This is a genomic window from Streptomyces cavernae (assembly GCF_004023625.1).
Classification (GTDB): Bacteria; Actinomycetota; Actinomycetes; order Streptomycetales; family Streptomycetaceae; genus Streptomyces; species Streptomyces cavernae.
The window spans coordinates 57,327-113,584 of the sequence record NZ_RPDJ01000034.1 but is presented as its reverse complement, the minus strand read 5'-3'; the positions used below and the strand labels follow the sequence as shown (position 1 = coordinate 113,584).

At 69.9% G+C, this 56,258-nt stretch carries 51 protein-coding genes and 5 pseudogenes (2 of these 56 cut by a window edge); 29 read left to right on the top strand and 27 right to left on the bottom strand.

Features of this window, described 5'->3' with window-relative positions:
* Positions 1-699: the 5' portion of a mycothiol conjugate amidase Mca gene (mca, locus tag EF387_RS36250; protein ID WP_128380854.1), read on the bottom strand. 183 nt of this gene lie to the left of the window's left edge; 699 of the gene's 882 nt are visible here — the first part of the coding sequence; it begins with the start codon at positions 697-699; its stop codon lies beyond the left edge, outside the window.
* Between the two features lie 291 nt (positions 700-990).
* Between mca and EF387_RS36245 the strand changes: the two genes are divergently transcribed.
* Both EF387_RS36245 and greA read left to right on the top strand, forming a co-directional pair.
* Complete coding sequence (locus EF387_RS36245) at positions 991-1,383, top strand: DUF4307 domain-containing protein (RefSeq protein WP_128380853.1); 393 nt, start codon at positions 991-993, stop codon at positions 1,381-1,383.
* Positions 1,384-1,565: 182 nt separating this feature from the next.
* Entirely contained in the window at positions 1,566-2,063 is a 498-nt protein-coding gene (greA, locus tag EF387_RS36240; protein WP_128380852.1) for a transcription elongation factor GreA, read from the top strand.
* A gap of 170 nt (positions 2,064-2,233) precedes the next feature.
* Here the strand turns inward: greA and EF387_RS36235 are convergent, their stop codons facing one another.
* The 3 genes from EF387_RS36235 to ilvA all read right to left on the bottom strand — a co-directional run bounded on the left by EF387_RS36235 (position 2,234) and on the right by ilvA (position 5,654).
* Positions 2,234-3,091 carry an ABC transporter permease gene (locus EF387_RS36235; protein WP_128380851.1) on the bottom strand — a complete coding sequence of 286 codons (858 nt, stop codon included), beginning with the start codon at positions 3,089-3,091 and terminating at the stop codon, positions 2,234-2,236.
* Entirely contained in the window at positions 3,088-4,116 is a 1,029-nt protein-coding gene (locus tag EF387_RS36230; RefSeq protein WP_128380850.1) for an ATP-binding cassette domain-containing protein, read from the bottom strand. Before EF387_RS36230 ends, EF387_RS36235 begins: the two co-directional genes overlap by 4 nt.
* Positions 4,117-4,424: 308 nt before the next feature.
* Positions 4,425-5,654, bottom strand: coding sequence for a threonine ammonia-lyase (gene ilvA, locus EF387_RS36225; protein WP_128380849.1), 1,230 nt, complete (start codon positions 5,652-5,654; stop codon positions 4,425-4,427).
* 163 nt (positions 5,655-5,817) lie between these two features.
* Between ilvA and EF387_RS36220 the strand changes: the two genes are divergently transcribed.
* The 3 genes from EF387_RS36220 to EF387_RS36210 all read left to right on the top strand — a co-directional run bounded on the left by EF387_RS36220 (position 5,818) and on the right by EF387_RS36210 (position 7,811).
* On the top strand, positions 5,818-6,312 hold the full coding sequence (locus tag EF387_RS36220) for a MarR family winged helix-turn-helix transcriptional regulator (protein WP_202918481.1): 495 nt from the start codon (positions 5,818-5,820) through the stop codon (positions 6,310-6,312).
* A gap of 750 nt (positions 6,313-7,062) precedes the next feature.
* Positions 7,063-7,563, top strand: coding sequence for a sigma factor-like helix-turn-helix DNA-binding protein (locus EF387_RS36215; protein ID WP_128380848.1), 501 nt, complete (start codon positions 7,063-7,065; stop codon positions 7,561-7,563).
* Positions 7,560-7,811 carry a hypothetical protein gene (locus EF387_RS36210; RefSeq protein WP_128380847.1) on the top strand — a complete coding sequence of 84 codons (252 nt, stop codon included), beginning with the start codon at positions 7,560-7,562 and terminating at the stop codon, positions 7,809-7,811. The genes EF387_RS36215 and EF387_RS36210 overlap by 4 nt, the downstream gene beginning before the upstream one ends.
* Positions 7,812-8,003: 192 nt before the next feature.
* Here the strand turns inward: EF387_RS36210 and EF387_RS36205 are convergent, their stop codons facing one another.
* The gene (locus EF387_RS36205) at positions 8,004-9,158 is read right to left on the bottom strand and encodes a cystathionine gamma-synthase (protein WP_128380846.1); all 1,155 of its coding nucleotides are present in this window, start codon (positions 9,156-9,158) and stop codon (positions 8,004-8,006) included.
* Between the two features lie 450 nt (positions 9,159-9,608).
* On the opposite strand from EF387_RS36205, the gene EF387_RS36200 reads away from it, so the two are divergent.
* The 4 genes and pseudogenes from EF387_RS36200 to EF387_RS36185 all read left to right on the top strand — a co-directional run.
* Positions 9,609-10,727, top strand: a complete 1,119-nt coding sequence (locus tag EF387_RS36200) for a hypothetical protein (RefSeq protein WP_128380845.1) — start codon at positions 9,609-9,611, stop codon at positions 10,725-10,727.
* 348 nt (positions 10,728-11,075) lie between these two features.
* Positions 11,076-11,744, top strand: coding sequence for a peptide-methionine (S)-S-oxide reductase MsrA (gene msrA, locus EF387_RS36195; protein WP_128380844.1), 669 nt, complete (start codon positions 11,076-11,078; stop codon positions 11,742-11,744).
* 139 nt (positions 11,745-11,883) lie between these two features.
* The gene (locus EF387_RS36190; RefSeq protein WP_128380843.1) at positions 11,884-12,075 is read left to right on the top strand and encodes a hypothetical protein; all 192 of its coding nucleotides are present in this window, start codon (positions 11,884-11,886) and stop codon (positions 12,073-12,075) included.
* A gap of 142 nt (positions 12,076-12,217) precedes the next feature.
* A pseudogene (locus EF387_RS36185) lies at positions 12,218-12,373 on the top strand (DUF4291 family protein); the annotation flags it as partial.
* Between the two features lie 62 nt (positions 12,374-12,435).
* Here the strand turns inward: EF387_RS36185 and EF387_RS36180 are convergent.
* Positions 12,436-13,062, bottom strand: coding sequence for a hypothetical protein (locus tag EF387_RS36180; protein ID WP_128380841.1), 627 nt, complete (start codon positions 13,060-13,062; stop codon positions 12,436-12,438).
* A 62-nt stretch (positions 13,063-13,124) separates the two neighbouring features.
* On the opposite strand from EF387_RS36180, the gene EF387_RS36175 reads away from it, so the two are divergent.
* The gene (locus EF387_RS36175; RefSeq protein ID WP_238431895.1) at positions 13,125-13,601 is read left to right on the top strand and encodes a hypothetical protein; all 477 of its coding nucleotides are present in this window, start codon (positions 13,125-13,127) and stop codon (positions 13,599-13,601) included.
* A gap of 168 nt (positions 13,602-13,769) precedes the next feature.
* Here the strand turns inward: EF387_RS36175 and EF387_RS36170 are convergent, their stop codons facing one another.
* The gene (locus EF387_RS36170) at positions 13,770-15,830 is read right to left on the bottom strand and encodes a restriction endonuclease (RefSeq protein WP_202918476.1); all 2,061 of its coding nucleotides are present in this window, start codon (positions 15,828-15,830) and stop codon (positions 13,770-13,772) included.
* A gap of 260 nt (positions 15,831-16,090) precedes the next feature.
* On the opposite strand from EF387_RS36170, the gene EF387_RS36165 reads away from it, so the two are divergent.
* Positions 16,091-16,549, top strand: coding sequence for a DUF4291 domain-containing protein (locus tag EF387_RS36165; RefSeq protein ID WP_128380840.1), 459 nt, complete (start codon positions 16,091-16,093; stop codon positions 16,547-16,549).
* 110 nt (positions 16,550-16,659) lie between these two features.
* Here the strand turns inward: EF387_RS36165 and EF387_RS36160 are convergent, their stop codons facing one another.
* Positions 16,660-17,061, bottom strand: coding sequence for a DUF5958 family protein (locus tag EF387_RS36160; RefSeq protein ID WP_128380839.1), 402 nt, complete (start codon positions 17,059-17,061; stop codon positions 16,660-16,662).
* Between the two features lie 162 nt (positions 17,062-17,223).
* Here EF387_RS36160 and EF387_RS48770 point away from each other — a divergent pair.
* Positions 17,224-17,378: pseudogene (locus EF387_RS48770) on the top strand (DUF4291 family protein); the annotation flags it as partial.
* 92 nt (positions 17,379-17,470) lie between these two features.
* Here the strand turns inward: EF387_RS48770 and EF387_RS36150 are convergent.
* Positions 17,471-17,755, bottom strand: coding sequence for a hypothetical protein (locus EF387_RS36150; RefSeq protein WP_128380838.1), 285 nt, complete (start codon positions 17,753-17,755; stop codon positions 17,471-17,473).
* A 218-nt stretch (positions 17,756-17,973) separates the two neighbouring features.
* On the opposite strand from EF387_RS36150, the pseudogene EF387_RS48765 reads away from it, so the two are divergent.
* From EF387_RS48765 to EF387_RS36135, 3 genes and pseudogenes are all read left to right on the top strand, one after another.
* Positions 17,974-18,090: pseudogene (locus EF387_RS48765) on the top strand (DUF4291 family protein); the annotation flags it as partial.
* Positions 18,091-18,498: 408 nt separating this feature from the next.
* A complete protein-coding gene (locus EF387_RS36140; protein WP_128380836.1) occupies positions 18,499-19,689 on the top strand; it encodes an alginate lyase family protein in 1,191 nt (396 codons plus the stop codon).
* 318 nt (positions 19,690-20,007) lie between these two features.
* Positions 20,008-20,988 (top strand): threonine ammonia-lyase, encoded by a 981-nt coding sequence (locus EF387_RS36135; RefSeq protein ID WP_128380835.1) that lies wholly within the window; start codon positions 20,008-20,010, stop codon positions 20,986-20,988.
* Positions 20,989-21,041: 53 nt separating this feature from the next.
* On the opposite strand, the pseudogene EF387_RS36130 reads toward EF387_RS36135, so the two are convergent.
* Positions 21,042-21,725: pseudogene (locus tag EF387_RS36130) on the bottom strand (NADPH-dependent F420 reductase); the annotation flags it as partial.
* A gap of 49 nt (positions 21,726-21,774) precedes the next feature.
* Here EF387_RS36130 and EF387_RS36125 point away from each other — a divergent pair.
* From EF387_RS36125 to EF387_RS36115, 3 genes are all read left to right on the top strand, one after another.
* The gene (locus tag EF387_RS36125) at positions 21,775-22,185 is read left to right on the top strand and encodes a winged helix-turn-helix transcriptional regulator (RefSeq protein ID WP_128380833.1); all 411 of its coding nucleotides are present in this window, start codon (positions 21,775-21,777) and stop codon (positions 22,183-22,185) included.
* A gap of 143 nt (positions 22,186-22,328) precedes the next feature.
* Positions 22,329-22,781, top strand: a complete 453-nt coding sequence (locus tag EF387_RS36120; RefSeq protein WP_128380832.1) for an SRPBCC family protein — start codon at positions 22,329-22,331, stop codon at positions 22,779-22,781.
* 125 nt (positions 22,782-22,906) lie between these two features.
* Positions 22,907-23,371 carry an SRPBCC family protein gene (locus tag EF387_RS36115; RefSeq protein ID WP_128380831.1) on the top strand — a complete coding sequence of 155 codons (465 nt, stop codon included), beginning with the start codon at positions 22,907-22,909 and terminating at the stop codon, positions 23,369-23,371.
* Between the two features lie 155 nt (positions 23,372-23,526).
* Here EF387_RS36115 and EF387_RS36110 read toward each other — a convergent pair whose 3' ends face one another.
* Positions 23,527-24,834, bottom strand: coding sequence for a serine hydrolase domain-containing protein (locus tag EF387_RS36110; RefSeq protein ID WP_128380830.1), 1,308 nt, complete (start codon positions 24,832-24,834; stop codon positions 23,527-23,529).
* Between the two features lie 264 nt (positions 24,835-25,098).
* Here EF387_RS36110 and EF387_RS36105 point away from each other — a divergent pair, with 264 nt between their 5' ends.
* The 4 genes from EF387_RS36105 to EF387_RS36090 all read left to right on the top strand — a co-directional run bounded on the left by EF387_RS36105 (position 25,099) and on the right by EF387_RS36090 (position 29,397).
* Positions 25,099-25,869: a YqeB family protein gene (locus EF387_RS36105; RefSeq protein WP_238431894.1), complete on the top strand. Its 771-nt coding sequence runs from the start codon at positions 25,099-25,101 to the stop codon at positions 25,867-25,869.
* Between the two features lie 276 nt (positions 25,870-26,145).
* A complete protein-coding gene (locus EF387_RS36100) occupies positions 26,146-27,261 on the top strand; it encodes an AI-2E family transporter (RefSeq protein ID WP_128380829.1) in 1,116 nt (371 codons plus the stop codon).
* Positions 27,242-27,451, top strand: coding sequence for a hypothetical protein (locus EF387_RS36095; RefSeq protein WP_128380828.1), 210 nt, complete (start codon positions 27,242-27,244; stop codon positions 27,449-27,451). The genes EF387_RS36100 and EF387_RS36095 overlap by 20 nt, the downstream gene beginning before the upstream one ends.
* Positions 27,452-27,573: 122 nt before the next feature.
* On the top strand, positions 27,574-29,397 hold the full coding sequence (locus tag EF387_RS36090; protein ID WP_238431893.1) for a serine/threonine-protein kinase: 1,824 nt from the start codon (positions 27,574-27,576) through the stop codon (positions 29,395-29,397).
* Positions 29,398-29,492: 95 nt separating this feature from the next.
* Here the strand turns inward: EF387_RS36090 and EF387_RS48760 are convergent.
* The 4 genes and pseudogenes from EF387_RS48760 to EF387_RS36070 form a co-directional block, all read right to left on the bottom strand.
* Positions 29,493-29,621: pseudogene (locus EF387_RS48760) on the bottom strand (MOSC domain-containing protein); the annotation flags it as partial.
* Between the two features lie 63 nt (positions 29,622-29,684).
* Positions 29,685-30,917, bottom strand: a complete 1,233-nt coding sequence (locus tag EF387_RS36080) for a DegT/DnrJ/EryC1/StrS family aminotransferase (protein ID WP_128380827.1) — start codon at positions 30,915-30,917, stop codon at positions 29,685-29,687.
* Between the two features lie 323 nt (positions 30,918-31,240).
* A complete protein-coding gene (locus EF387_RS36075) occupies positions 31,241-32,503 on the bottom strand; it encodes a GNAT family N-acetyltransferase (RefSeq protein WP_238431892.1) in 1,263 nt (420 codons plus the stop codon).
* A gap of 495 nt (positions 32,504-32,998) precedes the next feature.
* The gene (locus EF387_RS36070; RefSeq protein WP_128380826.1) at positions 32,999-34,006 is read right to left on the bottom strand and encodes an expansin EXLX1 family cellulose-binding protein; all 1,008 of its coding nucleotides are present in this window, start codon (positions 34,004-34,006) and stop codon (positions 32,999-33,001) included.
* Between the two features lie 375 nt (positions 34,007-34,381).
* Between EF387_RS36070 and EF387_RS36065 the strand changes: the two genes are divergently transcribed.
* Positions 34,382-35,059 carry a ClpP family protease gene (locus EF387_RS36065; protein ID WP_128380825.1) on the top strand — a complete coding sequence of 226 codons (678 nt, stop codon included), beginning with the start codon at positions 34,382-34,384 and terminating at the stop codon, positions 35,057-35,059.
* A 20-nt stretch (positions 35,060-35,079) separates the two neighbouring features.
* Positions 35,080-35,688 (top strand): ClpP family protease, encoded by a 609-nt coding sequence (locus EF387_RS36060; RefSeq protein WP_128380885.1) that lies wholly within the window; start codon positions 35,080-35,082, stop codon positions 35,686-35,688.
* Between the two features lie 64 nt (positions 35,689-35,752).
* On the opposite strand, the gene EF387_RS36055 is transcribed toward EF387_RS36060, so the two are convergent.
* The 3 genes from EF387_RS36055 to EF387_RS36045 form a co-directional block, all read right to left on the bottom strand.
* The gene (locus EF387_RS36055) at positions 35,753-36,166 is read right to left on the bottom strand and encodes a helix-turn-helix domain-containing protein (RefSeq protein ID WP_128380824.1); all 414 of its coding nucleotides are present in this window, start codon (positions 36,164-36,166) and stop codon (positions 35,753-35,755) included.
* A gap of 248 nt (positions 36,167-36,414) precedes the next feature.
* The gene (locus tag EF387_RS36050) at positions 36,415-36,801 is read right to left on the bottom strand and encodes a VOC family protein (protein WP_128380823.1); all 387 of its coding nucleotides are present in this window, start codon (positions 36,799-36,801) and stop codon (positions 36,415-36,417) included.
* Between the two features lie 386 nt (positions 36,802-37,187).
* Positions 37,188-38,228 carry an NAD(P)-dependent alcohol dehydrogenase gene (locus EF387_RS36045; protein ID WP_128380822.1) on the bottom strand — a complete coding sequence of 347 codons (1,041 nt, stop codon included), beginning with the start codon at positions 38,226-38,228 and terminating at the stop codon, positions 37,188-37,190.
* A gap of 169 nt (positions 38,229-38,397) precedes the next feature.
* Between EF387_RS36045 and EF387_RS36040 the strand changes: the two genes are divergently transcribed.
* Positions 38,398-39,303, top strand: a complete 906-nt coding sequence (locus EF387_RS36040) for a helix-turn-helix domain-containing protein (protein WP_128380821.1) — start codon at positions 38,398-38,400, stop codon at positions 39,301-39,303.
* Positions 39,304-39,436: 133 nt separating this feature from the next.
* Here EF387_RS36040 and EF387_RS36035 read toward each other — a convergent pair whose 3' ends face one another.
* The 4 genes from EF387_RS36035 to EF387_RS36020 all read right to left on the bottom strand — a co-directional run bounded on the left by EF387_RS36035 (position 39,437) and on the right by EF387_RS36020 (position 45,790).
* On the bottom strand, positions 39,437-40,207 hold the full coding sequence (locus tag EF387_RS36035; protein WP_128380820.1) for a group II truncated hemoglobin: 771 nt from the start codon (positions 40,205-40,207) through the stop codon (positions 39,437-39,439).
* A 100-nt stretch (positions 40,208-40,307) separates the two neighbouring features.
* Positions 40,308-43,571, bottom strand: a complete 3,264-nt coding sequence (locus EF387_RS36030) for a S8 family peptidase (RefSeq protein WP_128380884.1) — start codon at positions 43,569-43,571, stop codon at positions 40,308-40,310.
* A gap of 375 nt (positions 43,572-43,946) precedes the next feature.
* Positions 43,947-45,224 (bottom strand): L,D-transpeptidase, encoded by a 1,278-nt coding sequence (locus EF387_RS36025; RefSeq protein WP_202918474.1) that lies wholly within the window; start codon positions 45,222-45,224, stop codon positions 43,947-43,949.
* A gap of 206 nt (positions 45,225-45,430) precedes the next feature.
* Positions 45,431-45,790 carry a hypothetical protein gene (locus tag EF387_RS36020; protein WP_128380818.1) on the bottom strand — a complete coding sequence of 120 codons (360 nt, stop codon included), beginning with the start codon at positions 45,788-45,790 and terminating at the stop codon, positions 45,431-45,433.
* Between the two features lie 110 nt (positions 45,791-45,900).
* On the opposite strand from EF387_RS36020, the gene EF387_RS36015 reads away from it, so the two are divergent.
* The gene (locus EF387_RS36015) at positions 45,901-46,329 is read left to right on the top strand and encodes an LPXTG cell wall anchor domain-containing protein (protein ID WP_162467264.1); all 429 of its coding nucleotides are present in this window, start codon (positions 45,901-45,903) and stop codon (positions 46,327-46,329) included.
* Between the two features lie 369 nt (positions 46,330-46,698).
* Complete coding sequence (locus EF387_RS36010) at positions 46,699-48,753, top strand: glycosyltransferase family 4 protein (protein WP_238431891.1); 2,055 nt, start codon at positions 46,699-46,701, stop codon at positions 48,751-48,753.
* Between the two features lie 54 nt (positions 48,754-48,807).
* Here the strand turns inward: EF387_RS36010 and hutH are convergent, their stop codons facing one another.
* From hutH to EF387_RS35995, 3 genes are all read right to left on the bottom strand, one after another.
* A complete protein-coding gene (gene hutH, locus EF387_RS36005; protein WP_128380883.1) occupies positions 48,808-50,346 on the bottom strand; it encodes a histidine ammonia-lyase in 1,539 nt (512 codons plus the stop codon).
* Positions 50,347-50,473: 127 nt separating this feature from the next.
* Entirely contained in the window at positions 50,474-51,595 is a 1,122-nt protein-coding gene (locus EF387_RS36000; protein WP_128380815.1) for a GGDEF domain-containing protein, read from the bottom strand.
* Positions 51,596-51,644: 49 nt separating this feature from the next.
* Positions 51,645-52,445 carry an enoyl-CoA hydratase/isomerase family protein gene (locus tag EF387_RS35995; RefSeq protein ID WP_128380814.1) on the bottom strand — a complete coding sequence of 267 codons (801 nt, stop codon included), beginning with the start codon at positions 52,443-52,445 and terminating at the stop codon, positions 51,645-51,647.
* Positions 52,446-52,677: 232 nt separating this feature from the next.
* On the opposite strand from EF387_RS35995, the gene EF387_RS35990 reads away from it, so the two are divergent.
* On the top strand, positions 52,678-53,295 hold the full coding sequence (locus tag EF387_RS35990) for a hypothetical protein (RefSeq protein ID WP_128380813.1): 618 nt from the start codon (positions 52,678-52,680) through the stop codon (positions 53,293-53,295).
* 73 nt (positions 53,296-53,368) lie between these two features.
* Here the strand turns inward: EF387_RS35990 and EF387_RS35985 are convergent, their stop codons facing one another.
* Together EF387_RS35985 and EF387_RS35980 are read right to left on the bottom strand one after the other, a co-directional pair.
* Complete coding sequence (locus tag EF387_RS35985) at positions 53,369-54,901, bottom strand: adenylate/guanylate cyclase domain-containing protein (protein WP_420802658.1); 1,533 nt, start codon at positions 54,899-54,901, stop codon at positions 53,369-53,371.
* A gap of 164 nt (positions 54,902-55,065) precedes the next feature.
* Positions 55,066-55,941, bottom strand: coding sequence for a biotin--[acetyl-CoA-carboxylase] ligase (locus EF387_RS35980; protein ID WP_128380812.1), 876 nt, complete (start codon positions 55,939-55,941; stop codon positions 55,066-55,068).
* 208 nt (positions 55,942-56,149) lie between these two features.
* Between EF387_RS35980 and EF387_RS35975 the strand changes: the two genes are divergently transcribed.
* Positions 56,150-56,258, top strand: partial view of an acyl-CoA carboxylase subunit beta gene (locus tag EF387_RS35975; RefSeq protein WP_128380811.1) — the beginning only. The gene runs 1,490 nt beyond the window's last position; 109 of the gene's 1,599 nt are visible here — the first part of the coding sequence; its start codon is at positions 56,150-56,152; its stop codon lies off the right edge, out of view.

Here is a 56,258-nt window from a genome sequence, read left to right as displayed (position 1 = left end):
CTCGAAGAAGTCGGCGCACGGGACGTGCGTGGTGAGCGTGCGCTCCGTGCGCTCGAACTCGTCCCACCGCTTCAGCCACTCCCCGTACGGCGACTCGAGCCCCCGGTCCAGCATCGCCTTGTGGAGCGCCTCGGTGCGCGGCCGGTTGAAGCCCTGGTTGTAGTAGAGCTTCTGCGGCTGGAACGCGGGACCGAACTCCTGCTCGGGGTACTTCTCGGTGTCCGCCGCGCCCTCGAACGCCACCATCGAGATCTTGTGGGTCATGATGTGGTCGGGGTGCGGGTAGCCGCCGTTCTCGTCATAGGTGGTGATCACCTGCGGCCGGAAGGCGCGGATCTTGCGCACCAGTTCCCCGGCCGCCTTGTCCACGTCCTCCAGCGCGAAGCAGCCGTCGGGCAGCGGCGGCAGCGGGTCGCCCTCGGGCAGCCCGGAGTCGACGAAGCCGAGCCACTCCTGCTTGACGCCGAGGATCTCGCGCGCCTCGTCCATCTCCTTCTTGCGTACCTCGTGGATGTGCTCCTCGATGTACGGGTCGCCCTGCAGTTTCGGATTGAGGATGGAACCCCGCTCCCCTCCCGTGCAGGTAACGACCAGCACGTCCACGCCTTCGGACACGTACTTGGCCATGGTGGCGGCACCCTTGCTCGACTCGTCGTCGGGGTGGGCGTGCACGGCCATCAGTCGCAGCTGGTCAGTCAAGACTCAATCCTCGTTGATTCGGCGCCCTGGTGTGTGTGGCGCATCCATAGGTGCCGTCCCGTGGGGACGTCGGTCGGCGTGGGGGCGGGTGCTGGGGCGGTGGTCGAGTGGTGGACGGGGGGCTTCTATAGTGACCGAATCGGGCGGCGAATAATTCCGCGCCCCGAAGAGCCCCGAAGAGCTCCGCAGCAGGCCCAGGACGCCGGCGCCCGGGTCCTGTGGGTTTTGAGGGTCCCTGACGTGCGCGCTCCTCCCGGGAACTCCCTTCCCGCCCCCAGCGAGAGGACGATCATGAGCACGGTGCAGCTGCCCGAGGGCCGTTACGGCCGCTCCGAGGACCAACGCGCCGACCGCATGCTCAAGATCGTCGGCAGCGTGCTCGGCGCCGCCCTGCTCGCCCTCGTCGGCTGGTTCGCCTACCACTACGTGGGGGGTACGAAGATCAGCGCCGAAGTGATCACCTTCGAGACGGGCGACACCGAGGTGAAGGTCCAGCTCGAGGTCCGCAAGGACGCGGACGCGAGCGGGTACTGCACCGTCCGCTCCCAGGCCGAGAACGGCGCGGAGGTCGGCCGCGCCGATTTCCGCTTCGACCAGAACGCCTCCCGCATCGACGAAGTGGTGACGTTGCGTACGACCTCGCGGGGCACGACGGCGGAGTTGCTGGGCTGCCGGGCCGATTGACATCAGACTCACAGGTCGCTCATGTCACGTACACGCTGACCAGCGTCGACGTAATTCTGGTGGCTTATGTCCTCCCCCTTCGGGCCGGGAATTGTTAGGCTCGTGGTTTCGCCCACCCGTGAAGGAACATTCTTCTGGGTAGGGCGATGCTTTGTATTTCCCAGTACCGACGAGGAGCACCTGTGACCCAGACCAGCGAGAACGTCACCTGGCTGACCCAGGAGGCGTACAACCAGCTCAAGGCCGAGCTGGAGTACCTGTCTGGTCCTGCGCGCACGGAGATCGCCGCCAAGATCGCGGCCGCGCGCGAGGAGGGCGACCTGCGCGAGAACGGCGGGTACCACGCGGCCAAGGAGGAGCAGGGCAAGCAGGAGCTCCGTGTGCGCCAGCTGACCCAGCTCCTGGAGAACGCCAAGGTCGGCGAAGCTCCGGCGGCGGACGGCGTGGTGGCACCGGGCATGGTCGTGACCATCGCCTTCGACGGTGACGAGGACGACACCCTCACCTTCCTCCTCGCCTCGCGGGAGTACGCGAGCTCCGACATCGAGACGTACTCGCCGCAGTCTCCACTGGGCACGGGCGTGAACGGCAAGAAGGTCGGCGAGGACGCGCAGTACGAGCTCCCGAACGGCAAGTTCGCCTCCGTGAGGATCCTCAAGGCCGAGCCTTACCAGGGCTGAGGCCCCCCGCCCGCGTTCTGGACGGGCCCCCGGCGCGGGCGCGCCGGGGGCCTCGTCGTGCCGGGGCACGCCGGGCTCAGTCCGGGGTCATTCCGGGTCACCCCTCGTGCCCGGGTCACCCCTCGCTCACCCCTCGTGCCCCGGGTCACCCCTTGTGCCCGGGAGGTGCGTCACGCCGTCGCCGAGCGGTACTTGCGTACTGCCAGGGTCCGGAAAAGGACGACGATCAGAACCGAGTAGATCAGCGAGGCCCACACGGGATGCTGCATCGGCCAGGCGTCCGACTGCGAGACGCCCGGGTTGCCGAACAGCACTCGGCACGCCTGCACCGTGGCGCTGAAGGGGTTCCAGTCGGCGATATGCCGCAGCCAGGGCGTCATATTGCTGCTGTCCACGAAAGCGTTGGAGATGAACGTGACCGGGAAGAGCCAGATCAGTCCGCCGGACGTGGCCGCCTCGGGGGTGCGCACGGACAGGCCGATCAGCGCGCCGATCCAGGTGAACGCGTAGCCGAGGAGAAGTAGCAGACCGAAGGCGCCGAGCACCTTGCCGGCGTTGGTGTCGCCGTCCGATCCGACACGCCAGCCCACCAGCAGTGCGACCACCGCGAGGACCAGCAGGGTCAGCGCGGTCTGCACGAGGTCGGCCAGGGTGCGGCCGGTGAGTACCGCACCGCGCGCCATGGGCAGCGAACGGAAGCGGTCTATGAGCCCCTTGTGCATGTCGTCGGCGATACCCGCGCCGGCACCCGCGGTCGCGAAGGTGACCGTCTGCGCGAAGATGCCCGCCATCAGGAAGTTGCGGTAGTCGGCGGGACTGGTGCTGCCGCCGATCTGCATGGAGCCGCCGAAGACGTACGAGAACAGCACCACGAACATGATCGGCTGAATCAGCCCGAAGATCACCATTTCGGGGATTCGGGACATCCTGATCAGATTGCGTTTTGCCACGACCAGGGAGTCCCGGACGGACCGGCCGAAGGCCCCCTGGGGCGCCGTGGACCGCACGGTGTCAGTGACGGCACTCACTCGGAGGCCCCCTTTCCGGCCTTGCGGCCCTTCGTGTCACCGGCCGCGCCGTCCGCCGCGTCCGCGCCGTTGCTGTCGTCCTTGATCTCGGCCGCGTGACCGGTGAGGGAGATGAAGACGTCGTCGAGGGTGGGACGACGCAGTCCTATGTCGTCGATCTCGATACCGCGGGCGTCGAGCTCCCGGATGATCTCCGCGAGCAGCTTGGCACCCCCGGTCACCGGCACCGTGAGCTTGCGGGTGTGGTCCTCGACGGTGGTCTCGCCCTTGCCGAAGCCCTGGAGGATCTCCGTCGCCGTGACGATGTGCTCGCGGTCGTGCACCACCACCTCGACACGCTCGCCGCCGGTGCGCGCCTTGAGCTGGTCGGCGGTGCCGCGGGCGATCACCTTGCCGTGGTCGACGACGCAGATCTCGTGCGCCAGATGGTCGGCCTCTTCGAGGTACTGGGTGGTGAGCAGCAACGTCGTACCGCCGGAGACCAGCTGCTTGATGACCTCCCACAGCTGCTGGCGGTTGCGCGGGTCGAGGCCCGTCGTCGGCTCGTCCATGAACATGACCGGCGGGGAGACGACGAGGGCCGCGGCCAGGTCGAGCCGGCGGCGCATACCGCCGGAGTACGTCTTCGCGGGCCGGTCGGCGGCGTCCGCGAGGTTGAACTGCTCCAGCAGCTCGCCCGCCCGCTCCTTCGCCGCCTTTGCCTTCATCTGGTAGAGCTGGCCGACCATCTGGAGGTTCTCGCGGCCCGTCAGATATTCGTCCACGGCCGCGAACTGGCCGGACAGGCCGATGGAACGCCGCACCTCGTTCGGCTGTTTCAGCACGTCGATGCCCGCGACCACGGCCTTGCCGCTGTCGGGGCGCAGCAGGGTCGTCAGACAGCGGACCGTCGTGGTCTTTCCCGCGCCGTTCGGCCCGAGCAGGCCCAGCACGGTGCCCTCCGGGACGTCGAGGTCGACGCCGTCCAGAGCCCTTACATCACCGAAGGTCTTCACCAGGCCTTCGGCATAGATGGCGCCTGGCATGTTATTTCTCCACGTCGTTGGGGTCGTAGCGGTTCTTCGGAATCGGTGTGCACGGCGCGGGGGGAAGCGCAGAGTACACGGCGCATCCGGCACACCGGACATGTGTGGCGCGATACACACCATAACGCGATGTATCGCGTTCCCTCAAGCGGTTCTCCCCACCGGATCAGACGGGCCCGCATGATCAAGCCCCGTGATCGGCAACACGCCTCACGGCAAAGGCCGACCGGCAGCATGCCGCGCCGGGCAGGTGCGGTGCGACCCATTTACCGGTCGTCGGGGCCGAGGGACGGAATGACGCCGCGAGGTCAGCCGATGACGGTGTAACCCGCCTCGCGCAGCGCCGCGCCGACCTCCACGCAGTGCTCCGGGCCCTTCGTCTCCAGATGCAGCTCCACCTCCGCCTCCGTGAGCCCGAGCCGCGGATCGGTCCGTACATGGCTCACGTCGAGGACGTTAGCGTCCACCACTGACAACACCCCCAAAAGCGTCGCGAGGGCGCCCGGACGGTCCGTCAGCCGAAGACGAACCGCCAGGTAGCGGCCCGCGGCGGCCATGCCGTGCCGCAGGACGCGCTGCATCAGCACCGGGTCCATGTTGCCGCCGGACAGCACCGCGACCACCGGCCCCTCGAAGGCCCCCGGCTCGCTCAGCAGCGCCGCGACCGGGCTCGCGCCGGCCGGCTCGACGACCAGCTTGGCCCGCTCCAGACAGTGCAGCAGCGCGCTGGACAGCTCGTCCTCGGAAACCGTACGGACCTCGTCGACCAGCTCGCGGACGATCCCGAACGGAACATCGCCGGGGCGCCCGACCTTGATGCCGTCCGCCATGGTCACCGGGTTCCCGACCGACACCGGCCGCCCCGCCGCCAGCGAAGGCGGATACGCGGCGGCACCCGCCGCCTGCACCCCCACGATTCGCACGTCCGGCCGCAGCGCCTTCACCGCGACCGCGACACCCGCGGCGAGCCCGCCGCCGCCGACCCCGACGACGATCGTGCCCACCTCCGGGCACTGCTCCAAGATCTCCAGACCCACCGTGCCCTGGCCCGCGATGATGTCCGGGTGGTCGAAGGGGTGGATGAACACCGCGCCCGTCTCCGCCGCGTACTCCTGCGCCGCGGCGAGCGTCTCGTCCACCACCTGCCCGTGCAGCCGCACCTCCGCCCCGTACTCACGCGTCGCGGCGATCTTCGGCAGCGGCGCGGCCGAGGGCATGAAGACGGTGGAATGCACACCGAGCAGCGAGGAGGCGAGCGCCACTCCCTGCGCGTGGTTGCCGGCGCTCGCCGCGACGACTCCGGCCGCGCGCTCCTCCGGCAGCAGACCGGAGATCCGCACATAGGCGCCACGCAGCTTGAAGGAGCCGGTCCGCTGAAGGTTCTCGCACTTGAAGTGCACCGGGGCGCCCACCAACCGGGACAGATGCCTGCTGCCCTCCAGCGCGGTCATCCGCGACACGCCCGAGAGCATCTTCTGGGCGCCGCGCACGTCGTCGAGTGTCACCGTCGGCCGGACGGCGGCCGTGCTGTAACTCATGACGTCAAGTCTCTCAGTTCACACCCCGCCACTCCGGGTGTGACCACGGGCCGAGACCCGGTTTCCCCAGCGCCCGCACGGCCTGCCTCCCCGCCGCGTACTCTGTCCCCCAACCAGCACCCACGCATGAAGTGAGCCCCCGGCCATGCCCACAACACCCGAAATGTCGATGGACATGACGACCGTCGGTGACACCGGTCTCCTCGACACGCTGCAGCACGAGGTGGCGGTCTTCGCCCGCCGTGCCGAACAGACCCGGCTGGGCGGTGTCGGCCAGGTGCGCAACTCCATGGACCGCGCCGCGTATCTGCTGCTCAACCGCCTCGACAAAGAAGGCCCGATGGGCGTCAAGGCGCTGGCCGCGAGCATGGGCATCGACTCCTCGACGGTCACCCGCCAGGTGGCACCGCTCGTCGACACCGGACTCGTCAAGCGCACCTCGCACCCCGAGGACGGACGCGCCGTGGTGCTCCAGCTCTCCCCCCGAGGCCTCTCCCGACTGGAGGAGGTCCGTTCGTCGCGGCGCCAATTGATGGCCGAATTGACCCACGACTGGGCACCCGAGGAGCGCGAGGCATTCTGCACGCTCCTGACGCGCTTCAACAGCGCACTCTCCGCACGGCAGGCGGCCCAGGGGGAGACACCGACCCCGTCGTGACCGCCGACACGGCGGGCGAGCCTCTCAGAGGCCGCGGGCCTCGACCCGGTGCACCGGGGCTCCGGCAACTCTCCCGCCATCCGGCGGATTTCCGGCTATCCGGCAGCCTCCCCGCCACCCGGCAAATCTCCCTCCACCCGGCAGCCTCCCCGCCACCCGGCAAATCTCCCTCCACCCGGCACCCTCCCCGCCACCCGGCAGATCTCCCTCCACCCGGCAGCCTCCCCGCCACGCGGCAGATCTCCCGCCGCCCGGCAGCCTTCCCGCGTTCCCGCCTCTCGGTCTTCCCGCTGTCCGGTCTTCCCGCTGTCCGGGCAACTTCGGGGGCGACCGCCCCGCTACCCCGGCAAAGTTCGCGCCTCCCGTGCGCCGGACGGGCCGTCCGCTTCCCGCTCCCGACAGAGTGTCCGCCCTCCCCGGCGACCTTCCCGCCCGCCGACCGGCCTTTCCCCTGGCCTTACGCCACGAGCAACCTCCCGCCCTCCGGCACCCCTTCCCACCTCGCGAGCAGCTTTCCCGCCCTCCCGGGCGACCTTTCCCCCAGCCCTCCGGCACGCCATCTCGCCGTGCCCGAGCGTGGTTCGCCGCTTCGTCGACACGCCGTGGACACGCCGTGGGCACCCGGCAGCGACAGCAGCGGGTGCCGGGCTCTTGACCCGGGGGCCGCGCTCGGTCTCATATGAGACCGGGCCCGTCATCCACCCAAGGGCCCTGGTTTCGCTCAGGGGTCACCCTCAGGCGGGAGGCGCGGTGCGAGAACGGCATGCGTCCCAAGGCGCCCGCAGGGCCCGGGAGTTCGAGGCGTTCGTCGCGGGCGCGGCCGGGCGGCTGCTGCATGCCGCCACACTGCTGACCGCGGAACCTCCGCACGACAACCCGCACGCGCGGCGCCTGCTGACCCTGGCCCTCGCCCACACGTACGCGTCCTGGAACCGGCTGCGCGGCGAGGACCCGTACGACACCGCCCGCCAGTACCTCGCCGTCCGCTTCGCCCGCGGCGCCTGGCACCACTACGGCACCCTCAGCCGGTTCCGCCCGAAGCAGCCCGGGGGCGCACTGGCCGTGCTCTCGCCCCAGGAGCGGCTGATCCTCGTCCTGCGGATCTACGAAGGCGTGGCCGAGGAACAGACCGCGGCACTGCTCGGACTGCCCGTGGAACGCGTCCGCTCGATCTGCGACCGCGCCTCGGCGACCCTGCTGCATCCCCCGAGGAAACCCGCCCCCGCCGTCGCGAAGGTGGCCCCATCATGAGCAGGACGACCCGCCGGGAGGCCGCCGTACGCGAACTCCTGGAAGGCCCCGTACCAGGCGTCCCGCCGGAGCTGTACGCGGACGTGGTCCGCCGGGGCAACCGCATGCTGCGCCGCCGGACCACACTGCGCCGACTGCTGTGGCTGCTGCTGCTCGCGGCGGCGGTGGCCTTCACGGTGTGGGCGTCGGTGGCGCGTCCCTGGGTGGCGCCACCGTCCGAGACCACGCCACCGCTCACCGGATGGTGAACCGCCCTTCTTGTGGCCTGACCGGACGGGACGGAACCGGACGGGACACGGGACCGGACCGGCCTGGTCAGAAAGGTCAGGTCGGCCGGGTCGAGTCGGGTCGCTGTCGGGTCGGGTCGGGTCGGGTCGGGTCGGGTCGGGTCGGGTCGGGTCCGGAACGGTCGGGGGAGGTCCCGGAATTGCCCGGAATCGCTAGCCCAAGGCCTGCTGAAGGTCCTCGAGGAGGTCGTCGACGTTCTCGATGCCGACGGAGAGGCGTACCAGATCGGCGGGCACTTCCAGCGCGGAACCGGCCGCGGACGCGTGCGTCATGCGCCCGGGGTGCTCGATCAGCGACTCGACGCCGCCCAGCGACTCACCGAGGGTGAACACCTTGGCGCGGTTGCAGACCTCGACGGCCGCCTCCTCGCCGCCCTCCACCTGGAAGGACACCATCCCGCCGAACGTCCTCATCTGCTTGGCGGCGACCTCATGACCGAGGTGCTCCGGCAGTCCCGGGTACAGGACGCGCGTCACGCGCGCGTGCCGGCTGAGCATCTCGGCGACCTTGGCGGCGTTCTCACTGTGCCGGTCCATGCGCACGGAGAGCGTCTTGGTTCCGCGCAGCACCAGCCACGAGTCGAACGGCCCGGCGACCGCGCCCATCGCGTTCTGGTGGAACGCCAGTTCCTCGCCCAGTTCCTGGTCGCCGACGACGAGCGCGCCACCGACGACGTCCGAGTGACCGCCCATGTACTTGGTCAGCGAGTGCACCACGACGTCCGCGCCGAGCGCGAGCGGCTGCTGCAGGTACGGGGTCGCGAAGGTGTTGTCGACGACGAGCCGCGCACCCGCGTCGCGCGCGATCTGGGCGACCGCGGCGATGTCGGTGATGCCGAGGAGCGGATTGGAGGGGGTCTCCACCCAGACGGCCTTGGTCTTCGGGGTGAGGGCGGCCCGTACGGCGTCGGGGTCGCTGGTGTCGGCGACGGACCATTCCACGCCCCACCGCGAGACGACCTTCGCGAAGAGGCGGAACGTACCGCCGTACGCGTCATTGGGGATGACGACGTGGTCCCCCGGGCTGAGCAGCGTACGCAACAGGCAGTCCTCGGCCGCCAGTCCGGACGCGAACGCGAGCCCGCGGCGCCCGCCCTCGAGGGCGGCGAGGTTCTCCTCCAGGGCGGTGCGGGTGGGGTTGGCGCTGCGGCTGTACTCGTAGCCGCCGCGCAGCCCGCCCACGCCGTCCTGCTTGTAGGTCGAGACCTGGTAGATCGGCGGGACGACGGCGCCGGTGAGGGGATCGGCCGTGTTGCCCGCGTGGATCGCCAGGGTTTCGAAGTGCTGGCTGATGTGCCTGTCGCTCATGGGCTCCGAGGGTAATGCGCCGGGCGGCTCGGTGAGGGCGGACCGGGTGTGACGGTTGCCGTGGCGGGCCGCGGCGCGACGACGGGGGCGGCGGCGCAGTCACCGGCACCGGCAGCGGCGTCGCGGGCTGGACGGGTTCCGCGGCCCGGTCCGCCGTCGGCCGCGACCGACCGCCGGGAGCGGGCCCACCGGTCCGCGTCGGTCCCCCGGCCGACGGCCGAGGCAGGCCCATCGACCCACCGCCTCGCCGACCCGGGCCCACCAGCCCCGTGCCCCGCTGGCCCGGCCCCCACCAGTCCGTCGGCCCACCAGTCCGTCGGCCCACCGTTCCGTCGGCCACCAGTCCGTCGGCCCGTCGGCCCACCGCCCGTGACCAACCGGCCCGCCGCTCACGGAGCGGTCCCTCAACCAGGTTGGCCAAATGTCAGACCCGTCTGGTTCGCTTGTGGCATGGAGATTCTCTGGGCCCTGTTCGCACTACTGATGATCTTCGCGATCGCCGGCCCCGTCATGCTGCGCCGGCGCGGCGGCATCCGGCTCGTCTCGGCCGGCGATCCGGACGCGGCGGACCCGGCGAACTACGGCTTCCTGCGCCAGGAGGAGCTTGACATCCGCATGCCCGGCCCCGACGAGGACCTCCTGGAGGTGCTTGACCTGGTGCAGCGCACTCAGGACCACCGCGCGGCGTCTCAACTGCTGGCGGGCACCGAAGCGGCGGGCGAGCAGCGCTGGCAGCGGGTGCAGGCCTTCGCGGGCGCGGCCTCGCTGGAGCTGCAGCGGCGGCCCGGCGGCGTCGGTGAGAGCCCCGGTGGGCAGTGGCTGCGGGTGTGGCGGGCCGAGGCACCCAAGGACGCGGGCGGTGCGGCGGTGCACGCGGAGTTCCTGGTGCAGCAGGCGTGGCGCACGTCGACGCCCGGGACGGACGAGTTCCGGATCATCATGGAGGAGGCGAAGGCGGCGTGCGCGGATGCCGCGCTGCTGGCCCCCGGCGACCCGATCCCGTACATCATCGAACTCTCCGTGGCCCGCGGACTCGCCTACCCCCAGGCGGAGTTCGAGAAGCTCTGGCTGAAGATCCTGGACCGCGACCCGACGCACATGGGGGCGCATCTGGCGGCGCTGCACTACTGGTGCGAGAAGTGGCACGGCTCGCGAGAGCTGGCGTACTCCTTCGCGGAGGCGGCGGCCGCCCGCGCTCCGGAGGGCTCGCTCCTGGCCGCGATGCCGCTCTTCGCGGTCTTCGAGCACCTCCCCGAGGTCAACCTGGTCAGGGGCTTCTACGAGAGCGAGGTCGTCACCAAGGCGGTGCACGGCGCGCTGTACGCGGTGCACTCGGCCCGTCCGGACGACCCGATGCTGGCCCACGTCCGCCATCTGCTGGTCTTCTTCCTGGTCCGCAGCGAGCGCTGGGCCGAGGCCATGCACCAGCTGGTCGACGTGGACGGCCACGTCGGGGCCCTCCCCTGGACCCTGAGCCCCGACCCGGCGGCGGAGTACGCGATATACCGCGCCCTGGCGGTGGCGGGCTACGAGGCCAACGGCGGCAGCCCGGCAACGCTGCCGCGCTGACGCCACTCGGGACCGAGCCGGAAGAGGCCCGGGAGCGACCCCGGAGCCAGAAGTGACCGCAGCCCAGGGCCGACGCCGGAGCGGGCCCGGAGCGCCCCCGGAACCAGAAGCTGACCGCAACCCAGGGGCCGCGGCGGGCTTGGCGGAGCCGCGCCGGAGCCTGTGCCACGAGCTTGCGTACCAGGTACGCCGCCGGTCCGCCCCCCGCGCCGGGCGACCCGGCCCCTACCGCCGCGCGCCCGCCCCGCCCGAAGCGCTCCCGGATCGGTCCCGGAGCGCTCCCGGAGCCGGAATGGGAAGAGGCGCCGATACGTTCTGCTGTACGGACGCCGAACGCCGAGGAGACGCATGTTCCTGCACAGTCGTACACCGCAACTGCCGACTCCGGAGCAGGCTCTGCGCGGCCGCGAGGTGCCGACGTTCCCGGTGCCGGAGCGCCACACGGTCCTCGGTACGCCGCTGCTGGGCCCCTACCCCCAGGGCCTGGAGATCGCCGACTTCGGCCTGGGCTGCTTCTGGGGTGCGGAACGCAAGTTCTGGCAGCTCCCACAGGGCGTGTGGACCACTTTGGTCGGCTACCAGGGCGGCTACACCCAGCACCCCACCTACGAGGAGGTCTGCTCCGGCCTGACCGGTCACACGGAGGCGGTGCGCGTGGTCTACGACCCGTCGAAGATCTCCTACGAGCGCCTCCTGCAGGTCTTCTGGGAGTCCCACGACCCCACCCAGGGCTTCCGCCAGGGCAACGACGTGGGCACCCAGTACCGCTCCGCGATCTACGCCCACACTCCGGCCCAGGCGAAGACGGCCCAGGCATCCCGGGAGGCTTACCAGAAGGTCCTGACGGCATCGGGCTACGGCACGATCACCACGGAACTCCTCCCGGCCGAGGGCCGCACCTTTTATCCGGCCGAGGGCTACCACCAGCAGTACCTCGACAAGAACCCCGCGGGTTACTGCGGGCTGGGCGGGACCGGGGTGTCCTGCCCGATCGGCGTGGCGCCGGCAGATGGCTGAGCCCCTCTCTCAACAGGCTACGGAGACGTTGAGGGCGCTGCTGACCGGCACAGACCCGGTGAGTAGCGCCCTTCGCGCTCAGATCCCACGCACGCAGGTGGGGAGCAGGTGCGGTTGCGGCTGTGCGACCGTCGACCTGGTGGTGGACCGCACCGCAGTGCCACCGGCACCGGCGCACGACAATCCGGCTGCAGATGCCTGGTATGTGGCACCGGAGGACGCCGGGGCCATGGTGTTCACACAAGATGGCTATCTCTCGCTCCTGGAGATCTACTCGACCTCCAGCGAACCGATCACCGATTGGCCGGAGCCCCGCTTCGTCGAGCGCTGAGCTGCGGGAGCGCGGCCACGAATCCGCGCCCTGATCAAGCGAGTGCAAGCCACCACAGGGGGCCGAGGGCTGAGGACCCCGGCCGTTGATGCGTTCGAAAAATCAATGGCCGAGGGGAATCGGGGGCTTCACCCTGTACGCCATGAAAGAACCGCAACGCGGGATCCGCGCCCTCCACACGGCGTCCACGATCACCGTCTACCAGGCGTACTCCCCGGATATCGGCCTGCCCGCCGCGCGCGAGGGCCGGTTCCCCGCCGCGTGGAAGCGGACTCGGATGACGTGGGTCATCAAGCCGCGTTCACAGACTCCGTCGGTGACCAAGGTGCATCGTGCCGTCCCGGTGACGTAGATGGACCTTCACGGTTCTCTCGAAGGTCCGGCTCGTTGGGCTTGCCAGAGGGATCGCAGTGTGGCGACCGCTCGTTGCGCTGCCTCGCGGCGCTCGGGACGCGGTGCGAGGATCCTTGGGCCGGCCAGGTCCCGACCGCTGAGTGACCGGGCGGGGACGGCGGTCCAGTCGGCTCGGTCCACGACAGCGACGTGTCCGTTCTCGTGCGCCGCTTCGTCCTGCCAGTCGTCGGGCGGTGCCATGAGGAGACGCAGCGACCGTGCGTCGAGCCACTCCAGTCCCAGAACCTGACGGCCGAACTCGTTTTCGATGAGAGAAGTTACCGCGCCCGATTTCAGGTGCAGAAGTAGTAGCTCCCCCTCGAAGAAGTAGCCACCGTCGTACCTACCGGTACCTATCGCGAGCAGCGGATGCCGGGGATGGAAGGCCAGTGCGTGGACGGGGAAGCGTGAGTGGATGAACGCGCGGCGGTCGAAGGAACGACTGCCGTAGACCGCGACCGGCGTAGCTTTGTCGTGTGCATCCGTGCCTGCCACAGCCACAAGGTCACGCTGCTCGTAGTGGGCAACCAAGACCGGGTCACCGACTCCAAGGAAGGCCCAGCCATCGGGGGGATGTTCGTTGGAGGCTGCCATGCCGTGATCTTCTCAACTGCCCGGCTTCGCGCGGTAGCCCGCCAAAGCGAGATCATGAAGAGGTGACGAAGCAGATCAAGAGGACAGCGGAGCGATCAGTCCGCTCCCGACGAGAAGGCATGGCGATGGACGAAGACGAGAGCATGCACCGCTACGGCCTACACCCCACAGGCGCGGACCTCGACGAAGTGCGAGACCTGCTCACCGCACAGATCCGGCTGGAGAATCGTGCGCAGGGGGACGGCGACACGGAGCTGATGAAGCTGTGCTGCGTGCAGTTGTTCAACGCCGGGGTGATTGACGACGTACCGCTCATCTGGCAGGCCAAAACCGCCAGCATGGACGCGGACGGCTCGATCGACATCCAGCTGTTGTGCGGAAGCGGATTGGTCAGGACCAAGTCGTTCCTGTCGGGCCAGCGGCTGCCCGAAGCCGAAGCGGCGCTGCAACGGCTGATCCGCTGCGAAGCGGCCGGCGACTTCGATTACTTCTCCACCAAGGGACACTCCGCCTGGTACGCCGCCTACTACGCACCCTGACGCGCGAGGCCGCCCCTTCACTCCGGCAGTTGCTCGTCGACGAACAACCTCCAAGGAGCCCCCGGCCGGAGGCCATCGACAAAAGGTCTGCGAGCAAGGCTTGACATGGGTCATCAAGCCGTGTTCACAGCCCTATCCATGGTGCTAGCAGCAGGACCTCAGGCACAACTACTCCACCACGATGCCGAAGTCCTGGACCAGTTCCTCCAGACCGCCTGTGTAGCCCTTGCCGCCGAGTACGAAGTCCCAGTCGCCATTGGACCTTCGGCGGAAGGAGCCGAGTACCAAGGCAGTCTCATGCGGCCGGCCGTCTGAGACCTCAAGTCGTCCCAGCTCGACCATGCCGGGATCGAGCAGCCGGATGCAGGCATCCGTGAAGCCGGACAGATCGGCGTCCGGATTGACCTCTGGGTCGATGGCGGCCACGAGCACGAACCGGTCAGCCGTAGCCGGCAACCCGTCGAAGGACACGCAGATCGCGGCCTTGTCCGGCGCGGCAGCGGGAAGAGCGCGCACTGAGCCGTCCGGGGTCTGTGGGTTGTTGAAGAACACGAAGTGATCATCACTGAGGACCCGGTTGCCGCGACAGACGAGAGCACACACGTCCAAGGCAACGCTTCCAGTCCATGACATGCCCAGGACGTTGTAGTCGTCGGGCAATCGAGTATCCCGACTCGACGGTGTCGGCTGCGCTGCGGCTTGGCGGCCACCCTCACCCAGTCGCCCACGCAGTCCATGACGATGCAGCAGGTCGACGAGCTCAGCGCCCGAGATGAGTTCCAGCGGTTTGCCGTTGGCGAAGGTGTGGGAGCCAGGACCGAACCCTGACGTCGTCACGAGGACACCCTTATTGGCGCCGGCGTCCTGCACAGTCCCATACAAGTCTCGTACGGCGGTGGGGGGCACCGTGTTGCGGTAACGCTTCACCTGTACGACGATCTTGCCGCCTCGGATCGGCGTCGGATCCAGCGCGTCGACGTCCACACCTCCGTCGTTCGAGCGTTGGGTCGTCACCGCCTGCATTCCCATGGCCCGGAAAAGATCGGCAACCAGATCCTCGAAGGCAACCGGATCCATGCCATACAGGTCCGGCTCATCATCACTGCCGTGGGCTACGACGCGGTTTCCGACATCTTGCGGGCGCCGGCTTGGTCGTACTGGTGTGAGTTGGTCCGGCCGAGTCGAGAGCTGCCCTCGCAGTGCGTCCGCCAGACAACTGCCTGCATCCACCTGTGCCAGGTGCAGATCACGGAAAGACGAGCGCGACGCCATGACAGTAGCGAGGAAGATGTTGCCCGGTCTGCCCGTCGTAGGGTCATGGCCGTCCACGAACCCGTTCAAGGTCACCGACTCAAGGGTGCCCAGCTCATCTGCGGCGAAGAGTTCGTGCAGTACGAGCAGCATGCACTGCGCGAGCACCTCCCTGTACAGGGCTCGGCGCTGGCCTACCGGCCGGGGGGTCTCCTTGTCCTGATCGGTCCCAGACATGTACCGAACGGACTTGACCTCAGGGACGATGCCGAAGGCGGGCAACTCCCAGTCCAGGACCAACTGTCGGGCTGCTGGGTCGTAGGCTGCCGCAACCTGACGCGGGAATCCTTCAGGCCATGCCGTTGAGGCGTAGAGAGCGGCGGAGAAGTACTCGACCACGGCATCGGGATCTCGGCGCCTTACACCTTCGACTACAGCCGCAACGCCAGCATTGTGGGCACGTACCTCGGCCAGCTGGGAATCGGCCCACTGCTGGTACTCCCGCTGGTACGACGCCAGCTGTTGCTGCCGGTGAGCCTCTGCCGCCTGGGCAGCTTGCCAGTCCCGCTCGAAGCGCGCGCGTGCTTCGGCCTGCGCTTGGGCCCGGCGACTCGCAGTCCAACCACTGTGCGTCTGGTACTGATTGAAATCTGGCATGGGAACGGGCTGCGCGAGCGGTCCCGGAGCGAAGGGCTGGAGCTCCTCCGGTCGCATGAGCGAGGAAGCCCTGAAAGCTGGGGCCTGACAGCCCGAGGCGAGTAGGCCTTGTAGTGACGCCACCTGTGCGTCCAGCTCCTCTGTGCGACGTAGCGCCTCTGCCTGTCTGTACTCGCGGTGGCTCTGGGTGGCTCGCCGCTGGTAGGCCCGTGCTTGCTGTGCTTCGTGTCTCCGCTGTCTGGCTTCGGCTTCCAGCTGGCGCTGCTGCTGACGTTGCATCTCAGCCCACACGCCGACAAAACCAGTAGAGCGACGACTCATGTGCTGCAGGCCCTCCCCAGGACGTCGGCAGCCGAAAGGCACCTTGGTTGTCCCCACAACCAGTTGTAATCAGACGACTCTATCGAGCAATTGCCGTCTCGCCTATCCACTCGTCAAAAGGCAACTCGCGCGACCATCCCTGCAGGTCAAGTGACTGAAGAGTAGCTAACGTTGTACCGAGCGGCAGTGCTCAAGTGGTCGCCCTTCGCAACGTTTGTCCCGCTGGGTGTGTCAGCCGCAAAAAGGTCTGCGAGCAAGGCTTGACGTGGATCAAACCGTCGTTCCTGTGGATGATGTACCGATGCGGCTGGGGCGCCAAGGCAGGTCAGGAGACCGTCCTCGCTGTCGAGATCAGCCGTGACGGCTTCGAGTGGGCGCTGCGCCACGCGTGTCTGTCCAGCTACACCCGCGGCGTACACCCTGACCGAGCCACCTGGCAGCGTCAATTGAAGCGTGCGCCCACCCGCGTGCAATGGGACCCCGAGCGGGACCTGCACCTCCAGCCCCTGCCGTACCGGTCCCTGCAACTCGGCCTCTCCGGTGAGGCCGCACGACGGTACGCGGACGAGTGGACGATCGCCATCCGCGACGTGACCCCACTCGCCCACGAGATCCAAGCCCTCGTCAGCGGTGGTCATCTGGACTCCGCCGCCCAACTGCTGCCCCAGGAAAGCCCCTATCCCCTTGGGGATGAACTCCTGACCCACCTCCGCGGATAACGGGGTGGCCCACCCGACAGCCGGCTCCCGGCCCATGGGGCACATGGCAGCACAGGCTCGCCGGAACCGGGGTGTCCTGCCCCACCGGTGTGGCCCTCGCAGAAGGCTGATCATGTAGCGGCTGGTCCGACCTCCGGGCGGGCGGCCAGCTGATGCCAGTCATGGCCACACCCGTCGGCGCAGTAGCGCTCGCGTCGACGCGTGTCCGCTATGGCGAACAGGGCGACCAGCAGGCGAAAGGCTCTGGCACGGTCGTAGGGCGGCAGGGCGGACATGTTCAGCCGCCATTTGGTCAGCATCACGGCCGGCGTGTAGGTCGGGCGTAACCCGGAGCGCGCGATGGCCTCCTCAGCATCCGCTTCCACGGCACGAGCCTGCAAGCAGAACTGCACCAACTCCCTCAGAACCAGACGCTGTTCATCCTCCACGAGAGCGGAAAACCACGCCGCGCCTTCTGACACTTGCCGAATCTCCTGGGCAAGCTCGTTGAGGATGACCTGACGCTCGTGCACGTTCCCCCCTCCGCGGCGAGGCAGCGACGTTTGAACCTCAGCCCTCCCCGATTGAACCAGGCAAGACGAAGGACCAAAGCGCGGATCATGACGCCGACCTGGCGGAACGACCGTGCCCTGCTCTCCGTCGACAGCGGGCTGCCGCAGTGGAAGCGGGACCGCGCATGCCCGACGAGCTACGTGCGCGGGGTGCACCCCGATCGCGCCACCTGGCAAGGCCAGTTGCAGCGTTCACCCGCTCGCATCCGGGGGACCCCGAGTGGGACCTGCGCCTGCAACCCCTGCCTTGCCGCTCGCTGCAACTCGGGCTCTCCGGCTGCTTCCCAAGGAGCGCTTCTACCTCGTCAGAGACGGGCGACTGACCCAGCTCCGTCCATTACGAGAAAGGCCCAGGGAGGCAGCCATGCTGTCATCCGGAAGCCACCACCTCGCCGGCCATGACCTCGGGAGGGTTGGGAAGCAGTGACGCAAGGTTGTCCCGCACGAAGTCCGCAGCTCTCGAGATCGATTCCTCGGCACCGGCCTGGTCCTGGAAGACGCTGGTCGAGACCATCACTCCGTCCCCGGCATCGATCCAGTAGTAGGCCACGAAGCCGGACACTTGGCGGATGAGCGGCACGAACCCCTCGTTCACGAGACGTGCCGCCTCGGCCGAATCGGTCACCCCTTCGTACCGCCGGACTGCTGCGTACATCCCCAAGCTCCTCACGGCGTTCTGGGTCCGTCGTTTGCTGAGACGTCGTACCCCTGCGACGGCTGTCTGGCTCATGAGGCGTCCGGCAATCACCTGAAGGGCCGCCTTGGGCACTCCGAACGGCGGCCGCTGCCCCCGACGCAAGGACCCGCACACACGAGTGGTGCAGCTGCGGCTGCGGCTGCGGCTGCGGCTGCGGCTGCGGCTGTGTGACCGTCGCGCTGCGCCACGCGTGTCCGTCGCGCTACGTCCGCGGGGTGCATCCTGACCGAGCCACCTGGCAGCGTCAGCTGAAGCGTGCGCCCGCTCGCGTGCAGTGGGACCCCGAGCGGGATGCCCCAGGAACACCTCCATCCCGTTGGAGACCAACTCCTTTCCCACCTACGGGGGCGACCGACTGGTGTCACCGCCGATCGGTGTGGCGTCGGCCGGAGGGTGATCACTCAACCCGCCCCGCGGACGCGCCGGTTGAGCGGACGAGACCGAGTCCTTGACCATCCGTCTGACCATCCATCTGAACGTCCGGTCGAAGGCCGGACGTCTGGCTTGATACAGCTGCGCACCGTGCCACACGCCAACGGAGCCCAACTCCGAGGAGTTGGGCTCCGTTGCTGTCCGGGACCGGTCCTCCGTGAACGGGTCGCACGCGTGTATTGACATGTACACAGGCATTCCTTATGGTCCAGGCCAATCTTTCCGCATTCGGAACTGCGTTCTCATTCGTGAACAGAAGAGGTCATCGGATGACACGAACCAGAACCGCCCTGCTGAGTGTTCTCGCCCTGCTGGCCGGCCTGCTGAGCCTTGAGCTCACCGGCCCGGCCCCGCGGGCATCGGCCGCACCGACCACCTTCACCCACCCAGGCGTGCTGGTGAGCCGGGCCCAGCTCGACTACGCCCGGTCAAAGGTGCAGGCCGGCCAACAGCCATGGAAGGCCGCCTACGACAACATGATGGCCAGCTCCTACGCTTCACTGTCGCGTACCGCCAAGCCGCGGGCCGTCGTGGAGTGCGGGTCGTCGTCCAACCCCAACCGCGGCTGCACCGACGAGCGTCAGGACGCCATCGCGGCCTACACCCAAGCGCTCGCCTGGTACTTCACCCGGGACGCCAGGTATGCCAAGAAGTCGATCGAGATCATGGACGCCTGGTCCGCCACCATCACCGATCACACCAACACCAACGCCCCGCTGCAGACCGGCTGGGCCGGGTCGACCTGGCCGCGCGCCGCCGAGATCATCAAGTACACCTACGACGGCGGCTGGCCGGGCGCGGGCCGCTTCGCGACCATGCTGCGCACCGTCTACCTGCCCGAGGTGATCAACGGCGCTGCGACCAAGAACGGCAACTGGGAACTGGTCATGACCGAGGCGGCGATCGGCATCTCGGTCTTCATCGAGGACCGCGCCAGCTACGACAAGGCGGTCAGCACCTACCTCGCCCGGGTTCCCGCGTACATCTACCTGACCAGTGACGGCGACCTGCCGAAGCCGCCGGCGGGCAGCAGCATCGACACCAGCGCCGAGATCATCAAGTACTGGCAGGGCCAGAGCACCTTCACCAACGGCCTCTCCCAGGAGACCTGCCGGGACTTCGGGCACACCGGCTGGGGCATCGCCTCCATAGCCGACGTCGCGGAGACCAGCCGCATCCAGGGTCAGGACCTCTATCCGAGGATCCAGGACCGGCTGCGCTACGCGCTGGGCTTCCACACCTCCTACGAGAACGGCACCGCCGTACCTTCCTGGCTGTGCGGCGGCTCGGTCAACAAGGGCCTCGACCAGGTCACGGAGGTCGGGTTCAACGCCCTCCAGAACCGCCTCGGGATCAGCATGTCCAACACCCAGAAGTACACCGAGGCACACCGGCCCTCCGGCACGGACAACTACTTCAACGCCTGGACGACCCTCACGCACGCCAACAATCCCAACTAAGGACCACGCCGACCACGCCGACCCCGCCCGGTCCCGCAAGGGCAGTACCTCGGCAGGATCCCTGCCGGTTCCTGCGGGCTGGGCTGGGCTGGGCTGGGCGGTACCGGCGTTGATGGGCGTGCGCGTCGGCGCTTCCACGGCGCTTCCACGGAACTGATCGCTCTCCCGGAGGGACCGCGGAAGTCCACCGAGTCGTGGGCCGACCTGTTGTCGGGCGACGACCTGAGGAACCCGCCCCAACAAGGGCATACCTCAACGGACTTACAAGCCCTGGCAGTTGCTCATAGGACGGCGCCGGTGACGCTACGCTGCTGTGTCGTGCAGGAGACGCGCCTCGACACCTCTCGGATCCGGGCGGCTCGCCGGGTGATCGACCCGGTCTTTCTCGACAGTCCGCTGTACCGCTGCGAGGCGCTGGAGCCCGGCCTCGGGTGCACGCTGAGCATCAAGCTCGAAACGGCGAACCCGGTCCGCAGCTTCAAGGCCCGCGGCACCGAGGTGGTCGCGAGCCTGCTCGCCGACAATGGCTCGCGAGCCGTGGTGTGCGCCAGCGCGGGCAACCTCGGCCAGGCCCTCGCTTGGTCCGGTCGTGGCCGGGGGCTCGACGTCACCGTCGTGGCATCCCGCTTTGCGACTGTGGCCAAGCTTGATCGCATCCGCGCGTTGGGCGCCAGGCTGGAGCTGGTGGACGGAGACCACGAAATGGCTCGCGAGCGGGCCGCGGCCATCGCGCGGTACGAAGGTATCCGGCTGCTCGAAGACAGCCTGGACATCGAGACCTGCGAGGGCGCGGCGACCATCGGCCTGGAACTGGTGGACACCGAGACGTCGTTCGACACCGTCCTGATCGCCCTCGGCGGCGGGGCGCTGGCCACCGGCGTGGGTCATGTGCTGAAGACCTTGGCACCCGCGGTCGAGGTGATCTGCGTCCAGCCGCTGGGCGCACCGGCGATGACGCACTCGTGGCGCCAACGGCGTGTCGTCACCACCGACTCGACCGACACCATCGCTGACGGCGTCGCCGGCCGGCGTCCCATTCCGGTCGTCCTGGACGACCTCCTTCTGGTCGCCGACGACGCCGTCCTGGTTCGGGAGGCGTCGATCATCGCCGGTATGCGGATGCTCCTCGACCACGCCGGCCTCGTCGTCGAACCGTCGGCCGCGCTCGGCATCGCGGCGATCCTCGAAGACCGTGACCGCTTCGCCGGCCGACACGTGGTCACCATCGTCTGCGGCAGCAACGTCGACGTGGACGCCTATCACCGCTGGGTCGGTGCGGCTCCCATCCACAGGTCCTGACGCGCTGAAGGGCGGGGCCTCCGCCCCGGTGGGCGCCCGGGTAGGTCGCCCGCCTACCTCTGCGAGCCGACGTGCCTGTCGTTCGAGGGGATGTGAGGGACGGCGGAGCTGGGGTCGAAGCCTGCGAAGGCCAGGCCGATGACGAAACCCGCCACCTCCTCCAGCTGGCGGACGCGACTCAGCGTTCCCAGAGCTGCCGGGATTCCGCCGACGTCACGGACCAGTTCGCCGGCGACGCGCAGGGCCTTCGCATCGTCGCCGCACATCGCCACCGTCACACGGGGCCGGCCGTCACCGGGTGGGCGCGTCCACTGGTCGGCGGGAAACAGATGGAACGCCTTCACGACCCGGGCTCCCGGAGCAAGCTCGGCGATCCGCGCCGCCATCGACGCGCCGGATTCCATGAGCAGAGTGCCGATGCCATGCGTGACGGCGTTCGTGGGATCGATCAGCGGCATCCCTTTGAGCACGCCGTCGGACGCGCCCACAGATCCCAACATGTCCTCCACACCGTCCCAGGAAACGGCGAGGAGCACCGCATCGCGCCCGGTGACCGCCTCATGCGGCGCGACGGCGAGCACTTCGTGGCCCAGCCGCTCGGCAAGCTTCTCCGCCTTGACCTGCGACCGTCCGCCGATCGCCACCCGATGTCCCGCACGTGCCCAGCCCTCACCCAGGGCCGCTGCCAGTGTCCCTGTTCCCAGAATCCCGATACGCATTTGTCTGTGCCTCTCCCCTGGCGGTCGGTCGGGTGATTACGGTAGGGAAGGTGTTCCGCACCAATCAGTGCGTGACCGGCGCGCGATGATGGGCGGCGAGATGACTGATCACGACGCCCACTGCCATGAGTTGGTCGCCGATTGCCGTCTGCGCGCGGCCACCGATCTCTTCGCCCATACCTGGGATCCTGTTGTGCTGGCGGCACTTCGCGTGGGACCACGCCGACGCCGCGAGCTCCGCGCTGCAATCGGCGGCATCAGCGACAAGGTGCTGACCGACTCCCTGCACCGTCTGCTCGCGGGCGGACTGGTCGAGCGCCACGCATATGCCGAGGCGCCACCGCGCGTCGACTACGCCCTGACCGGCTTGGGGCAGAGCCTGGTCGATGGTCCGATGATGGCGCTCGGACGCTGGGCGAACGAGCACGGCGACGAACTTCTCGACGCCCAGGAGAGCAGCGCCGCAAGAGGTGTGTGAGCTAGTTCGACGTGGGCCACCAAACCGCGTTCACCACCCTTCGGTCGCTGACGGCTGGAGACCGATGAGTATTCGCGCCCCCGGGCGTCTACAGATGCGACAGGCCCGACCGGGCCGTGACTGGGAACACGAGGAGACGAAGCATGAGCACCGAGCAGACCACCGCGGCCAACGGCTACTCCTACAAGCTGACCCGAACGCTCGACGCCCCCGCGGTGCAGGTGTGGCGGGCGTGGACCACCCCGGAGCTCTACGCCCGGTGGGCTTACGCCGTCGCCGGCTCCGTCGAGATGGACGTACGGCCGGGCGGAGCGTGGAAGGCGACCATGGCCACGCCCGACGGAGGACAGTTCCCACTGACCGGCTCGTATCTCGAGGTCACCGAGAACCGCCTCCTGGTGGTCGCCATGGACGTACCCGGCAAAGCCTCGCCGGCGACCATGACCGTAGAACTCGACGAGCAGAAGGACCACCACACGCAGATCGTGGTCCACCAGACCTGCGACACCGTCGAGGAACGTGACATGGCCGAGCAGGGTAGCACCATGCTCCTCGACAGCCTGACCGCCTTCCTCGCCGAAGAGGCGAGCGACTGAACTCGCTCCTCCGACGTACGAGCCGACCGTGGTCACGAGGCAGGCCGGAACACCGCGTCCTGCCTCGACCGACGGCAGCGGGCAGCCATCGGGCGGTTGTCGGACCCCGGTGGTTTCATGAAGCCATGACCAGCAGAAGCGTCGTCGTGGAGCGGCGCATCGCCGCTGCCCGAGGTCCTGTGTGGGAGGCCCTGACCGACCTCGCGGGCATGGAGCGCGTACTCAGCAGCGTCTCGAAGGTCGAAATCCTCACGGACGGGTCCTTCGACGTCGGCACGCGGTGGCGGGAGACCCGTCGCATGTTCGGCAAGGAAGCCACCGAGGAGATGCGGGTGACCGCCAGCGAACCACCCGAGCGCTTCGTGGTGGAGGCCGTATCACATGGCACCCGCTACATCTCGGAGTGGCTGCTGCGGGCGGACGGCCCGTCGACGACGACGGTCCGCATGACGTTCACGGCCGAGGCCCCCGGAGGCGTCCCGGGCCTGCTCGCCAGGATTCTGGGGGGCGTGGGCGCACGGGCGGTGAGGAAAGCCGTCGCGAGGGATCTCGACGACGTCGCCTCGGCGGTCGAGGCCCCCGGCGGCTGACCCTCCCCCCGGGCGCATCCTCGCCCCGGGCGCCTCACCGACAACCCCGCGCGCGCAGCCGGTCCTCCTCCGTCGGTGGCCGTGGTGGGGAGGTCACTCAGCCGTGTGTTCATCCGCCGCCCTGCTGGTTCGGACGCACCCGTGAACAACGTCCGTCAGTTCCGGCCCGGACCACGGCGGTGGTGGAGGAGGGTGCAGACCGCGTTCTCCTGGATGGTGCGGAGCCTTTTCAGGAGGGCCGGGTCGCTCGTCTTGTTCACCTGAGTGGTGAGCGAGAAGGTGAGGGAGTTCCGGCCGTCGGGCGTCGCGGCGATCAACTGCGTGTAGCCGGGGAAGTTCCCGGTGTGCCCCAGCACGACCCCACAGCGAGTGCTGTAGCGGAAGATGGCGAGTCCTGCCTTGTTGCGGCCGGGACCGGCCGGTTCGGAGGCCCCCTCGATCCAGCGGCGCTGTTCGCGCAGCACCGTCCTGGACGTCAGTTCTCCGGCGGCGTAGGCGCGGATGAACCGCGTCATGTCACGTGGAGTGGAGACGATCCCGCCCGAGGCCCACACACCGGAGGCGCCCAGCAACTCGCTGACGTCCTCCGGCGGTCCGGGCGGCTGGACGTCGTAGCCGTGCATGAACGGCTCCGGCAGTTCGTAGCCCAGGGGAAGGCTGGTGTCGCGCAGTCCGAGTGGTCGGTAGACGATCCGGCGGAGCAGTTCCTCGTAGGACCTGCGGGTGGCCGCCTCCGCCATCAGCGCCACGGCGATGTTGTCGGAGTTGGAGTACCGGTACCGCGAGCCCGGCCGGAAGCGCAGGGGCTCGTCCGCCACGAAGTCCAGCAGTCGACGGGGGTCGAAGGTCCGGCGCGGATCCTCCGCGAGCAGTTCCCGGAACTCCGGGTCCTCGGAGTAGTCGGGCAGTCCGCTCGTGTGGTTCAGCAACTGGCGCAGGGTCACCGACCGCCATGCGCGCGGGAGCCGGGGCAGCCTGCGGCCGATCGTGTCGTCGAGGCGGAGCGCGCGCTGCTGCACCAGACGCAGAGCGACGGCACCGCTGAACGCCTTCGCCGTACTGGCGATCCGCATGTGGTCGGTGGGCCGGATCGGACGGCCGCTCTGCAGATCGGCGACGCCGGCGCGCAGGACGCGGGACGTCTCCCCGCGCCGCAGCACGACGATGACACCCGGTGGTCCTCCGGCGGTGCCGACCAGTTCTTCGAGCTGTCGTTGGAGGCCACGCTCGTCCCCTCCGGTTCCACCGGCGCGACGGACTCCCTCGGCACTGACCGCACCAGCGGCGGAAGCGGCGCCGGCCGTCGGAGCGACGAGCAGGCCGCCGAGACAGGAGGTACCGAGCAGGGCGACGAACAACGGGCGGAGACGCGCGCCTGGACGTAGGCGCGGGCCCGGGCGCGGACGGCGACGAGGACGGGGATGGGGATGGGGGCGGAAACGCGGACCGAGCGTGAGTGGCATGGGGTGTCCCGGGATGTCGACGGGTCGGGGCGGACTCAGCTTGGCCGGGACCGCGCCCGCCCGCCCGTGATCTTGCTCCATCCGGCCGATCGCCGCTCTGGGCCGCGTCTCTGGGCCGCGCCCTCCCCCTGGGCGCAACCAAAGTCGCAGGCACCGTAGACCATCGGCCGACGACTGGAAGTGCGAGTCCTGTCCAGAGTGGAGACCATGCCGCTGTCCGCGGCCGGTGCCGGCACCACCCGACGGAAGAGCAGAAGCGTGGACATGAGGAAGGAAGCGGACCCGCGGGGTTCGCAGATCGCGCAGACCCCGCAGACCCCGCCAAGCCTGCGGACCGAGCTGACCGAGCGGACCCCGCAGGGGCGCAAAGTCACCGTGCTCGGGGAGCCGGCTTGGTTCTTGGTGCTCTTCTGTGTTGTGTGCGGAGGTGCGATCGGCTGGGTGGTCACACTCGCCGCCGACTGGCTGGTGACCCTGCGCTGGGCACCGCTACAGGGGCCGGCCGAGCTGCTGACCTCGGTCCCCGAGCCCGGCCGCACCATCGGTGCCGCCACCGTGTGTGCCCTGCTGGGTCTCGTGGTCGGGTTCATCGCGGTGCACGAGTCGCTGGGCGCCCGCATCTCCGACGTCCGCGTGGTACTCACCATCAGGGGCGAGGAGCGGGACTTCCCGCGTGACGCGATCGTACTGGCGGTCCGGGACGGCAAGCAGCTCGTGCTGCTAGGCCGCGGGGACGTGGAGCTCGCCCGGGAGGACTGCGGCCTCTCCTGGCAACGGCTCGCCGACGCTTTCACCGAGCACGGCTACGGCTGGGCCGACGAGGATCCGCACCGGAGCGAGTTCCGGCGCTGGGTGCCGGGGAACGCGGGCCTGCCCGAGGGGGCGAGCGCACTGCTGGAGGCTCGCGCGGCGGCACTGAAAACGAAGAACGACGCCGACGACGCCCGCGAGCTGCGTGCGGAGTTGGCGAAACTCGGCGTGATCGTGCGCGACGAGAAGGGACGACAGTACTGGCGTACGGCCCGGCGGGGCTGACAGGGGCAGTACTGGCGTACGGCCCGGCAGAACTGGCAGGGGCAGTACTGGCGTACGGCCCGGCAGAACTGGCAGGTGCAGTACTGGCCCCGACAGAACTGGCACAGTACCGACGCACGGCCCGGGGAAAACTGACAGCGCTACTGGCTCGGCCCGGCGGGGCTGACGCCGCCGGTGGCCGTGCCCGTGTCCCCGCCCGACCGGTGTGCGTCCTCTGCCCGGCGACTGACCGGCGGCGATGGCGAAGCCTGAGCCGCGTACCAATAAAGTGACCCCATGTCTGCCACCCTGAGTTCCGCGAGAGCCCGCGCCGCGCTCCGCACATCGGCGCGTGTCTCCGGGGAAATGCTGCTGGTACTTGTCATGCTCGCGGTGGCCCTCTGGGTTATGGGCCGGATGTGGTCGGTCGTCTGGCCGCTGATAGTCGGTCTCTTCCTCACCACGCTGACCTGGCCCGTGACCCGTTTCCTGCGTCGGCACGGGTGGCGTCCCGCGCTGGCCGCGTCGGTGGTGACCCTGCTGTTCCTCCTGGTCGCCGCGGGCATCATCGCTCTGATCGCGGTGCCGGTGGCTTCCCAGTCGGGCGAGCTGACCGACGGCGTGGTCGAAGGCATCCAGAAGCTGCGCGAGTGGGCCGCCGGGCCGCCGTTGAACATCGGCGACGACCAGATCAGCAAGGCGTTCGACACCGCGGTCGCCCGCGCTCAGGACGGCCTGGGCAGCATGGTCACCACGGTCGTCTCGGGAGTGAGCACCGTGGTCAACGGCTTGGTCACCGCCGTCCTCGCGCTCTTCCTGATGTTCTTCTTCCTCAAGGACGGACCGCTGTTCCTGCCGTGGCTTGCCCGTCAGCTGCCCGGTCGGCTGGCCACCGACGTGCCGGCCGTGGCCGCGCGCGGCTGGGACACGCTGGGCGCGTTCGTGCGTTCCCAGGCGGCCGTCGGTCTGCTCGACGCGGTTCTGATCGGCATCGGCCTGTGGGTTCTCGGGGTACCCCTGGTGCTCCCGCTGGCGGTGCTGACGTTCGTCTCCGCGTTCGTGCCGATCGTCGGCGCGCTGTTCGCCGGTTTGGTCGCGGTTCTCATCGCGTTGGTCTACAACGGCCCGACGGACGCGCTGTTCGTGCTGGCCATCATCGTGGTGGTGCAGCAGTTGGAGGGCAACGTGTTCCAGCCCATGATCCAGAGTCGTGGACTCGGCCTCCATGCGGCGGTGATCCTGTTGGCGGTGACGTTGGGCGGCAGTCTGGCCGGCATCGTGGGCAGTCTGCTCGCGGTCCCGGTCGCCGCGCTGATCGCGGTGGTCTGGAACTACGTGCGCGAGCAGCTCAGCGACCCGCCCCGGGAGCCGGGGCCCGACGAGACGCCCGCCGGTGCCACCGTCCCGTCGTAGGCAGGACTCCCCAAGCCGGCCGCGGCGCGGCAGCCACAACAACCAGGACAACGACGCCAACGACGCCAACGACGCCAACGACGCCAACGACGCCAACGACGCCAACGACGCCAACGACGCCAACAACGACGACCACGGCATCAACGGCAGCCAGGTCAGCCTGCGTAGTAGTCGGCACGTGTGCGGATAAATCGCCACCGTTCCGTGTGCGCAGTGCTCTGGGGGGCGTTGGTGAGCAATGCGGCGGACCGCGTAACCTGCCCCCTGCACTGGACGGCATCAGGGGGCGAACCGTTGCTCGACGAAAGACGTGTGATCGATGGACGGTTCGAGCTGCGGGAGCAGCTCGGCAGTGGCGGCATGGGCACGGTGTGGCGGGCCCACGACACCGTCCTGCATCGCGATGTGGCACTGAAGCAGGTCCGCTACGGCGACTCGCAGACAGCTGACAGGGACCCCGAGAGGGCACGGTTGCTGCGCGAGCGGATTCTGCGCGAGGCCCGCGCCCTGGCCCGTCTCAGTCACCCGAACGTGGTGACGATCCATCACATCGTCGACGAGGAACCGTTTCCCTGGCTGGTGATGGAGTGCATTCGCGGCGCGTCCCTCCAAGACCGCCTCGACGATGGGCCGTTGCCACCGCACGAGACCGCCGCGATCGGCCTTGACGTCCTGGCGGCGCTGCGGGCCGCCCACGCCGCCGGTATCCACCACCGGGACGTGAAACCGGCGAACATCCTGCTGTGCGAGGAAGACCCGGTGGGGCGGCCCGGCGTCACGGCTTCCACCGACACCCCGGTCTCGAAGAACTCCCCGGTCGCCAACAACTCCCCTGGCTCCGACAGCTCTCGTGGCTCCGACGACTCCCCCGGCTCGTCCGGCTCGATCGTCTCCAGGGCGGTGCTGACCGATTTCGGTATCGCCGCCGTCAAGGAGGAGACCCGCATCACCGTCACCGGTGACGTCGTCGGCTCGCCCGAGTTCATCGCCCCCGAGTTGCTGAACGGCGACGCGGACTCCCCGGCCGCCGACCTGTGGTCGCTGGGCATGACGCTGTACGTGGCCGTCGAGGGCGTCAGTCCGATGCGACGGGGAACCGCCCTGGCCACCCTCGCGGCGGTGCTCCACGACGAGGTTCCGCCGCCGGAGCGTGCCGGGGCGCTGGCGCCCGTGCTGAGGGAACTGCTCGAGCGCGAGCCGGAGGCCCGGCCCGACGCCACGCGGCTGGAGCATCTGCTGCGTACCGCCATGGACGGAACCAGGGACGGTACGACAGTTCTCGCGGGCCACCCCGAGAGCGGCCCTCGGAGCAGAAGCACCCCTCACAGCCGCAGCGCCTCGGACAGCGCCGGCACGGCCCACAGCCGGCGCACCTCGGACAGCGCCGCCACCTCCGACAGCACCCCCGCCACGAACAGTCCCGCCGCCACGCACAGCGGGAGCGCGGGCCGGAGCCGTCTGCCGTTGATCACTGTGGCCGCCGTCGCCGCCGCGGGACTGGCCGTGGCCGGCTCGCTGGCGTACGTCACGTGGAAGTCCGACGCGCAGAGCGGCCCGTCTAGCACCGTCGATGCCGCGCCCACCGTGACGGTCACGGCGAGTCCCGGTCCCGGCAAGAGCCCCTCCGCCGGACCCGAAAGCAAGAGCCCGTCCCCGGCCCGGTCCAAGGCCGGCGAAGCCGCGACACCGGTCGCGGCAGAATCACCGAAGAAGACCGTGACCGCCACCGCGACGGCGACCGCCCCGTCCGCCTCCGGCGAGCCGGCGACCGCATCGCCGGGAGCGGTCGATCCCGAGGCCTTCGTCAACCGCTGGATCAGCAAACTCGACACCATCTGGAGGGACTCGGGCACCGCCGTCAGGGATCAGCGCCTGGCGGCCGTACGCAAGCAGATACCCAATGCACAGGTGCTGGTCACCGACGACTTCGCCTCCATGGGAGCCGGGTACTGGGTGATCTACGTACCGCGCGCCTTCTCGACGGGCACCGCGGCGGTCGAGTACTGCGTGGCACGCGGCCGTACCACCGAAAGCGAGTGCGTGGGCCGCTATCTGAGCCACAACAGCGCCGACAGCCCGTACACCTGCTCCCCCACCGCCGACGGCCAAACCACGGGGCGCTGCGCGTATCCCTGACAGGTGGGCGAGGCCACACCGCCGACATCGTCCCCCACGCCCCACGCCCCGCGTCCCCCGCGCCTCGGCCGCCGTGCCGCCGGCGGCACGGCGGCCTTGACCGTGACGCCGGCGTGGACGTCACCCTCGACTCCGAGCCCGGCGAGCAGGGTGATGGCCGGTCGGTTGGGCTTGGTGAACGAGTAGACACTGTTGCTGCTGACTGCCGTTACCGTCCCGTGCATGCCTCGCGGCCCCCTGTTCGACAGCGGTGATCGTCTCCTCGGCAGCGTAGCCACCGGCTCCTCTCACTGGCCGAGGGGTGTCGGCGGTGTGGTGTTCGGGAGGGGAGCGGGGATCGGCGGGTGGTGCGCGCTGGTCGCCTGCTCTTTGATCAGGGCCTTGGTGATCCTGCGGGCCAGGAGTGGGTCGGCCGGAAGTACGTGCGAGGCGAACCAGCGGGCGGCCGACGGGTCGGGGGACGGTTCGACGAACTCCGCGCCCGCGTAGTCGTCGAGCGGGGGGTCGTAGACGTACCCGGCCACCACGCCGTGATTCACCAGGCGTTCCAGGAGGGCATTACGGCGGTGGACCAGGAGCGGGACCCGGAAGAGGGCGAGGGAGCCGTCGGGGATCGCCCGGTCGCGGAGTGCCTGGGAGGCCCAGTCGGTGCCCGACAGCAGGGTGACACCTGCCCTGCGGCGGGTGAGGTCGTCGTCGAGGTGAGCCATCCGCAGCTCCAACTGCCCGCGCATCAGAGCACCGTGACGGGCCCGGAAGCCGTGCAGGTCGACGCGGACCCACGGCTCGTACGCGGTCAGACTCGGCGCCTCACGCGCACAGCCGGACAGGCGCGGCGCGTGCAGGGCCATGCGGAAGTCGTCGCGCTCCAGCATCCCGAGGTGCTGCATCGTGCGCCACACGGGACGCACCAGGTGGAGCGTGCGCACGGCTGATCGTGCCAGCGGCCGCAGCGTCGTGGCCAGGTCGTCGCGGAGGCGACGCGGAGTCAGAAGGTCGTCGCGCAGCAGTTCCAGCTCCCGGCGGGTGCGCGGATCCTCGACGGCGAGGAATCCACCTGCCATCGCCGCGACGTGCTTGGACAGGCTGAACGCCGCCGCCGTCCCGAACGTCCCGATCGGCTGCCCGTCCACGTGCGTGCCGATCGCGTGCGCCGCGTCCTCGATCAGGGGGATCCCCAACTCGTCGCAGCGACGCCGCAGTTCAACGACGCGGTCCGGCATCCCGTACAGGTTCGTGGTCAGGACGGCGTCCACACCGCGCCAGGTGGACTCCGGTACGGCGGCGGGGTCGATGTTGCCGTCCCAGGGGGACACGGGCGCCTGGACCGGGCGTAGTCCGGCCGCGAGGACCACGAAGAGAATCACGTCGTCGTTCACCGGTGACATCAGCACCCGCGCGCCCGGCCGGCACCAGCGCCGCAGTGCCAGGTACAGGGCGAGCCGTGCCGAGGGCGTGTAGACGCATTCGCGTCCGAGTCGCCGTGTCATCATCGCGGCGAGCCGCGATCCGTACGGCATCGTCACCTCCTCCGTCGAAGGGTCACCTGAGGGCACAGTGCGCCTGCGCGAGCGTCGAGCGGGGCCGCCACCATGTCCGGCAGGCAGCGCGTCGTGCGCCAGAAATCGCGTGGCGCGCACAGAAAGCGCGTGGTGCGCCTACCGGTCACGTGCTGCGGAAACGTGCCTAGCGGAACAGGCCGATGTGGCGGTGTCGTCAGCGTGAATCGGTTGCGTCGGCGTGGTCGGTGGGCGCGTCAGCGTGGTCGGTGGGCGCGTCAGCGTGGTCGGTGGGCGCGTCAGCGTGACTGGTTGCGTCGGTGTGGTCGCCGGCGTCAGCTTGATCAGCGTGTGCGGGGTGCCGCTCTGCCCGAGGCCGTCCGGCCCGTTTGGCCCGTTTGGCCCGTCTGGCCCGTCCGGCCCGATCCATCTGGGGAGCGCCCCGGTCGTCCCCGTCGCCCCGGTCCCCCCGGTCCTCCCGTTCCCCCCGGTTCAACTGGTCGTTCGGGTCGGTCCGCCCGGTCGGCCGTGCGGAGCGTGCCGACGGTCCTCAGCAGTCGGTCGGCCGGTTCCCGCAGCGTGGGATGGGCCAGGACCGTGTTCCGCAGGCCGCGTACCGGTCTGCGCCACAGCCGGTGCGCCGCCGCCACCGGGTGGGGTCGGGTCGCGAACCCTTCACCCACGCGCAGTTCACGGGTCTTGAGCCAGTCCTTGTACTCCTTTTCGCCGCGTCCCAGATCGAGGAGCCGCACGCCGTGCCGGCCCGCCGCCTCGGCCATCCGCAGATGCATGATCAGTCCGGGCGAGTAGTACCGGAGTTCGGGGTCGTACGCGGTGAACCAGGCCGCGAACACCGTGCGCGACCTCGGTCCGAAGTGCGCTGCCACCGGCCGGTCGCCGGCGTAGACCACGGACAGCACCCCGGTGAAGTGCTCGTCGCGGACGTGGAACAGGTGGTCCACCAGGTCCACGATCCACGGCCGCGCGAACCGGTCCATCCGTCCCGTCCGGCGGTATTGGGCCGACTTCCATTGCATGAGCCGGTGCAGCACCCGCGGGTCGCGCTCGTCGAAGACGAACCGCATCTCGCCCAGGTCGCGCCCCAGTCGGCGCTCCTTCTTCAACGTGGTCTTGGCCAGCCCCGGGTATGCGCCGCGCAGCCACTCCGCGTAGTCACCGTAGTCGCCCGCGCCGTCCTTCAGGTCGATCACGGGTGAGGCGAAGCTCCCCGTGACATAGCGGCCGAAGGGCTTCTGCTCCTCCACGAGGTGGTCGAACTCGAAGACGGACAGCCCGCAGGCCCGCAGCAGTTCCTGAGGGTCCCAGGTGACCCCGGGCCGGTGCACGAGAGCCTGGCAGTCGGAGAGGCCCAGGCCGACGGCCCGGCCGACACCGAAGGCGTTGCGCTCGTAGGGGAAGAATCCCACGGCCTCACCGCCCTCGTGCAGGACCGCCACCTGCGCGCCACCGCGGTACCTGCCGATCCCGGCGGCGAACTCCGGCGCCAGAAAGGGGTTTTCGTACTCGGGCGACTCGTCCATCGCCCGGTGCCAGGCCTGGCGGAGCGAGGTGCTCAGGTCCTGGGGTCTGTGGATCGTTATCTCCACGTCAGATCAACCGCCCTTCCGCAGGCCTCCGGAGGGACGTGCAGGTCGCGGCAGGAGCCGGCAAGGCGTGTGGAGCGTACGGATCGCGTGGATCACACGGATCGAAGGGACTGATCGAGACGATTGGAGCGAACGAGATGACTTGAGCGAACGAAACGAACGGAGTGAACGAAACGAATGGAACGATTGGAACGCGTGGATCATGTGGATCAATGTTCATGGATCGCATGGGCGACCGCTCCCCCCAATTCCCCCATGACGCGCTGTCCGCGCCCTGCCACAACTACGGCCGTTCGGTGGGGATCAAACGTCGCGAACCAGTACGCACGCTGTCAAGGGTGTACGTGGTAATGGAAGAGTACGGATCGGATGGCCCGTCCACTCGACACCGTCCACCCCCGTCAGTCACTCAACTACCGGCCCGCCCCGGACTGTTGCGGAACCGTGCGTTCTGTTTCCGTTCGAGGGACCGCCCGGGGCTCGATTCTGTTCCGGTCAGTGTCGGGCGAACTGGACCCGGGTCGGCTGCACGGCGTCCGGTCGCAGTGCGATGCCGTTGATCGTCAACTGCTCTCCGTAGATGTCGGTGACCCTGATCGCGCCACCGCACCCGCTGCCGTCGGCGGAGAGGAAGTAGTTGTATTCGGTACGGGGCAGCCGACGCCAACCGCTCCCGGCGCGGACCTCCAACCGGGCCACCGGGTTGCGGTGGTCGATCACCTGGATGCCGCACCAGTACGGGCTGGACCCGGTCTTGTAGCGGATGGAGACGGTGTCGGAGGTGCTGGGGCTCAGCAGGCTCCAGGTGATCGGGATCCGGCCACGCGACAGCTCGGCGAGTTTGGCGAAGGCCTGTTTCGAGAGGTCGAGTTGGCCCGGTGCGCAGGGCAGCGGGCATTCGTTGGTGATGCGGACGGTGACGGATGCGCCGCCCGCCGCGCGGACGAGCACGTACGCCCCGCACGCCTTGGACACCTCGTAGTCGGTGTGGTTCATCGCCGCGACCATGAGGTCGTCGCTCGGGCCGTACAGGCAGGCGCCATCGCCGGTACCGGCGTCGTAGTGGGTGGCGACCCCCTGATAGGTGGCATCGGGCCGGATCCGTCCCGCCAGGGGTGCCGCGGCGGAAACCGCGCGCGGAGTGTCCCTGGCCGATGGCCGCGCCGGTGGGGTGGTCGCGGTGGTCGCGGTGGTCGCGGCAGTGGCGGCTGCCGGGGTGGTCGCGGAGGCCGTCGCGGTCGGGGAGCCCTTGGACGGCTTTCGCTCCGGGGGTGTCGGCCGATCGGTCACCCGGGCGCCGGTGGCGGGTGTGGCCGCGGTGTACCGGGCGCCGGCCTCGCTGTCGGAGCGGAACGCCATGACCAGGGATGCGACGAGCACGGCGGCCGCCACGGCGGCGACGGAGACGGATATGACGACCGCGCGGCGCCCGCGGCCGGAAGGGCCGGGGGAAGGGCGGTGGAAAAAAGAGCGGCGGGGAGAGCGGTGGGAAGGGCGTGCCACGGATGAGTCCTTGCGTGGTTCAGGGGAACGGATGGTTCGGCGAGCAAGTGGTCAGGGAGAACTGGTGCTTCGGAGATCACGTGGTTCTCGTGAGACATCGGTGAAGGGGGCTTCCGACTCATCAGTGGTCACCGTGGCCGAAAAGGTTGCCGGAGTGCCGGAGTAAGGCGCGTTACCCCGATCCCGACCGGCTCCCCCGCCCACGGTCCCGCCGGCTCCCCCGCCCAAGAGACGGCCCAGAGCCGGCTCCTCTGCCCTGAGCGAATCTGCCACCAGCCAAGATCCCTGGCCCGGTCCTCCCGACCCGCCGACAGTGGGAGGACCAGGAGGATCCTGCGGCGAACGGCGCCGAGGGACTGGTGAGTTGGAGGGTTCATGTGGGAGAGCCGGACACACGGCCTGGAGCGGCTGGATCTCGGCCTGGATCGCGGCCGGGAGCCGCGGGGCGAGTCGGGGGACACCCCTCCGTCGCGCTTCGACGATCATCTCGCCGCGCAACTGCTCGGGCAGCGCATCGTTTTCCTGGGGACACAGGTTGACGAGGTGTCGGCGCACCGGATCTGCGCCCAGTTGCTGCTGCTGTCCGCCGAGGATCCGCGGACGGACATCAGTCTGTACATCAACAGCCCGGGAGGTTCGGTCACCGACGGTCTCGCGATCTACGACACCATGCGGCTGATCCCCAACGACGTGTCCACGCTCGCCGTCGGCTTCGCCGCCAGCATGGGGCAGTTCCTGCTGAGCGTCGGCACGCGCGGGAAGCGGTTCGCTCTGCCGAACGCGCGGATCATGATGCACCAGCCGTCGGCGGGCATCGGCGGGACCACCGCGGACATCGCGATCCAGGCCGAAAACCTGGAGTTCACCAAGCGGACCATCGAACGGATCACCGCCGAACACACCGGGCAGACGCCGGAGACCATCTCCCGGGACGGCGACCGGGACCGCTGGTTCACCGCCGAGCAGGCGAAGGAGTACGGGATCGTCGACCGCGTCGTCGAGTCGCTCGCGGACGTCCGGCCCGCCGCCACACGACCGAGGATGGGGCTCTGATCCGCATGGGATACATGGACATGGGGACGTACACGATTCCGAACGTCGTGGAGCGGACGCCGCAGGGTGAGCGGTCGTACGACGTGTTCAGCCGGCTGCTGTCGGAGCGGATCATCTTCCTGGGCACGGAGATCGACGACGGGGTCGCCAACGTCGTCATCGCGCAGCTGCTCCACCTGGAGGCGGCGAGCCCGGAGACCGAGATCTCGATCTACATCAACTCGCCCGGGGGTTCCTTCACTTCACTGATGGCGATCTACGACACGATGACGTTCGTGCGGGCGCCGATCTCCACCCTCTGCGTGGGGCAGGCGGCCTCGACGGCGGCGGTGCTGCTGGCCGGCGGCGATCCCGGGCGGCGGATCATGCTGGAGCACGCGCGGGTGCTCCTCGGGCAGCCGGCGACCGGCGGACAGCGCGGCACGGTGTCGGACCTCAGCCTGCACGCCAAGGAGATGCTGCGGATCCGCTCGCAGGTGGAGGAGGTGCTGGCGCGGCACACCCACCACGACGTGGCCACCCTGCGCGCCGACATGGACCGGGACAAGGTGTTCACGGCCCAGGAGGCGGTGGCGTACGGGCTCGTCGACCAGGTGCTGAGCAAACGGGTGCTCGGGATGACGGCCTGAGACGTGCCGCCACCGGCCCCGAGGTCACCTTGCCCGAACTGCGCCAGGCGGCGAACGGCGCCCGTCAGGCGGCCAGGCACATCCCGTCGTACGAGGACGTGGTCGCCCTGCGCGCCGCACCCGGCGACGGCATGGAGGTGACCGATGCCGTCCGGCGGACGATCTCCCCCTGCGCCAGCGCGAGCAGATCGGCGAGACCGAGCCCCAGGGCGCGGGCGGCGGCCGCGAGGACCTCGGAGGAGGCCTCCTTGCGGCCGCGCTCCAGTTCGGAGAGGTACGGCATGGAGATCCGCGCCTCGTCGGCCACGTCCTTGAGCGTCCGCTCCTGCGCCTGCCTCTCCCGGCGCAGGACGTCTCCCACGACGTCCCGCCACAACGGCTCCTTCTGCGGGGCGGGTTCGGGACCGGGACCGGCGCCGGGCGCGGTGGCCGGACGCAGCGGAATGACTCGGGCTTGCCTGGGCGCGTGATGGGTCACACCTTCAGGGTAGGCAGCGCCGCGTCCCACGGGGAGCGGTCGGCGTTCCGCCCCCGGCGAAACCACCGAGTGCACCACCGCGGCCTCGCTCGACAGCGGGTGACCTGGAGCCGATCGAGGCCGCCCGGGGTCCGGCGAGGCGGCGCGGGACTTCGCCCGCTGAGCCGCTCCGCGCCCGAGCCGCGCCGAGCCGAGCCGCCCCTCTCCGAGCCCGAGCCGCGCCGCGCCACACCGAACCGCTTCGGGATTCACGCTCCCCCGCTGCCGTACGGCCTGGTCAGGATCTCCAGTCTGTGGCCGTTCGGGTCGTCGAAGTACGTGCCGCGACCGCCGTCGTTGCGGTTGATCGCGTCCGGGCGGCGGTGTCCGGGGTCGGCCCAGTGGGTCAGTCCGGCGGCCTCGACCCGGGCGAGGATCGTGTCGAACTCCTCCTCCGAGACCAGGAACGCGTAGTGCTGTGCGGCGATCTCGCCGTTCGCGTCCATGTAGTCGAGGGTGACGCCGTTGGGGATCTGCACCGGGATGAACGGGCCGTACGGCGCGCCCACTTCGAGGCCCAGCAGATCGGCGAGGAACCGTGCCGACGCCTTCTTGTCACGGGCGGCGACGATCGTGTGGTTGAGCTCGACGGACATGAGGGACTCCTCCCTGGTCGCGGCCTGGCGGACAGTTCCACGCTAGGCGGCGGCCCGGTGGCACACCATCGGTCGCCGGTCGGGCCCCGCATGAGTCCGGGGAACCAGGTCCCGCGCCATGGGCCCGGGGAACCAAGCCCCGCGCCATGGGTCCGGGGAACCAAGCCCCGCGCCATGGGTCCGGGGAACCAAGCCCCGCGCCATGGGTCCGGGGAACCAAGCCCCGCGCCATGGGTCCGGGGAACCAAGCCCCGCGCCGTGAGTCCGGGGAACCAAGTCCCGGCACCCCGTCCGTCCATCAACGTCCGTACATCAACGTCCGTACATGAACATGCGGGTGCGCGGGGCGGACACCCGGCCGCCCCGCGCACCCGCAGTCCGGACGCTCAGATCGTCGCCGTGTCGATCACGAACCGGTACCGCACATCGCTGCTGACGACCCGCTCGTACGCGTCGTTGATCTCGGACGCGGCGATCAGCTCTATCTCGGCGCCGATTCCGTGCGTCGCACAGAAGTCCAGCATCTCCTGGGTTTCCTGGATGCCGCCGATGCCGGAGCCCGCGAGGGTCTTGCGGCCCGCGATCACGGAGAACAGGTTCAGCGAGACGGGCTCCTCCGGCGCGCCCACGTTCACCAGCGCGCCGTCCGTCTTCAGCAGCGACAGCAGCGCGCCGAAGTCCATCGGCGCCGACACGGTCGAGACGATCAGGTCGAATGTGCCGGCCAGTTCCTTGAAGGTCTTCGGGTCGCTGGTGGCGTAGTAGTGGTCGGCGCCCAGCTTCAGCCCGTCGTCCTTCTTGCGCAGGGACTGCGAGAGCACGGTCACCTCGGCGCCCATGGCGTGCGCGAGCTTGACGCCCATGTGACCGAGCCCGCCCAGGCCGATGACGGCGACCTTCTTGCCGGGCCCGGCGTTCCAGTGCCGCAGCGGGGAGTAGGTGGTGATGCCGGCGCACAGCAGCGGGGCCGCGACGTCCAGCGAGAGCCCGTCCGGGATGCGCAGGGTGAAGGCCTCGTCGACGACGATCTTCTGGGAGTAGCCGCCGTAGGTGGGCTCGCCGTTCTTGTCGAGGGCGTTGTACGTGCCGACGTTGCCCTTGAGGCAGTACTGCTCCAGGCCCGCCACGCAGTTCTCGCACTCACGGCAGGAGTCGACCATGCAGCCGACGCCCACGCGGTCGCCGACCTTGAACTTGGTGACGCCGGGGCCGACCTCCGCGACGATGCCTGCGATCTCGTGTCCCGGCACCATCGGGAAGATCGCCTCTCCCCAGCCCTCGCGTGCCTGGTGGATGTCCGAGTGGCAGATGCCGGCGAACTTGATGTCGATCAGGACGTCGAACTCGCCGACGTCCCGGCGCTCGATGATGGTGCGCTCCAGCGGAGCCTTCGCGGCGGGGGCGGCGTAGGCGGCGGTGGTGGTCATGCCGGGGGTTCTCCTAGCTGGTCTGGCTGCGTCTCGGCCGGTCCGGCCGGACTGTCACCACTGTGCCGAAGCGGAAGCCCGTCATCCAGCCCTCGGCTCTGCCTACGACCAGTGGTCCTACTACTGCGGGGGTCAGGATGGCAGGCCTACGAGCATGAATACTGGGCGCATGGACGAACGGCCCGAACCCGTGCCGGAGCCCGGACAGGCGCTGGACCGGCGCGCCGAGCTCAGTGAGTTTCTGCGCACCCGGAGGGCCCGGCTGAAGCCCGAGGACGTGGGGCTGCCGTACTTCGGCCGGCACCGCAGGGTGCCCGGTCTGCGCCGCGAGGAGCTGGCCCAGCTCGCCGGGGTCTCCGTCGCGTACTACACACGGCTGGAACAGGGCAACGGACGGAACGTGTCCGCGGAGGTGCTCGACGCGATCGCCCGCGCCCTGCGGCTGACGGACGCCGAGCACGCGCATCTGACGCATCTCGCGAAGCCGAAGCAGCACAAGAAGAAGACGTCCGGGCGGCCGCAGCAGGTCCGGGCGGCGCTGCGGCAGCTCGTCGACACGATCGACGGCATCCCGGCGTACGTGGTCGGCCGCCGCTCCGAGATCCTCATCTGGAACCGGATGGCGGCGGCGGTGTTCGGGGACTGGTCGGAGCTGCCGCCGCAGGAGCGGAACTGGGCCCGGATGGTGTTCCTGAAGCCCGAGTACCGCGACCTGTTCGTCGACTGGGAGGGCAAGGCGGCCGACATCGTCGGCTATCTGCGGATGGACGCGGGCTGCCACCCCGACGACCCGCGGCTGTCCTCTCTCGTGGGTGAACTGTCCGTGAAGAACGAGGACTTCCGCAGACTGTGGGCCGCGCACGACGTCAAGGAGAAGAGCCACGGCGTCAAGCGGCTGTGCCACCCGCTGGTGGGTGAAATGACGCTCTTCTTCGAGACCTTCCGGCTGCCCGACGACCAGGAGCAGTCAGTGATCACCTACCACGCGGAGCCCGGATCCGCCTCGGCGGAGGCACTGCGTCTGCTGGCCAGCTGGGGCACGGACGCGACCCGGGCGGGGACGGCGACGCAGTAGCCTCCCGTCCCGGGTCGTCAGGGGCTGCCGCCCCGGGGCCCGCTGTGTGCCCCCTCGCTCACGGCTGGTACGGGCCCTCGCTGTGTGCCCCTTGCTCACGGCTGGTACGGACCCCCGCTGTCTGCCCCCTCGCTCACGGCTGGTACGGCGGTGCCGCACCCCACGACCACTTCGGTACGGGCTGCTCGGCCGGGGGCGTGGCGTCGGGGCCCGAGAAGTACACCGCGAGCCGGGTCCCCCATTCCGCGTAGGCGAGGAACGCGGAGCGGAACTCGGCGTCCGTGGGCAGGCCCGCCTCGTCCGCCGCGTCCTGGAGCAGGTTGACCCAGCGGCGGCGCTGAGTTTCGGTGATGTTCCTGCCCAGGTGCTTGGCGACCATGTGGCCGTGGCCGCCCTGGGTCTCGGAGTACGCCGGCGGGCCGCCGAAGACCTCGCCGAGCCACAGCGCCACGTGCTCGGCGTGCTCGGGGGCGAGACCGGCGAAGACCGGGGCGAGGACGTCGTCCTTGAGGACCTTGCCGTAGAACACCTCGGTGAGGCGGGCGAAGGCCTCGGCGCCGCCCGCCCAGGCGTACAGGGTGGGTACGGAGGCGCCCGTGCCGCGTACGGTGGTCGGCTTGTAGTGGCGCATCTCCTCGATGTTGCCGACGAACGCCTTGATCTCGGCGAAGAACTCGGCGAAAAGCTCCGACTTCCGGAAGCCCTCGAGGTGGTCCTCGGTCGAGGTCCAGGTGATGCGCAGGATGAAGTGCTCGAAGTCCTCCTCGCAGCGGGCGAGTTCGTAGTCCACGCACTGGGGGGCTGCCGCGAGCCGTTCGGCGGCCCGGGTGTAGGCGGACAGGAACTCCGCCGACTGCTGCTCGGGGATGCGGTACCGGATGTACTCGACGGTGTGGGCAGTCATGACCCCACACAAACACGTACGGCCCGCCGGATCCATCGGGATCCGGCGGGCCGCCGCCGTTGTCAGCGCTCGGCGGAAATAACCGAAGGCTCAGCTCCGGTTACTTGCCGTAGTACGCGTTGTAGATCGAGATCGTCGACTTGTTGCCCTTCTTGTCGGCGATCTTGGCGTGGAAGGAGATGCCCTTCCCGGCCGCCGGGTTCTTCACCGTGACCTTGCCGTTCTTCACGGTGAGCTTCTTCCAGGTCTTGCCGTAGTCGTACGACACGTACACAGCGAGCGACTTGAGGTTCCTGCCCGCGGCGGCACCCTGCACGGTCACCGGGAACGACCCCGTCTTCCCGGCGGCCGCACGGCTGTCGAGGGTCAGCGACGGCTTGAAGCGGACCGTGGAGACGGGCAGTTTCGCCTCGTCGACCTTCTTGGAGCGGAACGTCCAGCTGGCGTCGATCCGGGTGGAGGCCGCGGCGTCCTTCACCGACCGCTTGATGGACGTGGTCAGCCGGTACGAGGCGTCCGCGGACGGAACCTTGAACTCCCCGGCGCCGTCCAGCGCGTCCGCGGTCTCAGCGATCTTCTTGCCGTTGCGGTACAGCGTCGACTTCACCGAGGTGTAGTCGGACGCGCCGGCGTGGGTCTGGCCGTCGGCGAACATCGGCAGCAGACCGTAGATGCTGTTGTTCTCGCGGTAGACGCCGAACACGCTGTCGATGCGCGGACCGAAGACACCGACGTTGAAGGTCTTCGTGTAGCTCTTGCCCGCCTTGAAGACCTGCGGGTTGCCGAGCGAGTAGTAGGCCTCGGGGATCGGGTTGCCCTGGGGATCCTTGGCTCCGGAGTACTGCAGGAAGTCGAAGGTCCACTGGACCTTCTGCCCGGTGGAGAGGTACAGGGTGCGCCCGGTCGGCAGCTTCTGGTCGACGGGGCGGCCGAAGCCCGACTCCTCGCCGATCACGGCGAACGGCATGACCGCTCCGGTCTTGCCCGCGGTGGAGGCACCCAGGTTGGTCTTCACCCTGGCCAGCTCGCCCGCCTTGAAGTGACGTACGTGCGCGCCCACGATCTTCTTGGCCTTGGCGGTGGTGATCACGTCGTACTCGGCGGCCGTGCCCTTGGTGAACTGGCCGGTCCAGGTCTGCACGATTCCGCTGGAGACCTCGGGGCCGAGGTGCGCCATGCGGATGTCCTTGAAGGAGTTGCGCAGGACGCCGGCGCTCCAGCCCGCGGCGGCGTCGGTGTACGACGCCAGAGCGGTCTCCGGCTTGGCCTGGGCGTCCGGCACGGTGATGTCGGCCGGCTTGGTGGTACGGGCGTCCAGGGTCAGCGTGACGTCCTTGATGACGCTCAGCCGCGGCTGGACCAGCCAGTCCAGCGCGCCCTTCGCGGTGGGGCTGTCCAGGTCGTCGCCGATCCAGGCGTCCACCAGGTAGTTGCCCTTGGGCACCCGCACGGTCTCGGTGGGCTCGTCGCCGTACGCCTGGAAGTCCTGGAACTTCGCCAGACCCGACAGGGCGAAGAGGTCGGTGAGGTGTCCGGCCGCCGGCTGCCCGTCCGGCCCGATGTGCTTCAGCGTCACGTCGTAGGACTCGACCTCACGCTGCACGGCCGCGGCGGTCCGCACGGACTGGCCGCCGCCGGTCGCGGTGACGTACGCGTAGTACGAGCCGTCGACGCTGCCGCCGAGTCTGGTGTCAACGGTCAGGTCGACCGCGGCCTCGCGGCCCGCGGGAACGGTCACCTTGGTCGCGCCGAGCTTGAAGAACCCGGCCGGCGCGGCCTGCCCCTTGGGGTTGGTCGCCGTCACGGAGAGGCTCAGGGTGACATCGGTCTTGCCGAGGTTGCGGTAGGTGATCGCATCGGTGACGGGCTTGTCGTCGGTGTGCGGCCACTGCTGCACACCGAAGCCGACCGAGGACGGTTCGGCGAGCACCGTCTGCTTGATGGCCTTGTCGACGGCGATACGGCCCGAGCCCTGCTCGTAGGGCGAGTACTTGCCGCCCTTGGCCGAGCCCGTCAGCGCGGCCTTGAGGTCGGTGTACTTCCAGTCGGGGTGCTGCTGCTTGAGGATCGCGGCGGCACCGGCGACGTGCGGGGTCGCCATCGAGGTACCGGAGATGGTGGTGTAGCCGGCGGGGTTCTCGCCGACCTCCTTGGCGATGACGCTGCCGGCGGCCGACGCCGCGGTGGTGTCCACGCCGGGCGCGGTGACGTCGGGCTTGATGGCGCCGTCGCCGATGCGCGGGCCGCGGCTGGAGAACGAGGCCAGCTTGTCCTTGTCGTCGACCGCGCCGACCGAGAGCGCGGCGTCCGCGCTGGCCGGGGAGCCGACGGTGCCGGCGCCGAGCTCGCCGCTGTTGCCGGCCGCGATGGCGAACAGGACGTCCTCTGCGGCGGACAGCTTGTTGACCGCGGCCTCCAGCGGGTCCAACGCCGCGCTGTCGGGGCCGCCCAGGCTGAGGTTGATGACGTCGGCACCCTGTGCGGCGGCCCATTCCATGCCCGCGAGGATCCCGGAGTCCTCGCCGAAGCCGCTGTCGTCGAGGACCTTGCCGTTGAGGATCTTCGCGCCGGGCGCGACGCCCTTGTACTTGCCCTTGGACTTGGCGCCGGTGCCTGCCGCGATGGACGCGACATGGGTGCCGTGGCCGTAGTGGTCGGTCGTGTCGGCCGCGGCGGAGAAGTTCTTGGACTCCACGACCTGGGTCTTCAGGTCGGGGTGGGTGGCGTCGACGCCCGTGTCGAGCACGGCGATCTTGACGCCCTTGCCGTCGTAGCCGGCCGCCCATGCCTTGGGGGCGCCGATCTGCGGGACGGACTTGTCGAGGCTGGCCTGGCGTACGCCGTCGAGCCAGACGTGGGCGATGCCCGAGGCCGTGGTGGCCTCGTCGCCCTTTTTGTCGGTGACCGCGGACCACAGCTCGGAAGCGTCGTCCTTCGGCGTCACCACGGCGTCCGCGTTCAGTGTCTTCAGGGTGCGGGTGACCTTGGTGTCGCCCGCGTCCCGCACATCCGCCTTCGCGGCGGTGGCGGCGCCCTTGTAGCCGACGATCACCTTCAGGGCCGACGCCTTGCGCGCGGCGGCCTTGGTCAGCTCGGTGACGTCGAACAGCCGGCGGTCCACTTTCCCGGCGGCGATCAGCCTGCGCACGTCGCCGGGCACCACGAGGGTGTGGCCGTTCGCCTTGCGGATCTGCACGGGTATGTGCTCACGGCCCTCGGCGCGTTCGAAGCCGACGACCTTCCCCCTTGCGTCGACGACGACACGGTCACCGGTGATCAGTGTGATCCGCTGCTTGGGCGCGAGCTGTGCCGTCGCCTCCGCGCTCTGCGCCCGCTCGGGCCGCGCCGACGCCGAGCTGGTCATGCCCGCCGTCAGCGCCACGGCCACCGCCGCGACGCACGCTCTCTTCACTTGTCTGCGCAAGTCTCCCCCTGGAGATGAAGTACCGGGCCGAATCCCCTTCATGCCCGGCCGGGGGAGCCCCCTGCGCCGCAGCGCTGTTCACCCCCCGGGATACGCAGTATGCCGGGGGGTGAAGTGGTGCTCAATAGTGGGACGTACTCAAGCACTTGGTGGGGCGTACTCAAGCGCCCTGCGCGCTCCGGACGTTGCCCTTCGCACTCCCCCAGCCTCCGGCGGGGGGACCCGCAGAGCACGCGCCGCGGAGAACGCCGACGGCGGCGCCGCCCTCTCGGGGTCGGCGCCGCCGTCGGACGCAAGGGAGAGCGGGCGGTCCCGTCAGGCCGCCGAACCCGCCTTCCACTGAGCCCAGTCCAGGTTCCACCCGTTGAGCCCGTTGTCCGGGGCGATCTGCTTGTCGCCGGTGTTCTGGACGACCACCACGTCACCGATCATCGAGTTGTTGTAGAACCACGCACCCGCCGTATTGGGGTCGTTGGCGCCCTTTGTGTCGGAGAGGCCCACACAGCCGTGGCTGGTGTTCACCGAGCCGAAGATGGACTTCGCGCCCCAGTAGTTGCCGTGGATGAACGTGCCGGACGTCGACAGGCGCATGGCGTGCGGTACGTCCTTGATGTCGTACTCGCCCTTGCCGTCGTCGTCGGTGAAACCGACCGTCGCGCCGTTCATCCGGGTCTCCTTGAACTTCTCGGAGATCACCATCTGGCCCTCGTACGTCTTGTTCTCGGGCGCGCCGGCGGAGATCGGGATGGTCTTGATCGTCTTGCCGTTCTGCGTGACCTTCATGGTCTTGGTCTGGGCGTCGACGATGGAGACCTGGTTGCGGCCGATCTTGAAGCTGACCGTCTTCTGCTGCACGCCGTAGACGCCCTGCGCGCCCTCGACGCCGTCCAGCGCGAGCTTCAGCGTGACGGTGGAGCCGCCCTGCCAGTACTCCTCCGGCCGGAAGTCGATCCGGTTGGGGCTGAACCAGTGGCCGACGACCTCCTGACCGCTGCTGGAGGTGACGGTGATGCCCTTCTGGACGGCGGCCTTGTTGGTGATCGCCTTGTCGAAGTTGATCGACACGGGCATGCCGACGCCGACGGTCGAACCGTCCTCCGGCGTGAAGTTGCCGATGAAGGAGTTGGCCGGGGCGACGGTGGTGAACGAGGCGTTCTCGTGGGCCGCGCGCCCGTCGGCGTCCTTCGCGGTGGCGCTGATCTTGTAGGTGGTGGCCCTCTCGAGCTGGGCGTCGGGCTTCCAGCTCTTCTTGTCCGCGGATATCTCCCCGGCCACGACCGTGCCCGCCGAGGTCTTCATGGTGACGTCGGTCAGGGTGCCCTTGGTCACGGTGACCGCGGCGGAGTTGTTGATGGAGGCGTTGTTCGAGCCGTCCTTGGGCGTGATCTTGATCTGAGCCTCGGACGTCTTCTTGGCGGCCGCCTCGTCGACCTTGGACTGTGAGGTGTCGCCGCCCTTGCCGCTCTCGGCCTTGTCGTCGCCGCCGTCGCCACCGCCGCTACACGCGGACAGGACCAGTACGCCGCCAAGCAGTGCGGACGCGGCCATGAGACCCCTGCGCCGCCTACCGTCCGTCATCACACGCTTCTCCATCGTTGCCGATTGCCCAAAAAGCCCGAGACTCCCCGTAGAGCCCTACAACGCGCTGACCGGTTCATCCCGTTCCGCATATGCGGAAAGTGTGGGGCAGACCACGCTCATCTTTACGTTGCCAGCGTTGCCGCTGTTGTCGGTGCGCCCCGTGAGACGACAAAACCAGGGATCTCGGTTGCCACTCGGAGTCCCCGAATTCGGGAACCCTATGAGCGGCCGCCGTCACCGTCGTCGACTTCGCCGTCCGCAGCCACCACATCATCCTCGTCCGGACCCCATTCCGGCGAATCGGGGTCGTAGTCGATCTCCTCACTGCTCCACGAGGCCTGCAGGAGATCCACCCCGGGCACGTCGTCCACCAGGTCGGGCGGGTCGACGAGGAAGGCGAGCGCCTCCGCCGTGTCCTCCGTCACGGCACGCACCGTGTAGGCACGCTCGTCGTCCGCCATCGCGCTGTCGCCTCCGATGCGGTCCAGTGCGGCCCTGGTCACGGCCGCGGAGTCGGTGAGTTCCAGTACGAGTTCCACGCGAAGCCGCACATATCGTGATGTCTCGGGAGTACTCATGGCGGGGAGCGTACGGCCCCGGACCCCCGCGACTTTCCTGCGACCCGCGACTTTCATTAGCATCGCCCCACACGGCCAATTCGCCAGCAGCACAAGGGGATAGATATTCAGTGTCCGCCGCACATCGAACGTCGTCCGCCGCACGTCGATCGCTGCTGACCGCAACCGCCGCCGGAACCCTGCTGGGCGCACTGTGGTTCGTCCCCTCCGCCAACGCGACGATGGAGGGGCCCGCCGGGCACACCATGGCCGACACCACGCCGGCCACCGCCTCGGTCCGGGCGAGGACGACCACCGAGGGCACGGCGGAGACCGCGGACACTGCGAACACCGCAGACACGACGGACACCGCGGACTCGGCGGACTCGGCGGACGTGACGACGACGTCCGACGCGTCGGGCACGGAGGACGGCAGGGAACTGGCCGACACCGGCGCCTTCGACACCACCCCGTATGTGATCGGCGGCATCCTCTTTCTGGGTTTGGGCGCCGGCTTCGTGACGTACTCGGTCCGCAGGGAGCGTACGGACGCCTACTGAGCGGGCGTGCGCTGGTGACCGACCGTGCGCCCACCGTCCGGGCGTGCGGAGAGTACCGTTCCGCCCTGTCGGCCGATCCCCAAAACAACGCAAAGAAACCAAGCCCTTCTTGGACTGCCGCCGCAGGCAACGGGGCTCTTGCCAGCGCTGACTGACCGATCGTCAACCGGGAGGCCCTGAGCCGGGGGGATTTACCGTCCCTTCACTTGTGGCTCGCAGTCAGTTCCCGCTTCCTTCACAGGGTTAGACTCCACGTCAGGTTTGCGCCGGCGGGCGGCGTGCGCCTGCTCACACACGGGGTTTTCTGTCTTGAAGATCAGCTTTCTGCTGCACAATGCGTATTCCATTGGCGGCACGATCCGTTCGACCTTGAATCTCGCCGGTGCGCTCGCCTTACGGCACGACGTCGAGGTCGTCTCGGTCTTCCGCACCTCCGACAGACCGACGCTCGGGATCAGCGGCAAGGTGAAGCTCACGCCCCTCGTCGACGAGCGGCCGGAGGCGGAAACCTTCGACGGCAGGCATCCGCTGATGGCGCAGCCGTCGGCGGTGGTGCCGTCCGACGAGGTCCTGGTCCAGCGCTACACCGCGCTCTCCGACGAACGCCTGCTGGACTATCTGCAGCGGACCGACGCCGATGTGGTGATCGCCACCCGGCCGGCCCTGGTGGTCTTCCTCGCCCGGCACGGCTCGAAGCGCTATCTGCGCATCGGGCAGGAGCACCTGTCCTACGACAACCACACCCCGGGCGTGCGCATCGCGCAGAACGAGGCGATCGGGCGCCTGGACGCCTTCGTCACCGTCTCCGCGCGGGACGCGGAGCACCACCGTGCGGAGCTTCCCGGGGTGACCGCCCGGATCACCGACATCTCGAACGCCGTGCCCCGGTCCCGGGCCGATCTCTCCGACGGCCGGGCCCCGCTGGTGGTCGCGGCCGGCCGGCTGGCCCGGGTGAAGCGGTACGACCTGCTGATCGAGGCCTTCGCCAAGGTCCACGCCGAACGGCCCGAGTGGGGGCTCAGGATCTACGGGCAGGGCCCGCAGAAACCCAATCTTCAGGCCGACATCGACCGGCTCCGGCTGAACGACCACGTCCGGCTCATGGGCCCGCACGGCACGATGGAGACGGAGTGGGCCAAGGGCAGCATCGCGGCCGTCACCTCCGACTGGGAGTCCTTCGGGATGACCATCATCGAGGCCATGCACGCCGGGGTGCCCGTGGTCGCCACCGACTGCCCGCACGGCCCGGGCGAGATCATCACCGACGGCACCGACGGACTGCTCGTACCGCAGGGTGACGCGGAGGCGATCGCGGCCGGACTGCTGAAGCTGATGGACAACGCCGACGAACGGCGCCGCATGGGCGAGGCCGCGCGGGTGACGGCGCAGAAGTACGCGCCGCGCAAGGTCGCCGGCCAGTACGAGTCGCTGATCAACGAGTTGCGTGCGGAGCGGGTCACCGCGATGACGAAGCTCGGGCGGCGGATGCGCAAGGCAGTGCGAGGGCTGCTGCCCGCCGGGGCCGCGACGAAGAAGTCCGCACCGCAGACCTCCGCGCAATCCTCCGCGCGGACCGCCGCCGGGACGGACGCCGAGCCCGCCGCCGCGCGGCACGCCGACGGCACACCGCGCCCGTTGCGGCCGAAGGCCGGATGCCGGGTGGACGGCCAGGGCGATGTGCTGGTGTCCGTCGCACCGGGGGGTGTGTCCGGGACGGATCTGTCGCTGGTGGTGCGGCTGCGCAAGAGCGAGGAGGAGTTCCGGGTCCCGCTGGAGGCATCCGCCGACGCCAAGGCCCCCTGGACGGCACGGCTGTCCCGGCATTCCGTGCCGGAGGGCCGCTGGGACATGTACGTGGAGCGCGCCGGTGACGGCATGCGGCGCCGGGTCAAGGCCCGGCTGGTCGAGCAGCGCGCCCTGCTCACCGTGGCGCCCGCTCCGCAGGCGTGGTGGATCCCGTACGCCACCAAGGACGGCTACCTGGCACTGCGCACCTTCCGCAGGACGACGCACGCGGAGGTGACGGCCGTGCGGGCGGGCGAGGGGTCGGTCACCGTCGAGGGCGCCCTGTACGGCGTCACGCTCGGGGACGGGGCCGCGCTGGTCGGGGTGGCCCGGGGCGAGGACCTGGCCGGCTTCGAGGTGGCCGCGGAGGGTTCCGCCGGCACCTGGTTCCAGGCGACGGTGGCCTCCGTGCCCGGGTCCGGGCACCCGGACAAACGCGAGTGGGACCTGTTCCTGCGGCCCGCCGAGGGCGCCGAACTCGTGCGGGTGGGGCGGGTCTCGGACGACATCGTGGACCGCAAGGGCACCGACAGGTACCCGGCGGCGGCCCTGGCCGGTGGCGAGGTCCGGCCCTTCTTCACGGTCACCAACGACCTGGCGTTCAGCGCGGCCCCGAAGTCGTCGGACGGTTCGTCGTGAGGTGAGGGGTGGTGAGCGGTGGGGGGCCGGTGTTTGGCGGCCCCCCAACCGCCGTCACGCCAGGGGGCCGGTGACCGGCTCCACCGCCGCGAGCAGACTGCCCTCCCGTACGAAGGACTCGGCGGCCGCAAGGTCCGGGGCGAGGAAGCGGTCCGGGCCCGGGCCCCGCACGCCGGCCGCGCGGGCCGCGTCGATCACGGCGCGGGTCGCCGGGGCCGGGGTGAGGCCCTCGCGCAGTTCGACGGCGCGGGTGGCGGCGTACAACTCGACGGCGAGGACCCGGGCCAGGTTGTCCACGGCCGTACGGAGTTTGCGGGCCGCCGACCAGCCCATGGAGACATGGTCCTCCTGCATCGCCGAGGACGGGATGGAGTCCGCGGAGGCGGGCACGGCGAGCCGCTTCAGCTCGCTGACCAGGGCCGCCTGGGTGTACTGGGCGATCATCAGGCCCGAGTCGACGCCGGGATCGTCCGCGAGGAACGGCGGCAGGCCGTGTGAGCGGTTCTTGTCGAGGAGCCGGTCGGTACGGCGTTCGGCGATCGAGGCGAGGTCCGCGGCGGCGATGGCGAGGAAGTCCAGGACGTACGCCACCGGAGCGCCGTGGAAGTTGCCGTTGGACTCGACCCTGCCATCGGGCAGGACGACGGGGTTGTCCACGGCGGAGGCGAGCTCACGCTCGGCGACCAGGCGGGCGTGGGCCATGGTGTCCCGGCCCGCGCCCGCGACCTGCGGGGCGCAGCGCACCGAGTACGCGTCCTGCACGCGCGGGGCGTCGTCCTGGTGGTGCCCGGTGAGCCCCGAGCCCTTCAGCACGGCGAGCATGTTGGCGGCGCTGGCCGCCTGGCCCGGGTGCGGGCGGATGGCGTGCAGTTCGGGGGCGAGGACCTTGTCGGTGCCGAGGAGGGCCTCCAGGGACAGGGCGGCCGTGACGTCGGCGGACTTGTAGAGCAGGTCGAGGTCGGCGAGGGCCATGATCAGCATGCCGAGCATGCCGTCGGTGCCGTTCAGCAGGGCGAGGCCTTCCTTCTCGCGCAGCTCGACGGGCGTGATCCCGTGCTCGGCGAGGAGTTCGGCGGCGGGGCGCACGGTCCCGTCCGGACCTTCCGCCTCCCCCTCGCCCATCAGGGTGAGGGCGCAGTGGGACAGCGGGGCGAGGTCGCCCGAGCAGCCGAGCGAGCCGTACTCGTGCACGACGGGGGTGATACCGGCGTTCAGCAGGTCGGCCATGGTCTGCGCGACCTCCGGGCGGACGCCCGTGTGGCCGGAGCAGACGGTCTTGAGCCGGAGGAACACCAGCGCGCGGACGACCTCACGCTCCACGCGCGCACCCATCCCCGCCGCGTGCGAGCGGACGATGTTGCGCTGCAACTGCGCACGCAGTTCCTGGCTGATGTGCCGGGTCGCCAGGGCGCCGAAGCCGGTGCTCACGCCGTAGACCGGGTCCGGCTTGGCGGCCAGCGCGTCCACGATCGCGCGCGCCGCGCGCAGCGCGGAGACGGCCTCGGCGGACAGCTCCACGCGAGCGCCCGCGCGCGCCACGGCAACGACGTCGGACGCGGTGACACCGGACGTCCCCACCACCACAGTGTGCATATTCATATTCAGGAGCGTAGGGGTTGAATTCGATGATGTCACTAGCGGTCCCGGGACCTGCCCCTTACCGGGGCCCCTGGGGGCACGCGGCGGGGGGCGCGGGCTCGGGGATCGGCCGCCGCCGGAGTCAGGGGCGGCCGCGGAAGGTGCGGCGCTCCCCGGCCACGGGAGGCGGAGCGTCGGCCAGCAGGACGACCGGGTCGTCCGGTCCCGCACGGCCCGCCACGACCGGCCCGGTCGCCCGGACCGCCTTCGCCCGGTACTGCGCGGCGTCCGCCAGCCGGAACAGCCGGCGGGCCGAGTGCACCGGCCCGATGGGGTCGCCGGTGGAGGCGACTCCGCAGGAGACGCCCTCGCCGAGGTCGAGGCAGGACGCGCGGCGGCAGAGTTCGGCGGCGGCGCCCACCATTTCGTCGGCGGGCGGTCCGACCGCGAGGAGGCAGAACTCGTCGCCGCCCAGGCGGGCGGCCAGCGCATCGGGGAGCATGGCTCCGCACAGCGAGAGCACGGAGCCGAAGCGCTCCAGGAGACGGTCGCCGACGGCGTGGCCGCAGGTGTCGTTGACGTGCTTGAGTCCGTTGAGGTCGCAGACGGCGAGGCTGACCACGACATGCTCCTTGCGGTGACGTTCGATGGCCTCGTCGAGGCAGACGTCGACGGCGCGGCGGTTGGCGAGACCGGTGAGGGCGTCGGTGAAGGCGAGTTGGCGGACCTCTTCCAGGCGCTCGGTCTGGGCGATGCCCGCGGCGACCACGGCGGCGAGGACGGTGGCGAAGTCCGCGTCCTCGGAGCCGAAGACGGGAGCGTCGGGCGGGCGGGCGACGTAGAGCTCGCCCCAGGCGCGGCCGTGCAGTACGACGGGCGCGACTATGCAGCAGCCGCGGCCCCGTCTTCGGAGGTTGGCGACGCGTGGGTCCGACGCGTCGCCGGCCGCGGTCTCGACCCAGGCGTCGGCTTCGCCGCCCGTGGCCCAGCGGTCGTGGAGGAACTCGGTGATCTCGGGGAACCGGTTGACCGGGTAGGACTCGTGCTCCGGGAACTCCTCCTCGCCCGGGGTGCGGTCGCCGGAGTTCACCAGGACGCGGAGGCGGCCGAGGTCGCGTTCCCATACGGAGAGTGCGGCGAAGGAGCCGCAGAGGGCCCGACAGGTTCCCTGCGCGGCGGCACGCCAGCACTCGCGCGGGGTGTGCGCCGCCGCCATCCCCTGCGCCAGCGCCACCACGGCTCGTAGCCGTGCGTTCTCTCCCATTACTCCAGGTTAGGTAGGTTTGGGGGAGTTTGTTATGTCGGTCCCGCGCCTACTCCCCCGGCCACTGCGGGTCCCGCTTCTCGTTGAAGGCCGCGACCCCCTCGGCCCGGTCACCGGAGAAGGCCGTCGTGCGCCAGGCCGCATCCTCCACCTCCAGGCCCGCCCGCAGGTCCAGTCCGTCCCCCAGACGCAGCGCACGCTTGGCGGCGCGCAGACCCACGGGGGAGTTCGCCGCGATACGGGCGGCCAGGGCGAGGGATTCCACACGGTCCCGGCCGGGTTCGACCAGGGTGTCGATCAGGCCCAGGTCCAGCGCCTCCTGCGCCTTCACTCGACGGGCGGTGAAGATCAGCTCGGCCGCACGGGCGGAGCCGACCCGGCGCGGCAGGAGCTGGGTGCCGCCACCGCCCGGGATCACGCCGACCGAGACCTCGGGCAGCCCCAGCACCGCCGTACCGTCGGCGACGATGAGATCGCAGGCCAGCGCGATCTCGAACCCACCGCCCAGCGCGAAGCCGTGCACGGCGGCGACGGTGGGCATGGGCAGCTCCAGGACGCCCGTGTAGGCGGCGCGGGTCACGGGTCGCTGACGGAGCAGGTCCGCGTCGGTGAAGGAGTTGCGCTCCTTGAGGTCGGCGCCGACGCAGAAGGCACGCTCGTGTGTGGAGGTGAGCACGACGACACGCGCCTGGCGGTCGGCGCCGAGCGCAGCGCAGGCCGCCGTGAGCGAGCGGGCCATCTCGGTGGAGACCGCGTTCATGGCCTTGGGACGGTCCAGCACGAGTTCCGCGACGTGACCGTGCCGCCGCACGGCCACGAACTCCCCGTACCGCTGCTGCTCCTCAGTCATGACCCTCTCCCGTTAACGATGGTTAACCATATGCCCGGCCGATCATCTCAGCCGAATGAGCGGATGACCAGAAGCCGAGTCCGGGGCCCTCGTTCGGGTGACTCCTCCCGTAACACCTGCCTCGGCGTCCCCCGCGCCCATAGCGTGCGCACCGCACAGCGCGCCGGACGGGCCGGCGCGCGCCCTCGGAACGGGGGCCCCGAGCGATGCGAGAGGTGCTGAGGTGCCAGAGGTGCGACAGGCGCGAGAGACGAGGGACGTGCGCGGACGGCACCGCAAACCCCGCCCCCTGCGGAGCTTCTACGCCGTCGGCGGCCTCGCCCTCGCCGCGGGCGCCCTGAGCCTGGCGCGCGTCGCGCCGGAGTCGGGCACGGCGGACATCGCGGTGGGCCCGAGCGCCGACACGGTCGTCGACACCCCCGGAGAGGTCGTGGTCACCGCCCGCGCGACACCGGCCGCTGCCACCGCCGCCCCCACGGAAACGACCACCGAGACCGGCACCGACGCCGGTGACCAGCCACGTGACAGGGCCGGCGAACAGGGTGACACCGGTGCCGTCCCGCGAGGGCTCCCGGCCGTGTCCTCGGCCCCCGGAGCAGCGGGGATCCCCCGCGCGGTCTCCTCCCTGGCCGCGGCCCAGCTCCCCGTCCCGACCGCGACCCCGGACCCCACCGGCATCCCGGGCGCGACCTCCGTACCACCCGCCGGTTCCACGGCCCCCGAACCCACCAGGAGCTTCACCCCGGCCCCGGGCACGTCGTCCCCCGCCGCGGACGGCCCTCAACAGCCCAGGAATCCCGGCATGTGCCTACCGGTCGTGCGGCTGTGCTTCGGCGGCCCGCAGGGTTAGGGCCCGCCTCCGCCCGCCTTCCGCCCGCTTCCCGCCTTCCGCCCGCCTTGCGGTCCCGGGAGACGGCAGGGCATCAGGCCCGGCGGGTCAGCAGCCAGGGTTCGACCACGCCGAGGCCGCGCACCGGGCGCTGCCACATCGGCTGGAGCGCGAAGCGGTACGTGGGGGGCTCCTTGCCCTCCTTCTCCGCCGCGGCAGCCGCCTCCGCGGCCTCCGTCTCGGACGCGGGGGCCTCGCCCGTGCGAATGAGCTCCTCGGCGAGCGCCTGGTCCACCAGCACCGCGTCCCTGGGCGCTATCGAGGTGAGCCGGCTCGCGAGGTTGACCGTCGTACCGAAGACGTCGCCCATCCGCGTCGTCACCGTGCCGAAGGCGAGACCGACGCGGAGCTCGGGCATCGTCTCGTCGTTCGCCATGGTCTCGATGAGGCGCAACGCGATCTCGGCGGCCGTACCCGCGTCATCCGCCGCGTACAGGACCTCGTCGCCGAGGGTCTTGATCAGCCGCCCGCCGCGCGCGGCCACCAGGTCGGCGGCCGTCGTCTCAAACGCCTCGACCAGCTCGCCGAGCTCCTCCTCCTCCATGCGGCGCGTCAGCCGCGTGAAGCCGACCAGGTCCGCGAAGCCGACGCACAGCCGGCGGTCCACCATCTCCTCGTCGTCGGCCGCCTGTACGACGCGGCCGGTGGCGGCGGCGAGCTGGCGGCGCCACACGTAGACGAGGAACTCCTCCAGTTCGGGCAGGAGCAGCTCGATCAGGGGGTACGTCACCTCGGTGCGCGTCATCCCCGGTTCGGGCGGTTCGGTCAGGCCCTCCAGGAAGGAGTCGATCTGCCATTCGGCCAGGCGCGCCGTGGTCTGCCCCGTCGACCGCGCCACCTGCACCGCCATCGCCTCGCTGAGCAGCCCCGCCTCGACGAGACCGGCGAGCCGGCGCAGCGCCAGCACGTCCGCCTCCGTCAGCGCCTTGGCCTGGCCTATGTCGGCGAAGCCCATGGCCCGCCAGAAACGGGAGGCCAGTTCCATGGAGACGCCCGCGCTGCGGGCCGCCTGGAACGGGGTGTAGCGGCGCTCCGCGCCGATGATGAGCGCCTCCAGCCGGAGGGCGAGGGGGTTGTCGCGGGGGTCGGCCGGGGGCGCGTCGCCGCGGGACGGTGGTTCGGGACGCGGGGGCGGCTCGGCATGCTCGCCCGCCGCGGGCTGCGCTCCGTCGGTGTCGGGTCCGACCCGCCCGGTGCCGGCCCCCGGGCCTGCCCGCCCGTCGGCGGCCTCGGGACCTGTCCGTCCGGACCCGGCCTCCGGATCCGCTTGCGCGGTGCGGTCGGAGGCCGACTGCCGCTCGGAGGCCGACTGCCGCTCGGTCGCCGATGCCCGCGGGGACGTCGGCGGTCGGGGGGCCGACCGGTCGGGCAGTGCTGCCCGCTCGGGGCGGTCGGTGGGTGCGGGATCCTCGGAGCTGCCGGGGGTGGAGCCGTCGGTGAGGTCCGGAGCTCCGGTCGGCTGTTCGGCGCCGTCCGACGAGTGGTCGGCGACGGACCCGGCGGTACGGCCGGGCTCGCCGTCTCCGGCGGGAGTACCGGAGCCGGAGCCCGTGTCGTCGACGGTCACGCCTGCTGCCCTTCCGATCTGCTGCGGTCAGGTATCGACCGTGCTCAACTCTACGGCAGGTGTGCGCTGGCTCACTCCCGTGAGGGGATCAGGGCCCTGGGACCGCGCGCTGAGCGGGCGTGGGGCGTCGGCCACACGCCAAGCGGGCGGCGGACGCCCCGGGCTCACACACCTCGCAGATGCACGATGTCCCCCGCCCCCACCGGCTCCTGCACACCTTCTCCGGTGGCCAGGATGAGTCTGCCGTCCCCATCCAGCGCGACCGCCTCCCCGGTGACCGAGCGTCCGCCGGGAAGCTCCGCACGGACGGTGCGGCCGAGCGTCGCGCACCCCGCCGCGTACGTCTCCTGCAGACCGCTCGACACGGGATCGCCGCCGGCCTCGCGCCACCGCACGTACCACTGCTCCAGCGAACGCAGCACGGCCCGCAGCAGCGGGTCGCGGTCGGTGGTGGTGGCGCCGGCGAGGGCGAGTGAGGTGGCCGTGGGCACGGGCAGCTCGTCCGCGCGGAGGGTGACGTTGATCCCGATGCCGATCACGATCCCGTCGTCGCCCGCGCGCTCGGCGAGAATCCCGCCCGCCTTGCGCTCCTCGCCGTCCACCGACAACAGCAGATCGTTAGGCCATTTGAGTGACGTGTCGACCCCCGCGGTCCTTGACAGCGCCGTCGCCACCGCCACCCCGGTGAGCAGCGGCAGCCAGCCCCAGCGGGCCACCGGCACCGCGGAGGGCTTGAGCAGCACCGAGAAGAACAGGCCGGAGCGCGCGGGAGCCGTCCAGGCGCGCTCGAGGCGCCCCCGCCCGGCGTTCTGCTCCTCGGCGACGAGGACCGAGCCCTCGTCCGCCTTGCCCTGCTCCGCGAGGCGGACGAGGTCGGTATTGGTGGACCCGGTGCGCTCCACCACGTCGACGTCGCGCCAGAATCCGCCGTGGCCGCCGTCCCGCACCAGCGCCCGGCGCAGGGAGGCGGTGTTCAGCGGAGGACGGTCCAGGTCGGACCACCGGCTGTCGTTCGGATCTGAGGCATCTCGGGGCGTCATGCAACCCACCCTAGGTGTGTTAAACGCCGCACTGCCGAAAGGTATCGGCGCCACTACCCTACGAACCAGTAGCAACTCCTCGGCAGCAACTCCCCTGAGCAGGTCGTCCAGTACGTTCCCCGCCCAGGTACCGCACCCCCACGACCGCCGTGCCCCCATCCCCCACCGTCCCCACGTCCCCATAGAGCAGGCAGGGAGCCGCATCCCCATGTCCGAGCCGGAAGAGCCGCGCGAGATCGACATCCACACGACCGCGGGGAAGCTCGCGGACCTCCAGCGGCGCATTCACGAGGCGACCCACGCCGGCTCCGCGCGCG

Excerpts from the sequence above, each read along its gene's own strand:
- EF387_RS36000 (WP_128380815.1), bottom strand. The coding sequence starts at position 51,595 with ATGGGAGAGAACGCACGGCTACGAGCCGTGGTGGCGCTGGCGCAGGGG.
- msrA (WP_128380844.1), top strand. The coding sequence starts at position 11,076 with ATGTTCCTGCACAGTCGTACACCGCAACTGCCGACTCCGGAGCAGGCT.
- EF387_RS36060 (WP_128380885.1), top strand. The coding sequence starts at position 35,080 with ATGGGGACGTACACGATTCCGAACGTCGTGGAGCGGACGCCGCAGGGT.
- EF387_RS36205 (WP_128380846.1), bottom strand. The coding sequence starts at position 9,158 with ATGAGCGACAGGCACATCAGCCAGCACTTCGAAACCCTGGCGATCCAC.
- EF387_RS36140 (WP_128380836.1), top strand. The coding sequence starts at position 18,499 with ATGACACGAACCAGAACCGCCCTGCTGAGTGTTCTCGCCCTGCTGGCC.
- EF387_RS36200 (WP_128380845.1), top strand. The coding sequence starts at position 9,609 with ATGGAGATTCTCTGGGCCCTGTTCGCACTACTGATGATCTTCGCGATC.
- EF387_RS36120 (WP_128380832.1), top strand. The coding sequence starts at position 22,329 with ATGAGCACCGAGCAGACCACCGCGGCCAACGGCTACTCCTACAAGCTG.
- EF387_RS36080 (WP_128380827.1), bottom strand. The coding sequence starts at position 30,917 with ATGCCGTACGGATCGCGGCTCGCCGCGATGATGACACGGCGACTCGGA.
- hutH (WP_128380883.1), bottom strand. The coding sequence starts at position 50,346 with ATGCACACTGTGGTGGTGGGGACGTCCGGTGTCACCGCGTCCGACGTC.
- EF387_RS36065 (WP_128380825.1), top strand. The coding sequence starts at position 34,382 with ATGTGGGAGAGCCGGACACACGGCCTGGAGCGGCTGGATCTCGGCCTG.
- EF387_RS36025 (WP_202918474.1), bottom strand. The coding sequence starts at position 45,224 with ATGGAGAAGCGTGTGATGACGGACGGTAGGCGGCGCAGGGGTCTCATG.
- EF387_RS36150 (WP_128380838.1), bottom strand. The coding sequence starts at position 17,755 with ATGTACGCAGCAGTCCGGCGGTACGAAGGGGTGACCGATTCGGCCGAG.
- EF387_RS36020 (WP_128380818.1), bottom strand. The coding sequence starts at position 45,790 with ATGAGTACTCCCGAGACATCACGATATGTGCGGCTTCGCGTGGAACTC.
- EF387_RS35980 (WP_128380812.1), bottom strand. The coding sequence starts at position 55,941 with ATGACGCCCCGAGATGCCTCAGATCCGAACGACAGCCGGTGGTCCGAC.
- ilvA (WP_128380849.1), bottom strand. The coding sequence starts at position 5,654 with ATGAGTTACAGCACGGCCGCCGTCCGGCCGACGGTGACACTCGACGAC.
- EF387_RS36115 (WP_128380831.1), top strand. The coding sequence starts at position 22,907 with ATGACCAGCAGAAGCGTCGTCGTGGAGCGGCGCATCGCCGCTGCCCGA.
- EF387_RS36105 (WP_238431894.1), top strand. The coding sequence starts at position 25,099 with ATGAGGAAGGAAGCGGACCCGCGGGGTTCGCAGATCGCGCAGACCCCG.
- EF387_RS36100 (WP_128380829.1), top strand. The coding sequence starts at position 26,146 with ATGTCTGCCACCCTGAGTTCCGCGAGAGCCCGCGCCGCGCTCCGCACA.
- EF387_RS36230 (WP_128380850.1), bottom strand. The coding sequence starts at position 4,116 with ATGCCAGGCGCCATCTATGCCGAAGGCCTGGTGAAGACCTTCGGTGAT.
- EF387_RS36035 (WP_128380820.1), bottom strand. The coding sequence starts at position 40,207 with ATGACTGCCCACACCGTCGAGTACATCCGGTACCGCATCCCCGAGCAG.
- EF387_RS36245 (WP_128380853.1), top strand. The coding sequence starts at position 991 with ATGAGCACGGTGCAGCTGCCCGAGGGCCGTTACGGCCGCTCCGAGGAC.
- EF387_RS36050 (WP_128380823.1), bottom strand. The coding sequence starts at position 36,801 with ATGTCCGTCGAGCTCAACCACACGATCGTCGCCGCCCGTGACAAGAAG.
- EF387_RS36180 (WP_128380841.1), bottom strand. The coding sequence starts at position 13,062 with ATGGCAGCCTCCAACGAACATCCCCCCGATGGCTGGGCCTTCCTTGGA.
- EF387_RS36220 (WP_202918481.1), top strand. The coding sequence starts at position 5,818 with ATGTCGATGGACATGACGACCGTCGGTGACACCGGTCTCCTCGACACG.
- EF387_RS36110 (WP_128380830.1), bottom strand. The coding sequence starts at position 24,834 with ATGCCACTCACGCTCGGTCCGCGTTTCCGCCCCCATCCCCATCCCCGT.
- EF387_RS35995 (WP_128380814.1), bottom strand. The coding sequence starts at position 52,445 with ATGACTGAGGAGCAGCAGCGGTACGGGGAGTTCGTGGCCGTGCGGCGG.
- EF387_RS36040 (WP_128380821.1), top strand. The coding sequence starts at position 38,398 with ATGGACGAACGGCCCGAACCCGTGCCGGAGCCCGGACAGGCGCTGGAC.
- EF387_RS36030 (WP_128380884.1), bottom strand. The coding sequence starts at position 43,571 with ATGACCAGCTCGGCGTCGGCGCGGCCCGAGCGGGCGCAGAGCGCGGAG.
- EF387_RS36210 (WP_128380847.1), top strand. The coding sequence starts at position 7,560 with ATGAGCAGGACGACCCGCCGGGAGGCCGCCGTACGCGAACTCCTGGAA.
- EF387_RS36170 (WP_202918476.1), bottom strand. The coding sequence starts at position 15,830 with ATGAGTCGTCGCTCTACTGGTTTTGTCGGCGTGTGGGCTGAGATGCAA.
- EF387_RS36045 (WP_128380822.1), bottom strand. The coding sequence starts at position 38,228 with ATGACCACCACCGCCGCCTACGCCGCCCCCGCCGCGAAGGCTCCGCTG.